Origin of the sequence: Clostridium sp. AF35-15 (assembly GCF_003477745.1) — a bacterium.
In the GTDB taxonomy this organism is placed as follows: domain Bacteria; phylum Bacillota; class Clostridia; order Lachnospirales; family Lachnospiraceae; genus Otoolea; species Otoolea fessa.
The window spans coordinates 230,686-288,356 of record NZ_QUDY01000002.1; the positions used below are offsets into that span (position 1 = coordinate 230,686).

The following is a 57,671-nucleotide window of genomic DNA, read 5'->3' on the forward strand; positions in this document are numbered from 1 at the left end:
CTGGCGTTTCGACGGTGCTGGCGGACAATCCGCAGCTGACCTGCCGGATTCCGGGAGGGAAAAATCCGATCCGGGTGATTGCAGATACGAAGCTTCGGACGCCGCTTTCATCGACCGTGGTACAGACCGCGCGGGAGACACCGACCTGGATTGTGACGGCGGTATCGGATGCCGGAAGAAAGAAAGCATATGAGGACGCCGGCTGTCGTGTTTTAAGTGTCCCGGCAAAAGAGGGAGAACTGGATTTGCAGGCGATGATGCAGCGGCTGGGCGAGGAAAAAGTGGACAGCGTGATGGTCGAGAGCGGCGGGACGCTGGCATGGTCGTTTTTAAAGGCAGGGCTTGTGAACCGGGTGCAGGCCTACATTGCACCGAAGATTTTCGGAGGGGCAGGCGCCCCGACCCCGGTGAGGGGAACCGGTGTGGATGCGCCGCCGGAGGCATTTCTTCTTAAAAAGCCGGAGGCAGTGTGGCTGGGAGAGGATCTGCTGCTGGAATATGAGGTGTCCGGTCAAGATGCATGAGGCGGTGTTAGAACGGGAAAAAATCGCTGATTTGAAAAGGAGAAAAGATGTTCACAGGAATCATAGAGGAAGTGGGAAGGATCCGTGCGATTGAGCGCCAGGCAGTCTCGGCACGGCTGACGGTTGCTGCGTCCAAGGTGCTCTCGGATGTTCATCTGGGCGACAGCATTGCGGTCAACGGTGTGTGTCTGACGGTCACGTCATTTGGGAGAGATTATTTCTGTGCGGATGTAATGCATGAGACGCTGAACCGTTCGTCCCTGGGGGCGCTGGGTGTCAAAAGCCCGGTCAATCTGGAGCGGGCGATGCTGGCGGGCGGACGGTTTGGCGGACATATCGTCTCCGGTCACATCGATGGAACTGGAACCATCCGGGATGTGCGCCGGGACGGAAATGCCGTCTGGTATACGATTCAGGCCCCAGAACCGATTCTGCGGCTGATTGTGGAAAAAGGATCGATCGCGATCGACGGAATCAGCCTGACGGTCGCACGGGTGGATCACGTATCATTTTCCGTTTCCATCATCCCGCATACACTGCAGGAGACAGCGCTTGCGTTTAAGAGGGCAGGCGATATCGTCAATCTGGAAAATGACTGCATTGGAAAGTATGTGGCGAAGCTGATGGGAGTAGAAGAAGAGGATAAGGCAGGAAAGGGCATGACAAGAGAATTTCTGCAGCGATATGGATTTTAATAGAGGAGGAGAACAATGAAGCAGTTTGATACAGTTGAAAAGGCTCTGGACGAGCTGAAACAGGGACATTTAATCCTGGTTACGGATGACGAGGATCGCGAAAACGAAGGCGATCTTATCTGCGCGGCAAGTTTTGCCACGACAGAAAATGTCAATTTCATGGCGACGCATGCGAAGGGCTTAATCTGTATGCCGATGAGCGCAGAAATCTGCCGGAAGCTGCAATTCCCACAGATGGTGATGGATAACACGGATAACCATGAGACGGCGTTTACCGTATCGATCGACCATAAAACGACGACCACCGGTATTTCTGCCGAGGAGCGCGGTATTACGGCGCGCGCGTGCGTGGATCCGGACACAAAGCCGGAGGATTTCCGCCGTCCGGGACATATGTTTCCGCTGATGGCGAAGAAAAACGGCATTCTGGAGCGCAACGGTCACACAGAGGCGACGGTAGACCTGATGCGGCTTGCAGGGCTGCCGGAATGCGGTCTGTGCTGCGAGATCATGCGCGAGGATGGAACGATGATGCGGTCGGAAGAATTATTTGCGATGGCAGAACAATGGGGTCTGGCGATGATTTCCATTAAACAGCTGCAGGAGTACCGCAAGAGACATGAAAAGCTGGTCGAGTGTGTGGCAGAGACGCGGATGCCGACGAAATACGGCGAATTCCGCGCGTATGGCTACCTGAATCTCTTAAATGGAGAACACCATGTGGCACTCGTCAAGGGCGATATCGGAGATGGGAAAGATGTACTCTGCCGCGTGCATTCGGAGTGCCTGACCGGCGATGCATTTGGTTCCCTGCGGTGTGACTGCGGACAGCAGCTTGCGTCGGCGATGACCCAGATTGAGAAAGAGGGACGAGGCGTTCTCCTTTATATGCGGCAGGAGGGACGCGGCATCGGGCTTTTAAATAAGCTGCGCGCCTACAAGCTGCAGGATGGCGGCATGGATACGCTGGATGCGAACCTGGCGCTGGGATTTAAGGGCGATCTGCGGGAATACTACATTGGGGCGCAGATTTTAAAGGATCTGGGAATCAAGACGCTGCGTCTTCTGACCAATAACCCGGATAAGGTATATCAGCTTTCGGATTTTGGCATGGAAATCAAGGAGCGCGTGCCGATTCAGATGGAGGCAACGCCGTATGATGGATTTTACCTGAAAACGAAGCAGGCGCGGATGGGACATATTTTGAATTTTAAATAGAAAAAGTGACAGGCGAAAATAGATCGTCGGAAAGGATGGTACTTATGCGTACATTTGAAGGAAACGTAGTAGCGGAAAATAATATGAGGATCGGAATTGTGGCGGCACGATTCAATGAGTTTATCACCTCGAAACTGGTTGCAGGCGCGCAGGATGCGCTGCGTCGTCACAATGTCTCGGAGGAGGATGTAGATGTTGCGTGGGTTCCAGGTGCTTTTGAGATTCCGCTGATTGCGTCGGAGATGGCGAAGTGCGGAAAGTATGATGCGGTGATCTGCGTGGGTGCAGTTATCCGTGGAAGCACAAGCCATTATGATTATGTGTGCAGCGAGGTTTCGAAAGGAATCGCACAGGTTTCTCTGGCAAGCAGCGTGCCGGTTATGTTCGGTGTGCTGACGACGGATACGATCGAGCAGGCGATCGAGAGAGCGGGAACAAAGAGCGGAAATAAGGGATTTGACTGCGCGATGGGAGCAATCGAGATGGTGAATTTGCTGCGGGAGATCCGGAAGTAAAAATAATCAGGTAATCGGGCATCGAAAAAGCCAGGACTGCGGAATGCTGCAGCCCTGGTTTTTTGTCTTAGGAAAATTCGTCCATGCGCCAGGTTTTGGTGTTACCTGTTTTTGTTTGCTATCATGTTACTCTGTTTTCAACAGCCCCTGTTCCGTATAATATTTCTCAGCTCCCGGATGCAGCGGAATAGGAAGCTGGCTGCATATATATTCCGGATCAGATAAGTTACTTAAGGAGGGGTGGGCGCTGATCAGTTCTTCACGGGATTCGTCGAGAATCTTGGTGATGGTGTAGACCAGCTGTTCGTCCATGGATGCGTCCACGCAGAGAAGGCATTTGATTCCGAAGGTTTTCAGTGTCTCGGTTTGTCCCGGATAGGTACCGGCTGGGACGGTGGCGCGGACGTAGAAGGGGCTGGCTGCAAGAATTTTTTGCAGTTCTTCGTCAGTGTACTCCAGCAGGCGGCAGGGCGTCTGGCTGGCCAGGTCGGTCAGGCTGTGGACCGGGATTCCGGCGAAGCTGTGGACGGCGTCGAGTTTACCGTTTAAGACAGAGTCCACGCTGGCGGAGAAGCTGTAGTTTTCAAGGGCAGTGTTGGCAATATTGAGCCCGGCTGCCTTGAGAGCGGTGCGGGCGGAAAGCTCCGTGGTGGATCCTTCTGGTCCGACGGCAATGTGGTGTCCGGCGAGTTCATGAACGTAGGAGATATGCTCGGATTCCGGCGCCATCCAGGTGGACAGGCTTGAATAGACGGCCCCGATCGCCCGCAGGGATTCGACCGGATGACCGGAAAATTCGTCCGTTCCCTGATAGGCGGAAAATGCCACATCGCCGCTGACCAGTCCCATATCAAATTGTCCGTTTTTGATATTTTCCACGTTCGTGTAGGAACCGTTGGAGGCGCTTAAATTGACCTTGAGCTGTTCATCATGTCCGCTTAAAACAGAGGCGATGGCACTGCCAACCGGGTACATGGTTCCGCCGCTGTCGGCAGTTCCGATGGTCAGAACGTGCAGCTCTTCGTCTGCTTCGTTGGGATGGTCGTTGACCCGCGCATCTGCGGAGGTGCTGCCGGAACAGCCGGAAAGTCCGAGCAGGAAGGTAAGAAGCATCATTGGTGCCAATTTTACCAGTTTTTTTATTTTCATAGATCTCACCTTTTCGTAGTTTATCAGTATATAGAAAAAAACGCAGCGGTTCTGTCGAATGCTGCCTTAGCGATTAAAAGAATATTAAAACTCTATAAAAGTATAACATAAAAAACAGTGATAAGACAAGACCAAGGAAGAGGAAAATATAAATGTAACTGTTCACAGGTAGGCACTTTTGGAACCGAAAGTGCCGTAAGAAAACGTGGTGGCAGCAGGAATTTGCCGTATTTAAATGCGAAGCCACGGCAAATTCCGTTACTGGGCACGTATGCGTGAACAGTAACAAAAAAGAGCGTCCGGTTTATGTGGGGGAACCGGACGCTCTTCTTTCAGGTTACATTTTCAATTGAGCTTTAGGTATGTTGTTATATAAAAGATGTCTTATATGAAGTGTTCCTATCTCGTCTCAGTGATTATTTTGTAATCAGGCTGGAGAAGATGGAAAGGAAAATCGGGTTGTAAATATCGTCGATGATAACTGCGAAGGACGGATACAGAACCCAAGCAACGGTGTGCCATCCATACTGATCCATAACGGCTTTCTCGTTTGCTACTGCGTTCGGACCTGAACCACAGCCCCATCCACAGTTACCAGCTGCCATAACAGCTGCACCGTAATCGCGGCCAAATACGTTGAAGGATACGAAGATTGCAAAGAGTGCCATCAGGATAGCCTGTGCAAGGAGGATGATACCCATCTGACCAGCTACCGGAGCCAGCTTTGTGATATCGATGGTCATCAGAACCAGTGCCAGGTAGAGTTCCAGGAACATATGCTCGATAGCGTCGATCTCCGGAACCGGGAATTCGATACCAGCTGCATCCATGATGTTTCTTGCGATAGCACCTGCGAACAGACAGCCGATGAATTTCGGCATCTCGATCATTGGGATGTTGTCTAACAGGCAGTAGATCGGCATACCAAGTGCTGCTACAAGCAGAGACAGGGCAAATGCTTTGATCATACGGGTGTTGTTAAGAACAGCTGCTGAACCTGCTTTTGCGGATTCCGGTCTGTCGTTCGGGTCAGATTTCAGACCGTGACGGGAAATCAGGAAAGCTGCAACCGGGCCACCGATTAAGGAACCCATGATGTTGCCCATAGTACCGGCTGCTACACCGACTGTGGTTGCATCCGGAGCACCCATGTTCTCGAAGATAGGACCAAATGCAGAAGCAGTACCAACACCGCCGGACATAGCTGAGGAAGAACACTGCAGAGCCAGAAGCGGATGAAGACCGATGGCGCTGCCTACCAGGTAACCAACGACATCCTGTAAGGTAATCAGGACACAGGCTGCAACTGCGATTGCGATACAAAGCTTTCCGCCTGCATGCTTTAACATCTTGTAGCTGAAGCCGAAACCTACGCACAGGAAGAATAAGTTCTGGCATAAGTCTTTCACGATTTTTGCATCAAAGGAAAAACCGATGATTCCGGAACCCTTGATGATAGATACAACAACAGAAAAGATGATACCGGAAATAACCGGGGCCGGTATTGCATATTTTCTGAGCAGGGCGCTGTGAGCGACAATCGCGCGTCCTAAGAAGATAACGATGGCTGCGAAACCAAGTGTGGTCAGATACTCGAACTGGAATGTAGCAATCGCACCGTCCGCTGCCGGTGTGTAAGTTCCAAAGTACCCCATAATGTGTTCTAACATAGAACTTCCCTCCATTCTTTTTTAAGAATTTGTTTATTTCTTTTATAAGCAGTTTATAAGATTGAAAAAGGGAAGTCAATTTATGTAATTTTAAATACAGTTTTGTAAGTATTGTAAATAAAAATGACTATAAGAAAGCGACTGCAGTATAGATACGGTTCTATGATGAATCTGTACAGCTGTAGCCGCGAAAAGGCAGGAAAAACCTGTATATTGCTGGAAAACGAAGTGGCTCTTATTTTCCGGAATATCGTAACTGTTCAGTACCTTCACAGTCACGCGCAAAAATCCATTAAAAATTGCCTGCGGCAATGGGATTTTTGCCTGCTGGCCCATGTTTTCGTACGGTCAGCGCAGTAAATGCGCAGACCTACTGAACAGTTACGGAATATCTATATTTAATAGAAGGGCGTCCACCGGTCTGGTAATCGATCATGCTGACCAGTTCGTTGGTTTCGACTAAGTAATTTAAGTACCGCCGGACTGTAATACGGGACAAATGAACCTGTTCCGAAATCTGTTCGCTGGACCAGACCTCCTCCGGATGTTCGGAGAGAAAGAGACGGATCAGTCCAAGGGTGCGTTCATTTAGACCCTTTGTCAGCGGAGCGCTCTGGGAGGAGACATCCGGGACGGAGAAGAGGCGGTCGATCTCCGCCTGTCCCAGGTCAGAAGCGGATGCCGATGTTTTCAATTCCTCCTGACGTTTCGCAAATCGTTCCAGGGCAGCTTTGAAACGGTCATATTCAAATGGTTTGACGAGATAATCGGTGACGCCGCGGGAAATAAGCCGGCGGACGGTCTCTGCGTCGTTGGCAGAGGTTACCATAATGATCGCAGGGGTCATGCCAGCCGCGTGGAGTTGGTCGATAAATTCGTCGCCGTTCATCTGAGGCGTGTAGTAGTCGAGAATAACCAGGTCAACCGTGCAGTTCTGCAGATACTGCAGGGCAAGGATGCCGTTTTTGAAAGTTGCCTCCACGTGAAAAGAGGAGGTCAGCTCGACGTACTGTTTATTGATGGATGCAACCATCGGATCATCTTCTATAATAATGACTTTATACATTAGATTCTGTCTCCTTTCGGGTAAATGTCAGGGTGAAGCAGGTGCCCTCGCCAGGCTCTGTGTCGATATCAATGGTTCCGCCGTACTCCTCCATCAGCTCATGAACCAGGAAAAGCCCGGTTCCGCGGTTCTCGCCCTTGGAGGAAACACCTTTTTCGAAAATATGATCGAGCAGCTCCGGCTGTATGCCGTGCCCGGTGTCCTCGCAGGTGATGATGTTGACGTCTGGGCGGCAGTAGATGCCGATGTGGATCTCGCGCGGGCTTTCAGATGCGTTAATGACATCCGGACTGGCGGTGTGATCGTGGCTTAGCTCTTCAATGGCATTTTCCATCAGATTGCCGAGAATGGTGACAAATCCTTCCACCGGGATCAGCAGATCATGGTCGCGGCAGGTGCTGTCGGCGCTGACTTGCAGGCGGATGCCAAGCTCAGCGGCGTGCATCATTTTCCCGATCACAAGCGCACAGATTTTCGGAACGCGGATGCAGTTGGCTGTCTCACGGACGGACTGGCTGGAGACAAGGTTGCTGTTGGTGATAAAATTCATCGCCTGCTGAATCTCCCCGGTCTGTAGGTAGCCGAGAATGATGTGCAGCTTATTTAAAAATTCATGGTTGAACGCGCGCAGCGTGTCCAACATATTGTGGGCGCCGGAAAGCTCGTCGGAGAGACGCAGGAGGTCGGTGCGGTCAAATAAAACGATCAGGACACCCCGGTGCGCCTGTTTGCCGCGTCCATGGATCGGCACCTCCTTGACGATGAGCTGGCGTCCGGCGAAGCTGATGCTCTCGTGCGTTACACTTTCGCCGGTTTTTATGACCTGATCGAAAGCGGTCTGTGGAAACAATTCCTGAATCGTTAAGTGGGTGAGCGGAGGATCGTTTGCAGGACGACCGAGTATCGTGGAAACTTTCTGGTTGGCAAAGAGAATTCTGCCGTCCAGATCGGTTGCGGCAAGTCCCTCGTCGATCATATTCATGACCTCATCCTGGCGGGTATAAATATTGACGAGTTCTTCCGGGTCATATCCCAACAGGGAGTCGCGCAGCAGGGAGAACATTGTGTGCGTCAGGGAAATGCTGACGATCATCATGATCAGGAATATAATTATATAAAAGAACAGCAGACTGCGGTGCTGGGCGGACAGAGTAGCGGTGAACAGGGAAACCATTACAAAACCGACGATCTCTCCGCTGCTGTTTTTTACTGCGTGAAAGGCGCGCCGCTGCATGCCGTGCGTGCCGTAGCCGGTTGTGATATATGGATCGCTTCCTGCCAGAATAGCGTCCTCGTCACCTGCCACGTAGGAATCGCCGGTTTTCAGACGGTTCGTGTGGTAAAAGCGCAGTCCGTTTTTATCACTGATGAGGATGACATTGATATCTGGTATATTCAAAGAAAGAGAATCCAGGTCGCGGGTCACGGTGGAATCAGGATAGCCGTTTTCCAGCATGGCGGCGACATCCGGAATTGCAGCAATATAAGAAGCAGTACCGCTGATCAGTTTGTCCATATCCTTTCGCTGTCTGGAAATATCAAAAAACAGAGTAAAACCAAGTGAGATGAGCACCAGGGTAGCGGAAAGGAGCAGAAAGGATCGGTACAGATTCTGTTCCAGCGCTGATTTTCCTTCCTTTATCTTCATATATAAAACCTCCGGAATTTATTTGATGTAGGAAATGAGTTGATCCGGTCTGCAAAATGTGTAAACCAAAACGATGATTAAAGTTATTATAGTAAAAAAAGAAACGATCTGCAAGAAAGTGTGAAAGTTTACAAGGCGCTGGATGGCGAATTGCAAAGTGGCCGGGTTATTGTTCACGGGTAGGCACTTTTGGAACCGAAAGTGCCGTAAGAAAACGTGGTGGCAGCAGGAATTTGCCGTATTCAAATGCGAAGCCACGGAAAAAGGTTGAAAAACAAGAAGAGATCGATTAAAATGAGAATAGTTCGAATTAGAGCATTTGGTTAAAAAATTATGCAAAATTAAGGCTGCCAGCACAAAATTCCATTTAAGGTATGACAATCCGTCGAAGTTGTGCGCAGCAAGAGAGAAAATACTGAATATTTGCTGCAAAATTTACAAAAAACCACTTGCTATTTTAGGAAAAGTTGGGTACAATACAAACAGGGTTGATTAATATTTAACAATCATGAAGATGAATTTCTAGGAGGAATGAGATCATGGCAGTAAAAGTTGCAATTAATGGTTTTGGTCGTATTGGTCGTCTGGCTTTCAGACAGATGTTTGGCGCTGAGGGTTACGAAGTCGTAGCTATCAACGATCTGACAAATCCGAAAATGTTAGCTCACCTGTTAAAGTATGATTCTGCTCAGGGCAGATACGATGGACATACGGTAGAAGCTGGCGAAGATTATATTGTAGTAGATGGCAAGAAGATTACTATCTACGCAAAGGCAAACGCTGCTGAACTTCCGTGGGGCGAGATTGGTGTAGACGTAGTTCTGGAGTGTACCGGATTCTATACATCCAAGGCAAAAGCACAGGCACATATCGATGCAGGCGCTAAGAAAGTCGTTATCTCCGCACCGGCAGGCAATGACCTTCCGACTATCGTATACAATGTAAACCACAAGACACTGAAACCGGAAGATAAGATTATCTCCGCAGCATCCTGTACAACTAACTGCCTGGCTCCGATGGCTAAGGCATTAAACGATTATGCTCCGATTCAGTCCGGTATCATGTCCACCATCCACGCTTACACAGGCGATCAGATGATTCTGGACGGACCGCACAGAAAAGGCGATTTAAGAAGAGCAAGAGCAGGCGCTGTCAACATCGTTCCGAACTCCACCGGTGCTGCAAAAGCGATCGGTCTGGTTATTCCGGAATTAAACGGCAAGCTCATCGGTTCCGCACAGCGTGTTCCGGTTCCGACTGGTTCCACTACTATTCTGACAGCCGTTGTTAAGAAAGCTGACGTTACTAAGGAAGCTATCAACGAGGCTATGAAGGCAGCTCAGACTGAGTCCTTCGGCTACAACGAGGATGAGATCGTTTCTTCCGATATCGTAGGTATCCGCTATGGTTCCCTGTTTGATTCTACACAGACTATGGTATCTCCGATCGGTGATGACTTATATCAGGTACAGGTTGTTTCCTGGTATGACAACGAGAACTCCTACACAAGCCAGATGGTTCGTACAATCAAATACTTCGCAGAGCTGGCATAATTTTATCGATTCGATAGAAAATCATAAGGATTCAAGATGGGTCCGGTCCTCGGTCGGGACCGGACCTGTTTTTTATTCTTTTATAATGTAAAGGAGACAGGATATGCTGAATAAAAAATCCGTGGATGATATCAATGTAAAGGGCAAACGCGTTCTGGTACGCTGTGATTTCAACGTACCGTTAAAAGAAGGAAAGATCACCGATGAAAACCGTCTGGTGGCAGCGCTTCCGACGATCAAAAAACTGATTGCGGACGGCGGAAAGGTAATTCTCTGCTCCCATCTTGGCAAACCGAAGGGAGAGCCGAAGCCGGAGCTGTCTCTGGCACCGGTAGCCGTTCGTCTGTCTGAACTTCTGGGACAGGAAGTGAAATTTGCAGCCGATCCGGAAGTGGTTGGAGCGAACGCAAAGGCAGCCGTTGAGGCGATGAAGGATGGCGAGGTTGTTCTGCTTGAGAACACCCGTTACCGTGCCGAGGAAACCAAGAACGGTGAGGCGTTCAGCAAGGATCTGGCATCCCTGTGTGATGTCTATGTGGACGATGCATTTGGTACTGCACACCGCGCACACTGCTCAAACGTAGGCGTGACCCAGTATGTGGACACCGCAGTAGTTGGTTACCTGATGCAGAAAGAGATAGATTTCCTTGGAAATGCAGTAGATAACCCGGTCCGCCCGTTCGTTGCCATTTTAGGCGGCGCGAAGGTAGCCGATAAATTAAACGTTATCTCCAACCTGCTGGAGAAGTGCGACACGCTGATCATCGGCGGCGGCATGGCATTTACCTTCTTAAAAGCACAGGGCAAGGAGATTGGAAAATCCTTAGTCGATGATACAAAGTTAGATTATTGCCGTGAGATGGTAGAGAAGGCGGCGAAGCTTGGCAAGAAACTGCTTCTTCCGGTTGATGCAGCTGTAGCAGCATCCTTCCCGGATCCGATCGATGCACCGATCGAGGTACAGAATGTATCGGTTGACGCTATCCCGGCTGATACGATGGGACTTGACATAGGACCGGAAACTGCAAAGCTGTATGCAGACACCGTAAAATCTGCTAAGACAGTTGTATGGAACGGACCGATGGGTGTATTTGAGAACCCGACTCTGGCACAGGGTACAATCGCAGTTGCAAAAGCACTGGCAGACACCGAAGCGACCACGATCATCGGCGGCGGCGATTCTGCAGCAGCGGTCAACCAGCTTGGATTTGGCGACAAGATGACCCATATTTCTACCGGCGGTGGCGCTTCCCTGGAATTCTTAGAGGGAAAAGAGCTTCCGGGCGTAGCGGCAGCGAATGATAAATAAATAGAAAAGAGGAATAGAATAGTCATGGCTAGAAGAAAGATCGTAGCAGGCAACTGGAAAATGAACATGACGCCGTCGGAGGCAGTAGCTCTGGTAGAGCTTCTGAAGCCGCTCGTTGTTTCGGAAGATGTAGACGTTGTATTCTGCGTACCGGCGATTGATATTATCCCGGTTGTAAAAGCGTGCGAGGGAACCAACATCGCAGTCGGCGCTGAAAATATGTATTTCGAGGAGAAAGGTGCTTACACCGGCGAGATTTCCCCGAATATGCTGACCGATGCAGGCGTTAAATACGTGATTATCGGACATTCCGAGCGCAGAGAATACTTTGCAGAGACCGATGAGACGGTCAATAAGAAGGTACTGAAAGCATTTGAGCACGGTCTGACCCCGATCATTTGCTGCGGCGAGACTCTGACCCAGAGAGAGCAGGGCATCACGCTTGACTGGATCCGCCAGCAGATCAAGATCGCATTCCAGAATGTGACCGCAGAGCAGGCAAAGACAGCTGTGATTGCATACGAGCCAATCTGGGCGATCGGTACCGGCAAGGTAGCGACCACCGAGCAGGCTGAGGAAGTGTGCGGCGCGATCCGTGCGTGTATCAAGGAAGTGTACGATGAGGCGACCGCAGAGGCGATCCGCATCCAGTACGGCGGTTCTGTATCTGCAGCATCGGCTCCGGAGCTGTTTGCACAGCCGGATATCGATGGCGGTCTGGTAGGCGGCGCATCCTTAAAGGCAGATTTTGGAAAGATTGTAAATTATAAATAAGAGATGGGTAAAAGGGGGCTGTCGCACGTGTGAGGCGTGGCAGTCCCCTTTTTGCCAGTAAAAAAAGAAGGTGAAGGTTTTGACCTGAAACAATCAAAATTGTTGGTTCATCCGGTTGTTTCAGAAAAAACGGTTCATTTCATGGAAGGAAAGGAAGAAGAAAGAGATGAAAAAAAAGCCAACCGTATTAATGATTCTCGATGGATACGGCATGAGAGATACCTGTGAGCACAATGCCGTGTGTGAGGCAAAGACACCGATCATGGATCAGCTGATGAGCCAGTGCCCGTTTGTGCGCGGCAATGCCAGCGGTCTGGCGGTCGGTCTGCCGGACGGACAGATGGGTAACTCGGAGGTTGGACATTTAAATATGGGTGCCGGACGTATCGTGTACCAGGAGCTGACCCGTATCACGAAATCAATCGAGGATGGCGATTTCTTTGAAAATCCGGAATTTCTGGCAGCCGCAGACACCTGCAAGAAAAATGATTCCGCCCTGCATCTGTTTGGACTGGTATCAGACGGCGGCGTTCACAGCCATCTGACCCATTTATTCGGACTTCTGGAGTTCGCAAAACGTCAGGGACTTAAAAAAGTGTATGTGCACTGTTTCCTGGACGGACGTGATACACCGCCGACCTCCGGCAAGGAGTTCGTAGCAGAATTAGAGAAGAAGATGCAGCAGCTTGGCATCGGCGAGGTGGCTTCCGTGATGGGACGCTACTATGCGATGGACCGTGATAAAAACTGGGATCGTGTCCAGAAAGCTTACGATGTGCTGACAAAGGCAGAGGGTGAGAAGGCAGAAAGTGCGTGTGCAGGCATTCAGGCATCCTATGATAAAGAGGTAAACGATGAGTTCGTCGTACCGTTCTATGTAGAGAAGGACGGAAAGCCGATTGCAACGATTCAGGATGGCGATTCCGTCATTTTCTTCAACTTCCGTCCGGACCGTGCAAGAGAGATCACCCGCGCATTCTGCGATGAGGGATTTACCGGATTTGCGAGAGAGAAGAAGCTTGACCTGACGTTTGTATGCTTTACCGATTACGATGAGACGATCGGGAACAAGCTGATTGCGTTCAAGAAGGAAGAGATTAAGAACACGTTTGGAGAGTTCCTGGCTGCGCACCATATGACGCAGGCACGTATCGCCGAGACCGAGAAATATGCACACGTAACATTTTTCTTCAATGGCGGCGTGGAAGAGCCGAACGAGGGCGAGGACCGCATTCTGGTTCCGTCTCCGAAGGAGGTCCCGACCTACGACCTGAAACCGGAGATGAGCGCACCGATCGTGTGCGATAAGCTGGTGGAGGCGATTGAGTCCGGCAAATATGATGTCATTATCATCAATTTTGCAAACCCGGATATGGTAGGTCACACGGGCGTGGAGTCGGCTGCGATCAAGGCGATTGAGACTGTCGATGCCTGCGTAGGACGTGCAGTTGAAGCCATCAAGGCAGCCGGAGGCGTTCTCTTTATCTGCGCCGATCACGGTAATGCAGAGGTGATGGTCGATGAGGCAACCGGCGAGCCGTGGACCGCTCATACGACCAATCAGGTACCGTTTATCCTGGTCGGCGCTGACCCGGCGTACAAGCTGCGCGAGGGCGGACGCCTCTGCGATATTGTGCCGACGCTGATTGAACTGATGGGACTTGAGAAGCCGAAGGAGATGACGGGAGAGTCGCTGTTGGTGAAATAGGGAGAATTTTCGAATATATTAGGAAAGTATAAATATAACCGTCAATAAGAATCGGGAAAACTGCCATAAAGCAAGAAAAGATCATGAACAGAGAAATGGTCGGGGCTTGTTTTGTGGCAGTTTTTGGTTACTTCTCTCTTCCATTTCATAAGAAAATAGGATAAAATAAAATCATCTATGTGAACCGCTCGGAGGCTGTTCCAGGGCAGACATTTTTAGAAAAGAAAGTGTTATGCGGAAAGGAAAATGGGATGGCAGCAGATTCACAGGGAAAACAGGAGGAAACAAGCATGAAGGTAGCGGTTGTTACAGACAGCAACAGCGGAATTACACAGGCACAGGCGAAAGAGATGGGCGTATATGTCCTGCCGATGCCGTTTATGATTGATGGAACCGAGTATCTGGAAGATATAAATTTGACACAGAAGGAATTTTACGAGCATCTGAGCGGGGATCACGATGTGAGCACATCCCAGCCGTCCCCGGAGACGATCTTAAATCTCTGGGAAAAACTTTTGGAGGAATACGATGCAGTTGTGCACATCCCGATGTCCAGCGGGCTTTCGAGCTCCTGCCAGACGGCAAAGATGCTGGCAGATGATTTCGACGGAAAAGTACAGGTGGCGGATAATCACAGGATTTCCGTGACCCAGCGCCGTTCGGTGCAGGATGCGCTTGACATGGCGGCAGCCGGCATGGACGCGGAGGCGATCTGCAAAAAGCTGGAAGAGACAGGTTTGGATTCAACTATTTATATCACGGTTGACACATTAAAATATCTGAAAAAGGGCGGTAGAATCACACCAGCGGCAGCAGCGCTCGGAACACTTCTCCGTTTAAAACCGGTTCTGACGATACAGGGCGAGAAGCTGGACGCATTTGCGAAGGCGCGGACGATGAAACAGGCGCGTTCCATGATGATCACGGCGATCACCCGCGATCTGGAAAATCGGTTTGATGATATGACGGGAGAAAAAACGTATATTGATGTAGCGCATACCGACAATGATGAGATGGCGCAGGAGCTGGCAGCCGAGCTTCGGGAACTTTTCCCGGAGACGGAAGTCCGTGTAGAGCCGCTGTCCTTAAGTGTAGCCTGCCATATCGGACCGGGAGCGCTGGCGATTGCGGCAACGAAGAAGCTTGAAATCGGATCGTTGTTGTGAAAAACGCAGTTACAGAGCAGCATTTCGGGGTTACAGTTCACAGCCAATGTCAGGAAGTTAAGCAACCCAAGTAAGAGCGCGTGAATTGTAATCGTTCAGGACAGGAACATGAGAAGAATAGCAGAACATAAAAGAAAGATATGGAAAGCGATGGAGCACACGATCGGGATGAGAATCCCTCTGTTCCTCGCCTTTCTGATTCTGACGCTGGTTCCGCTTCTGGTACAGGTTCGTTTTACATCGGGGTATTTTTACCAGAGCCACGTGGAAGAACGGATGGCGGAAGCGCAGAACCGGAGTCTGATTTTAGCAAACAAGATACGCAGCAGTGATTATATCAATGTACTGCTGTCGGGAAATCCAAATCCGGCGCTGGATGCGGAACTTAGTACAACGGCGGATCTGATGAACGGAAGAATCGTGCTGGTGGACGACAGCTTTAAGATTTTGAAAGACACATTTGATCTTTCCAGAGGGAAAACGCTGGTTGTATCGGATGTGTTAAAGGCATTTGACGGGGAAACTTCCAGCTATTTGAACCAGAAGAAAAAGTATTTCTATGTAGCGCAGCCGATTCAGGCAAAAAGCACGGATGCAGCGCCGATCGATTCGGATGTGGCAGCCGGAAAAGGGAAAAATACGGCAGGCGTGCAGGGAGTCCTTCTTCTGATGGCATCCACGGAAAATTCGGCACTTTTGCAGGAGAAAATTGTGCAGAAGACGGGATTTTTGCAGCTCGTTATGTTCTGTTTTATTCTGATCGCAGATTTATTGGCGGCGGCTTGCCTGCTGAAACCATTCCGCCGCCTGCAGCAGCAGCTCGATATGGTGGCAGAGGGAAATCTGGATCAGGATATTGATGTAAAAACGTACCGGGAGACGCGGGACATTTCGGAGGCAGTCATGCAGACCATCCGGAAGCTGAAAAACCTGGATCAGTCGCGTCAGGAGTTTGTTTCCAATGTGTCGCATGAGCTGAAAACACCGCTGACTTCGATAAGGGTTCTGGCGGATTCTCTGATGGGGATGGAGAACACCCCGGCGGAGTTATATCAGGAGTTTATGCAGGATATTTCGGCGGAGATTGACCGCGAGGGCAAGATTATCGATGATCTGCTGACGTTAGTCAAAATGGATAAATCATCGCCGGATCTGAATATTGCACAGACTTCGATCAATGGCCTTCTGGAACAGATTTTAAAACGTCTGACCCCGATCGCGAAGCGGCGGAACATTGAGATCACATATGAGAGCAAGCGGGAAGTATCGGCGGATGTGGATGAGGTAAAATTGAGCCTGGCACTTTCGAACCTGGTGGAAAATGCGATCAAGTATAACCGCGAAGAGGGAAAAGTCTGGGTAACGCTGGATGCTGACCACAAGTTCTTTTATGTGAAGGTGGAGGATAATGGCGTGGGAATCCCGAAGGAATTTCAGGAGCGCGTATTTGAACGTTTTTACCGTGTAGATAAGGCGCGCTCACGCGAGACAGGCGGTACCGGGCTGGGGCTTGCGATCACGAAGAATATTATTCTTCTTCATCAGGGCGCGATCCGCCTGAAGAGTGAAGAAGGCAAGGGAGCAACCTTTACGGTGCGGATTCCGTTGAATTATATTCCGTAGACAGCGTGGTTCTGGGCGGTTTAGAGGTTCGAGAGGGTTGCTGGTGCTGCGGTGTTCGAATATTTCGGTGTTTGAATGCTGCCGTGTTCGAATGTTTCAGTGTTTGAATGTTGCGGTATTTGAGTGTTGCAGTGTTCGAATGTGCGGTCAGGGCAATGTCTATTGTGAGATAGATTGCAAAATAACAACAGGAAATAATAAATGGAGAAAATAAGAAAAAAAAGCTCTGGAAAATGGGCAGGAAGCGTAAGTTTGTGGCTGATCCTTTGCCTGGCATGTCTGCTTCTTCTGAGCGGATGCCGAAAAAAAGAAGAGGTGCATCCGACGGCGGGTGAGGACGGCGTCTATCAGATTTATTATCTCAATTCGACGCGCACGGGGCTGGCGAGTGTTTCCTATCAGACGGAGACGGCGGACGCTGAGATCCTGATCGGGGAGCTGGCGGGGCAGATCCTTGCGGCACCGGAAAACCCGGAGTATCAGGCAGTTTTAAGCGATAAGGTTGAATTCCTGGATATTAACCGGGACAATAACGTGCTGACGTTGAATTTTAATCAGGAATATATGAATACGAAAGCGTCGCGGGAGATTCTGTGCCGGGCGGCGCTGGCAAAGACCTTTACACAGGTTAAGGGAGTCGATTATATCAGCATTAATTGCGAGGGACAGCCGCTCCTGGACACACATGGAAACCCGGTGGGCGCGATCGCAGGAAGTGATTTTGTAGACAGTATTTCGGATGTCAATTCGTATGAAAAAGTAGAGCTGACCCTGTATTTTGCCAATGAAGAAAAAGATGGTCTGGTGGCAGAAAAACGGGAAGTATTTCACAGTATGAACACGTCGCTGGAACGCCTGGTAGTGGAACAGCTGCTGGCAGGTTCCCAGAATGGCGGGCTTTCAGTGATGCCGAAAAATACAAAGGTATTAAACGTATCACTGACAGATAATACCTGCTATGTCAACTTGGATAGCAGTTTTATTTCCGGGGATATCGATGTGGCGGAGTATATTCCGATTTACGCGATCGTCGATTCGCTGACAGAGCTTCAGACGGTAAATAAAGTACAGATCACGGTCAATGGCTCGGCAGATGTGACGTACCGGAATGTGATTTCGCTGGTGCAGCCTCTGGAGAGAGAGGAGAAGTATATTGTGAAGTAACTGTCAGACAGAATGTATATGCCATGTTTGGAAGAGAGCAGCAATGGGATTTTGTTGATGTTTTGTAGAATACAAGAAAAGAGGAATTGAATATCAAACGACCGGTAATGTGGATGATGGTGGCTTTCGTACTTGGAGAGGTCGCAGCGTACCAGATGGGCATGACGGTGTGTTTTATAATTGCAGCAGCGCTTTTTGTGTTTCATAGGAAATTGTGTCCTATGAAACACAAGGCACATTCTTTTTCACCTGCAGTTATAAAAACAGCAGAAGGACGGGTAGATTCGGACTTTCAGACAGACGCAGAACGCGTCTGGAATTGGAAAGATCCGATGATGTGCCGTGTCTTTCTGCTGTTTTTCTGTTTCCTGGCAGGATGGGGACGGATGATGGTGGAAATGCGCCCGGATGTGCTGGAACGGATGGTAACGCAGAAGGGCGGTTCGGCAGAGGTGGCGGTATCTGGAACACTGGATTCTGTTTCGGAAAAAAATGGCTGGTGTACGATGATTTTGACGGGGGTGGAGGTAGAGGATGAAAGTGTAAGAAAGGTACTGATATCGTGTAAAAGAGATTTACTGGAGAAGTATGAAGAAAAAGTTCTGCCACCCTGCGGAAGTCAGATTCATCTGACGGGAACTGCTGAGTTTCTGGAAGAAGCGCGCAATCCGGGGCAGTTTTCGTATCGGATGTATTATCGGGGACTAGGAATCAGAAACCGGGTAACGGCGGATCGGATTTTTATTTCAGAAGGAAAAAGTTCCCCTCTCCGAAGTCAGGCAGAATGCTTCCGGGCGTACGCGACGGCTGTTTTTCAGGAAATCTGTGTTCCAGAAGATGCAGGGATTTTCCAGGCAATTTTGCTGGGGGATAAATCCGGGTTATCGGAAGAGCTGCGCGAACGGTTTCAGGATAATGGGATTGCACATATTCTGGCAGTCAGCGGGCTTCATGTCTCTTTGATTGGCATGAGCGTTTACAGCGCACTGCGTTTTTGGGGCATATCGTATGGATGGGCGGGGCTGGGTGCTTCAGCGCTTCTTACCTTTTATGGTTTAGTAACCGGATTTGGAGCATCGGTATTCCGGGCGGTATTTATGGTAGAGGTGTCCTGTCTGGCGGCATATCTGGGGCGGAGTTACGATCTGCTGAGTGCGCTGTCGCTATCTTTGATTTTACAGGCGTGGCAGTCGCCGTATCTGCTCTTTTCGGCGGGATTGCAGCTTTCCTATGGCGCGGTTGCCGCGATTGGGCTGGAGACGGAGCGGCTGCGGAAAGTGGGAAAAAAGAGAAAAGAGCGGGAAGAGGAGGAACAAGAGAAAGAAAAAAAGAAAGGATATGAAACATTCATGCTCAGCTCGGCAATTCAGCTTTATACGATGCCGATTCAGCTGTATCACTATTTTACATTTCCGATGTTGGGAATTTTTCTGAATCTGATCGTGATACCGCTTCTCACGTATGCAGCCGGAAGCGGTCTGCTGGCGCTTGGAATTTACAGTATAGCGTTTGTAGGAGGAAAAATTGGGGGGATGGGCGGAGGCAGCAGCATTGCGGGAGTACTTTCGGCTTTTGGAGGTGCGGCATCGGGAATATCAGAAATACCAGAAATATTCAGAATAGCGGCAAGTGCATGTACGGGTCCGGGGCATTATATTTTTCAGTTGTATGAATGGCTTTGCATCCAGGTGGAACGCGTGCCGTTTCATTCCATCGTGGCAGGACGCCCGGAAATGTGGAAAATAGGGGTGTTTTATGTGGCGCTGGGGATTCGATATGTATGGAGTGTGGGAGAAGCAAGAGATAATTTAGGGAGAAAAGGGATTTTTCGGTTTCCAAAAGACTGGAATGCACAGGGAAAAAATAGTGTGTTTATTGCTGTGGCAGTAGTCTTTTTAGTAGTTCAGCCTGTTCATGGCTTTCAGATCTGGTTTCTCGATGTAGGACAGGGCGACGGCGTCTTTCTGCGGACGCAGGATGAGGCAATTCTTTCGGACTGTGGCAGCAGCCAGGATAAAAAAATCGGGAAAAATGTGCTGGAACCATTTTTGAAAAGTCAGGGAATCCGCACGCTGGACTGGATTCTGGTCAGCCATGCGGATGCGGATCACACGAACGGGATCGAATGGCTTTTGAAGGAGGAGGCAGATATCCGGGTGCGGAATCTGGCACTTCCGGCGGCGGGAAAAGGACAGGAGGCATATAAAAAAATGGAAACTCTTGCCAGAAAACGGGGGGCGGAAGTCTATTATCTGCATCGGGGAGAAACGGTGCGGGCGAAAAGCCTGGCGCTTCGGTGCCTGTACCCGGAGGCGGGGGAAAAGCCGGCCGAGGAGCGAAATAGTCATTCACTGGTGTTTGATGTCACGTATGGAAAGTTTAGTATGCTTCTGACTGGAGATATTGGAGTGGAGGACGAAAGAGAAATTCTGGCGATGGAAGAGGACAAAAAGGGGGAAAAGGTGACACTGTTAAAAGCTGCACACCATGGTTCGAACGGTTCTTCCTCAGAGGAGTTTTTGGAGTGCTTTTCCCCAGCTTTCACGGTGCTCTCTTATGGAGAGGGAAATACTTACGGGCATCCGGCGCCGGAGGCGGTGGAACGTCTGGAACAGACGGGGACGGAGATCTGGAGAACGGCGGATTCGGGGGCGGTGAATGTGTGGACGGACGGGAAACGTATGTATATCAAGGGATATAAGAAACAAGATTATGGGAAGGAAAGAGATAAAAACAGATAAAAAACTAATTGTTAACTATATAAAAATAATAGGTTGACAATAGAAAAAGGCTATGTTATGCTTGCAATCAGTTCTGCATCTGTTTCGACTACCCGGGATCTGGAACGGCCGCTGCTGTTTTAGATGGTTGGAACAGGGGTTGCGGAGAGAAATTTATGTACATGTGCGAGAATAGAATGGCTTCGGATGCCTGAAATCATTCAGATACCCAAGGAGGAAAAAGGTTTGAAACACATGAAGACAAAAGATTTAGTTTTGTGTGCGATGTTTGTCGCACTGATTGCAGTGGGAGCATTTATCAAGATACCGGTTCCGGTGGTTCCATTTACATTGCAGTTTTTATTTACGATGCTGGCAGGTCTGCTTTTAGGTCCGGTCAACGGGGCGCTGGCGGTTGTGGTTTATATCGTATTAGGTTTAATTGGACTTCCGGTTTTCACTCAGGGCGGCGGACCGGGATATATTTTCCAGCCGAGTTTTGGATATATCATTGGATTTGCGGTTGCGGCGTATGTGAATGGTAAGATTGCCAATGCCAAGACGCATCCGAGTTACCGGCGCCTGCTGGGAGCTAATTTTCTGGGACTTTTTATTGTCTATGCATTTGGAATGATTTATTACTACGTGATCAGCAATTTCTATCTGAATTCGCCGATCGGCGTAGGAGCGCTGTTTTTATATTGCTTTGTTCTGGCAGTTCCGGGCGATATCGTGCTCTGTATTGTGGCTGCCATCATAGGAAAACGGATGATTCCGCTGATTCAGGGAGGGAGACTTGGATAAAAGATGAGCAAGGGGATTTTTATAACAGGTACGGGAACGGATATTGGAAAAACGTATGTGACAGGATTGATTGTGAAAAAACTGCGGGAGAGCGGCGTGAATGCGGCGTATTATAAAGCGGCAATGAGCGGCAATGAGCGGCGTGCGGATGGAAGCCTGATTCCAGGAGATGCCCTGCAGGTAAAAACAATGTCGGGAATCGGGCAGCCGCTTGAGGAAATGTGTCCGTATGTGTACGAGACGGCGGTATCGCCGCATCTGGCATCCCGTCTGGAGGGCAACCCGGTCCAGATGGAACGGGTGCTGGAAGATTTTCACAAAGTCTGTGAAAAATATGAGTATGTGACGATGGAAGGAAGCGGCGGAATTCTCTGTCCACTCTGCATAGACGAGGCGGATATCCGTCTTCCAGAAGTAGTAAAAGCGTGCGGGCTTGGATGCCTGCTGATTGCAGATGCGGGGCTTGGGACGATCAATGGCGTGGGGCTTACTGCCTATTATCTGAAACAACAGGGAATTGCCCTGAAGGGAATTATTTTCAACCATTATGAGGCGGGAAATCTGCTTCATGAGGATAACCGGAAAATGTGTGAATATTACACGGGCGTTCCGGTGGTTGCCTGTGTGGCGGATGGAGATATGGAGCTTTCCATGGATGTGGAGACGCTGAAAGGGCTGTATGCGTAAGAAAGAAGATAAAAAGGAGAAGAAAAATGATCTGGTATCCATATGAACAGTTAAAAACAATGAAAGCGCCTTATGAGATCGTGGATGCGAACGGGGTATATCTTTACACGAAGGATCAGAAGCTGATTGATTCGGTTTCGTCCTGGTGGAGTGTGATTCATGGATATAAACATCCGGTGATCAATCAGGCAATTATTTCACAGGTAGAAAAATTTTCTCATGTGATGCTGGGCGGGCTGACGCATGAGCCGGCGCGCAGGCTTTCAGAAAAACTGGCGTCCTGGCTGCCGGGCGATCTGGACTACTGCTTTTTTTCAGATTCCGGTAGCGTGGCGGTTGAGGTAGCGCTGAAAATGGCGCTGCAGTATTATATGAACCGCGGCGATGAGAAGCGGACGATGATTCTGGCGTTGGAACACGCGTACCACGGCGATACCTTTAAGACAATGGAGGCAGGCGATGATGAGGACTACCATTTTGTGCTGAAAGCCTATGGTGCAAGCCCGTATGTGGTTCACATTCCGACTGAGATCCCGGCGCTGGAGAAAGCATTTGAACAGTATCATGACAAGTTGAACTGCGTGCTGGTGGAACCGCTTTTACAGGGTGCTGGCGGAATGCGGATGTACGACATTTCATTTTTGGAGAAGGCAAGGGAACTCTGTGATAAGTACGGCGTGCTGCTGGTTTTTGATGAGGTGGCAACCGGATTTGGCAGAACCGGAAACCGCTTTGTGGCAGATCGGGTGCTTCCGGATATTCTGGTCCTCGGAAAGGCATTGACCGGCGGTTACATTGGTCATGCGGCGACTGTGGCAAATAAAAAGGTATTTGATGGATTTTTCGATGATAACCCGGAACATGCGCTGATGCACGGACCGACCTTTATGGGAAATGCCCTCGCGTGCAGTGCAGCGCTTGCCTCGATCGAGCTGTTTGAGACGCAGAACTATATGGAAAAGATTCAGAAGATCGAAGCTATCACCCGCCGGGAGATGGAAGGATTTACCGATCCGAGAATCAGGGAGGTCCGCATGATGGGCGGATGTGTCTGTGTCGAGGTATATGATCCGGCAGTCCTGAAAGGGTATCAGGAATATGCGTACAAACGCGGCGTGTTCAGCCGTCCGTTCTTAAATTATCTGTACGCGATGGTTCCGTATATTATCAAGGAAGAAGAGCTGGTGCAGGTGCTTCAGTGCATGAAAGACTGGTTTGCGCGGGGATAGGTAACGAAGAAACGTAACCGTTCACAGGCAGGAATTTTCTGAACTGAAAATCCCGTTACTGGGAACACATGTGTGAACAGTGAAACATCTACCTTAGAATAAAAATCTTAGAATAAAAAAAAATTAAGTATTTCTTTCTGAATGAATTTCATTTATGATAAAAGGAATGGAGTATTGTTTTAAGAAACGATACATGGATTGTGTTGCCTGCGATTGTGAATGGATAGGACAGAAGCAATCAGAATTCTAGTATAAAACTTACATTCGGGGAGAAATTAATATGAAAGAACAAATGAAGAAAATAGCGCTGCTATCGCTGTCATTGATACTGACATCGGCGTATTCTGTTTCGATCGTGCTGCCATCGCTGCTGCAGCATTTCAGTGAATATACAACCGCACAGGTGGAGATGTTGATCTCAGCACCGTCGTTTGCGATCACTGTCATGATCGTGCTGAATGCATGGCTGTCGCGTTATATGAAAGACCGTCCAATGATTGTGGGCGGTCTGCTTCTTTTATCGGTCAGCGGCATGGTACCGGTGTTTGTACAGGAATATCCGGTGATGTTCGCGTCCAGGATTTTCCTGGGGATCGGGATTGGGCTCATTAATGCGAAAGCAATCAGCATTTTCAGTGAATATTATGAAGGCAGGGAAAAAGCGGCGCTGCTCGGATACCGCGGATCGGCGGAGGTGCTGGGAAGCGCGGTTATGACGCTGGTTGCTGGAAAATTGGTGTTGATCCGGTGGAATCTGGCATTTTGGGTGTACGCGCTCGGATTTGTGATTGTACTTCTGTATCTTGTATGGGTTCCGGGGAATATGGAGATGGGAGAGAGTGCGGGCTCACAGAGTGCAGGGGCAGAGAAAGAAAGTCTGGAAGCGGAGGCAGATGGAAAAAGAGAATGCTGGAAAAAAGAAGTCCTGCCCATTGCTTATGCACTGTTTGCGGGATTTGTCATCTGCATCTACTGTTCCAATTCCCTGCGTGTCCCGATGCTGATTTTGGAGAAGAAACTTGGAACGGAGTCGGAAGCCAGCATCATTCTCACGCTCATGATGCTGATGGGAATAGCTGCCGGTGTTTATTTTGGAAAACTGACGATGTGGTGGAAGGAAAAATTGCCGGGGGTTGGATGCCTGATGCTTGGAGCGGGGATGCTTCTGACCGCATATGCGGGCAATCTGCCGCTGATTGGAATTGGCATTAGTATCGTTGGATTTTTCTATACCGTTCTGGTTACCTATTCCTTCCACCAGATTTCCGAGCAGATTCCGCAGTCTTCTATCAATACAGCCACATCAATCGTGCTGGTCGGCTGCAATCTGGGAGCGGCGTGTTCGCCGTTTGTGCTGAAATGGATGGGAAGATTCAGTGAGGGCGTGAGCGTGCCGTTTGTGGGGTATGCTGGGATGATGGGAGTATTAGGAATCGTTCTGATAGTAGTCACGGGAAGAAAGAAATAATACAGTAAACCAATAATAGGAATGACGGCAAAATCTGCAACCAGAACTGTATCGTACGGAATCTTCAGTTTAGAAAATTCAGAAAATTCCTACCTGTGAACAGTTATCTGAAATCGAACGTTTGTACTGATTTGTTCTGCTTTTATGTATACATTCATGAGTGGATTTGGTATAATAGAAATACTTAATGGGATTTTTTGTGTACTAGGAAATTCCTTGGAATCCCCTATTACACAAAAAGGCACATTCTTTATTTGTGAATTATATCAAATCAGGAGAAAGCAATGGATCATTTTGAGTTGGTATCAGAATACAGCCCGACCGGCGACCAGCCGCAGGCGATTGAAAAGCTGGTGGAGGGCTTCAAGGAAGGAAATCAGTTCCAGACATTACTGGGTGTAACGGGCTCTGGCAAGACGTTTACGATGGCAAATGTGATTCAGAAGCTGAATAAGCCGACGTTAATTATTGCACATAATAAGACGCTGGCAGCCCAGCTTTATTCGGAAATGAAGGAATTTTTTCCCAATAATGCGGTGGAATACTTTGTCAGCTACTATGACTACTACCAGCCGGAGGCTTACGTCCCGTCCACGGACACATACATCGAGAAGGATTCCTCCATCAACGACGAGATCGATAAGCTGCGGCATTCAGCGACGGCGGCGCTGTCAGAGCGTCAGGATGTGATTATTGTGGCATCGGTTTCCTGTATCTATGGTCTGGGAAGCCCGATCGATTACAAAAACATGGTTATTTCCCTGCGTCCGGGCATGGAGAAGGACCGCGACGAGGTCATTCACAAGCTGATCGACATTCAGTACAGCCGGAATGACATGGATTTCAAGCGAGGTTCGTTCCGGGTGCGCGGCGATGTGCTGGAGGTATACCCGGCGTATTCGGGCGGCGATGCGTACCGGATTGAGTTTTTCGGGGATGAGGTAGACCGGATCACAGAGATTGACACGCTGACGGGCGAGATCAAGGCGCAGTTAGGACATATCGCGATTTTCCCGGCATCGCATTATGTCATCCCGAAAGAGCGGATGGAGATTGCGGCAAACAATATTTTAGAGGAAATGAAGGAGCAGGTCGCTTACTTTAAGAGTGAGGATAAGCTTCTGGAGGCACAGAGAATCGCGGAGCGGACGAATTTTGATGTGGAAATGATGCGGGAAACAGGCTTCTGTTCCGGTATCGAGAATTATTCGCGTCATCTGATTGGTTCGAAACCGGGAGAACCGCCGTGTACGCTGATGGATTATTTCCCGGATGAATTTCTGGTGATTGTGGACGAGTCGCACATCACGCTGCCGCAGGTGCGCGGTATGTACGCGGGCGACCAGTCGCGCAAGAAAACGCTGGTGGAATATGGCTTCCGCCTGCCGTCGGCGCTGGATAACCGACCGTTAAATTTTGAAGAATTTGAGAGCAAACTGGATCAGATTCTCTGCGTTTCAGCAACACCGGGCGAGTATGAGGCAGATCATGAGCTTCTGCGGGCAGAGCAGGTGATCCGTCCAACGGGACTTCTTGATCCGCCGATTGAGGTGAGACCGGTCGAGGGACAGATCGACGATCTGATTTCGGAGGTCAACCGGGAGGTGGATCGAGGGTTTAAGGTGCTTGTTACGACGCTGACAAAGCGGATGGCAGAAGACCTGACCGACTATATGCGCGATGCGGGAATCCGCGTCAAATATCTGCATTCGGATATTGACACGTTGGAACGCGCCCAGATTATCCGGGATATGCGTCTGAATGTCTTCGATGTGCTGGTCGGCATCAACCTGCTTCGTGAGGGTCTGGATATCCCGGAGATTGCGCTGGTGGCGATTCTGGATGCGGATAAAGAGGGATTCCTGCGTTCGGAAACGTCCCTGATTCAGACGATCGGCCGAGCAGCGCGAAATTCTGAGGGGCATGTTATCATGTATGCAGATTCGATCACGGATTCGATGCGGGCGGCGATCGAGGAGACGGAGCGAAGACGCGCGATTCAGCAGGCGTACAATGAGGAACATCACATTACGCCGACGACGATCAAGAAAGCTGTCCGGGATCTGATCACGATCTCGCAGGCAGCCGAACCGGTTACGAATAAGGTAACGAAGGATCTGGAATCGATGGATCGCCAGGAATTAGAAAAACTTGTAAAGGAACTGACGAAGAAGATGAATCAGGCGGCAGCCGAGCTGAATTTCGAGGAAGCGGTCGTGTTGCGTGACCGTATGGTAGAGGTCAAGAAAATGTTGCTGGATTTGGAAAATTCGTAAATCAGAGGGTGGTTGGTATGGAATATGGCGCGCTGATGGAGATGGCGGTCCGGGCGGGGGAGATCATGCTGGCGAGCGGAGCGGAGGTCTACCGTGTGGAGGACACGATTCACCGTATTTTAAAGCATTCAGGGATTGCACGGGCAGATGTGTTTGTCGTGACGACGGGGATCGTGGCGACGATTGCGGATGCATCACTTCCGCCGCTTACCTTGGTAAAAAGGGTGGAAAACCGGGCAACGAATTTGAACCGCATCTATCAGGTAAACAATGTTTCAAGGGAATTTTGCAGCGGAAAATTGTCCGTCGGGGAGGCGCAGGAACGACTGGATCGGATTGCTAATACGACATTATACGGATTCTGGAAGAAATGCATTGGCTATGCGGCAACGACGGGATTTTTTGCGGTGATGTTTGGAGGCGGTCCGGGCGAATGCCTGGTGGCGGCTGTCGTGGGAGTCGTTCTTGCGTTTGTCCTGCGGGCGGCGTCCAACCTTATGCTGAATGATTTCTGTCAAAATGCACTTGGCTCGTTTGCACTGGCGGTTGCGGCGTATCTGCTGCGCCGTGGGGCATTTCTGGGAATGAGCCTGGATGTAGTGATTATCAGCGCAATCATGCCGCTGGTGCCTGGGGTCACATTTACGGCGGCAATCCGCGATACGCTGAATGGAGATTACAGTTCGGGAGTCGCGCGGATGGCGGAGGCAGTCGTGGTGGCGCTGGCGGTTGCGTCGGGCGTCGGTCTGGCGATCGTGGCAGTCCGGCTGGCGGGAGGATCGGTATGACAGAGATGATAAGAGAATTGATGATCCAGAGCGTGGGGGCATTTCTGGCGGTTTTTGGTTTTTCCCTGCTGGTCGATATGCCGCGGAAATATCTGGTTTATGCGGGCATTACCGGAGGTGCCGGATGGCTGGCGTACCTGGTATCGATGCAGGTGGGAACCTCGCAGGTGGCGGCGGCATTTTTTTCCAGTCTGGCAGCGGCTCTGCTGAGCCAGGTATTTGCACGCGTGTTAAAAGCGCCCGTCACGATCTTTCTGGTGGCAGGAATCCTGCCGACGGTGCCGGGCGCATCGATCTACCGGAGCGTCTATTTTCTGATACAGGGACAGACAAAATGGTACAATTTTTATCTGATCCAGACGATCCAGATAGCGGGGGCGATGGCGGTTGCCATCTTTATTGTGGATTCACTGTTCCGTCTGCTCCGGAATAAAGCGTCGTAGTGGAACTGGGCGGCAGGTAGAGACAGCCCTGAATCCTGCTAAAATAATAAATATGATCTGACAGGCGCTCTTCAGCGGGCACATCCGACTGATTGATCGCCTGAACCATTTCATTGAGTTCTTCCGGCGGAAGAGAGACGTTGCTGGGAGTGAGAAGCACTTCATGGATGCTGGACGGAAGGATAATCAGATCTTCGCCCAGGCTTTCGGCAAACTCTTTTAAGACGCGGGGATAGAGCATGCAGGCAGCGCCGTTGATGCCGCGCGAATTTGTCAGAACGTAGAGAGCGACCGATGGAAGAGCTTCCGTTTCAACGATGTCCTCCATTTCGAGCTGATTGAGGGTGGATTCGATGGAGCTGATGTGGTACGGCAGTATGCGAGGTGTGTTTTCTTCCGCCAGTATGCCGATCTCTTCCAGAGAAATATCCCACAGGGCAAGATGGTCGCTGTGTACCAGGGTCGTCATCTGTCCCTCCTCATTGTCAGTGAGGATCAGATAGAAAACGATCGCCAGATCGAGATACGGAATATGTGGGATGTGGGAGAGAAGCACCTTATTTTTAGCGGCGTGGATCAATTTGTAGGCAATCCGGCCGCGTACGGCATCAAAATCACGCAGTTCCTCGCAGATATCCTCCGAAAATCCTGGATTTGTCTCATACACCATCAGGATCTGATCGGTAATAATGGAGAGCGGCATCCCTTCCTCCGCTTCATTATAGTAGGCGTTCAGATAGACAGTCGGTGATAACCGTGAGCCGGGTTTCGTAAAGCTCAGCCCGTCGAGCATCAGTCCATTATTTTTCAGAACCCGCCGCAGGGAGACGTTGGCTTTTTTATTGAGGCGCGTCTGCACCATCGACTGGATTGTTTTCAAAAAAGTTTCATAGACCATAGAGTACCTCCTGAAATAAAATTGCAGATAGGGGATGCCCGCTTGCTCATGTAGGTTATGAATTTCAGCAAAATGAGAAACAGTTTCCCCGTGTGAATAAGTTTTAAGGAATCAAATCAAGAAGCAGTCATGAAGTTTGAGATGTGAAGAAAGATTGCTTAGTGATTAAAAAATAAATAAAAAGTTCAGAGTTTTAGCGTTTACCTTTTGAGTGCGTAAGTATGAAAATGGTCATGGAAATCATCGAAAAAACTGAACATGAGAATCGCAGGAACCAGTAAGATGTGAAAAAATTGCCTGCATATAAAGAAGCAGGTGCCAAATGCACCGATATCATGATTATACTGGAAAATGGGAAGATTGGCAAGAAAAATAACAGGGGAAAAGTGAAGTTCTGGTTGCGGATTTGTTGCTGTTCACGCATACGTTCCCAGTAACAGTTTGCATGACGCTCATAATGTGTGAACGATGGTAAATAAAGAGATAAGATGGCGTGACTGCGAGATGAAAACTAATAGCTGGCATTCGTGGTGGAAATAAAACTGAAAAATAACAAGAAAATACAAAATTAGTATTGACAAAATGCGACATATGTATTAGAATAAAACCATCAAAAGAAACAAGAAATAAAACAAAAAAAGAAGGGAGCTGATTCCACCGAAAACATAAAACTGGTTCAATTTTTTAATAAAAAAATTGAACAAAGGAAAACCAAAATCAACAAGTAAAAATCAGTCAATCATCTATCATACATATTTAGAAACAGGATTCGGTTTAGTGATATGACGAGAAAGTATCATTAAAAAGAAGCGTTTTTTAAAAGAGAGATAGATAAGTGAAAAAAGAAAAAAATAAGATTGAACGATTCAGAAATTGTTGAAAAAGGAATCAAAATTGAATAAAGGAAAAGTTCAAAGAAAGAGGTATCATCCAATGGACGAGATAGTTTAAAGGGTATCGATAAAATGTCAATTTATCGATACCCTTTTTCTGGTTCATGGAAAGGCATCAAGAAGGATCTTTTCTTATATAAATATCAAATCCCTTGCAATTCAAACGGCGGCGTGTATTCTTCTTTTGCGCTGCTTTTTTCCTGCATAAAGCCCTGTGTGAGTCCCAGCTCAATCGCGGCATCGACGACTTTCTGGTATTCGTAGCTTGTGATGCGACGGTTGATTTCCGGATATCTGCTGCTCTGGTAGAAGGGGGTGTACTGGCTCATAAGGCTTACCAGAAAATGCCCCTCCGGGAGGTTGTCGTGAATCCAGTGGAGCAGGCGGATGGAATCGTCTTTGTGTTTTGGAAGAACCATATGCCGCAGGATCACGCCGCGCTTCATGAGCTGGCAGGCCTGGCCATTTTCGGAGAAATCTTCCAATACCAGCGGACCGGTGTGCTTGATCATCCGTTTGACTGCTGCGGAGGCGACCGGAAAATAGTCCGGGGCGGCGGAATAGCGGGCGGACAGTTCGGAAGAGTAATATTTTAAATCCGGCAGCCAGATATCGATATAGGGAGCCAGCGCATCAACCGCCTCCAGCGTCTCATAACCGCCGCAGTTGTAGACGATCGGGATGAAAAGCTGCGGTTTGACCCGTTTTAAGACGGGCAGTAGCGACGGAAGGTACTGCGTCGGCGTCACCAGATTGATATTGTGCGCGCCCTGTGCCTGCAGTTCCAGAAAAATTTCCTCCAGGCGCGTTCCGGAAATATCTTTTCCAAAGCCTTCGCTGCTGATCTGGTAGTTCTGGCAGAAACAGCAGCGCAGTGTGCAGCCGGAAAAAAAGATGGTACCGCTTCCGTGCAGACCGCTGATACACGGTTCCTCCCACGGATGAAGCGCCGCGCGTGCCGCCCGGATACCGGCAGGGCTGTGACACCAGCCCTGTTTTTTTGTGCGGTTGATCTGACAATTTCGCGGACAGCAATGGCAGCTTTCGTAGGAGTAGGCGGCTGGTTCAGAGAACTGGACAGGCGAGCCGGCACTTGAATTGGGTAGGGGAATATATGTGTTCATAGGTTTTGCTTCCTTTTTTTATAAGATTTTTTGTAAAGGTAATTCCTTCAAAGCTTTTTTACATAGTTCAAATCTGTGTTGAATCCGAAAAATCGATCGTTATAATGTATTTATTCTACTAAGAAAGATGAGCAGTGTCAAATGTGATTACATTTAATACGAAAGGGCTGGACTTTGCACTGACGGCACTGTTTGTAATGATTTTTACGGAACAGTGGATCGGACAGAAGCGCCATTGGCCGGCAGGGACTGTATTTTATATGATTCTGGTGCAGATGGTATTTGTTTAGATGCAGCGTGTTTTTGCCCCGTGTGCATTGTCTTCGGAAACAGTGCTTTTTGTTTCAGATCCGGGTTTCCCCAGGATCTGGTTGATACATTTCCAGGCATCTGTCAGCCGGTCGAGGTTCCAGGCAGCGTTGGCAGGGCTGGTGGACGGCAGTTTGATTGCCTCAATGCCAGTCTGTTTACGGCAGAAGCGGTCGTACATTTTTCCGGACAGCCCGCCGTTTGTGTAAATCGCCTGGATGGAAGCGTGATCCAGGATAGAGGCGAGGTCGTTTGGAACAACATCGCGGATGGAACTGTCGCTGGATCCTTCGATGGAACAGCTATGGATGGTGTCCCAGACGGCGATGTGGTTCCGCAGCAGAAATTCCTTCTTTTCCTCGATGGAGGATGGAACGTCTTCCTTTCGCAGGCGCGCTAAGAGCTTCCAGAAACGATTCTGCGGGTGCCCGTAGAAAAAACAGCTTTCTCGGGATTTGACTGACGGAAAGGAACCGAGGATTAGGATGCGGGAGTCGGCGTCAAAAACAGGTGGGATTGGGTGGATGATGTGGGATGGCATGGTGGAATCTCCTTTTTGCGGATTATTGTTGTCAATTATAATAAATACGAAATCAATTTTCGACTTTGATCTGGCTTCATTTGGTACATGGACATGATACTCACGAACCCGCGCTATCGCGCTCTACCGCCCTGCTTCGCAGGACGGTTCGTTCGTTAGTGGCGCAAGAAAAGAATATGTCTGCTTTACAGCCGCATTCTTTTCTTCTGCGCTTATTATACCATGACCACTAAATTCGTGAAACACCTCATTAAGTGGTCAGGTATATGTTCTCACTAGACTCGAAAATACCTCGTCAAGTGTTCACATTATATCATAGATCAAAAATGATAGAATGTTTTTTTGAAACTCCCTTTTTACAAAAGTGTGTCTGATGCATACTAACTCATAATTATACGAAACACCACACTTTTATTCGTTTTCTATTCATTTCCGGCTAATGGGTATTCATTTTTACTCTAAGTTATCATGCAATTTATTAGAATGGAATTTTTGAAAGAGCCAGCACCTTGAATGGGCTGACTCTTTCAATGTCACCTGTAATTGACAAACTGGAATTGTTCTACTTCTTTATCTTTTTAATATCCTGATACAGCCCATATCCCAGAAACAGGATTCCAATAATAAACGCAATACCAGCCGCTATTGCTAAAAAAGGACCTACATATTCAAGACCTGCTGCAAATAAAGTGGCATTCCACGAAGCTACTCCACTCATAAATATCGCAGCAGAAATATATCGTGCAGAAATTAAAACTGCTGACATGAAACAGAAAATAGCACCTACAATTTTGTTTTCCATTTAAATCACCTCCAAATTCCGATTTTTCGTTCTCTGTGACTTCCCAATAAACGGGAATTTATCGTTTTATTCTGGTATAAAACTCTTTTTCATCTTGGTGATGAATATAGGCCCCATTTTTAATCTGCACACGCAAAGATGCCATATTATCCCTATGAACAGACATATATATTTCGTCTTCTTTAATAATGTGCCAGGCTTTTTCGATTGTCAATCTCAACCCTTCCGAGGCGTATCCCTTGCCTCTGAATTCTTTCTTTATTCCATATCCTATATGGCCTCCTCCGTTTGCAAGTGCAGGAGTAAGGTAATGACGCACGCGAAATAATCCTACTATTTTCTCATCATCCCATAAGAAAAAATCCGTTTCTGGAACCCATCCATCAGCCAGATCAATTCCCTTTTCAGCATTAATATAACCAGGCAATATTTTTATTTCAAATTCCTTTCTTGAACATCCAGACGCAAAATTCGTAAATCCATTTTCATTGGAAGGGGTATTAGTAATAAATTCGTATTCCTTTTCAATATCTTCCAAATTAGCTGATTTTAAGTACAACATAAAAAGCTGCTTCCTCCTATTTTTCTCAAAGAGTTCGGTCAATCCCGATTTGTATAACAGTAGTCTAACACACGTTGTTTAAAAATACTACAGCCAAGCCAATGTCTGTAATTTGCCCTAAAATTTCATTTTATGGAATTTGGACTACTTGATTTTCTAATTGCATACGCAATTCGTGAAATGTATCATTATACTGTTGATACATCAGACACACAAATGTAAATAGGGACTTTTTAAAAAGCAATTTTTCGAATAACTGTGACGAGGTAACTGTATCGGGAAGAGATACACAGCGGATAGTTTTGATGGCATTTCATATATGCAGAGAAAACACCTATATTTTATAAGGAGTTCACAAGTTTTTAATATTTTCACTTCTTGATTTATAGGCAATCTGCCACTATAATGGATAAGAGTACGCAGAAATTTGCGCGCTGACGGGGAAGAAAAGCGGGCATGAAGCCGGATGAGAAGCAGATGCGGCAGATTTAGAGGGCTTTTTAGTAACCTGATGTGGCAGATTCCGGATGTACAGTGACACAGAATGGAGAAAGTGTATGGATAATAAGGGAAACCAGAATAAAAATGGAAAAAATCCCCGCGGTCAGAATTATGCAGTGCTGATCATGACGATGCTGTTTACGCTTCTCTGCGTGGCGATGATGCACAACCTCTGGCAGGGCAGTCGCACGCACAAGATGCCATACAGCGAGTTTAATCAGATGCTTAAGGATCACGAGGTAGAATCGGTTGTGATTGGCAATGGAAAGATTCAGATCACGCCGAAGGAAGATTCGAAGAAATATGGCGGCAGCCAGGGAAAATACGGAAATCTGGTAGGAATGGAGTACTACACGATTCCGATCAACGATCCGGATTTGGAAAAGAAGCTGGATGAAGCTGGTGTTACGACCTATGAACAGGCAGAAGTGGACGCGACAGGCAGTATTATCATGCTTCTGCTCGAGTGGGTGCTTCCGATTGCAGCGATGTTCGTCATTTTCAATATGATGATGAAGCGCATGGGCGGCGGAGGCGGCATAATGGGTGTCGGCAAGAGCAATGCCAAAGTATATGTACAGAAAGAGACCGGCGTTACGTTCAAGGATGTGGCAGGCGAGGATGAGGCGAAGGAGTCTCTGACGGAGATTGTTGATTTCCTGCATAACCCGGGAAAATATACGAAGATTGGTGCGAAACTGCCGAAGGGTGCGTTGTTAGTCGGACCGCCAGGAACCGGTAAAACACTTCTTGCCAAGGCAGTAGCTGGAGAGGCGAAGGTTCCGTTTTTCTCTCTGTCCGGTTCAGATTTTGTGGAAATGTTTGTCGGCGTCGGCGCATCCCGTGTGCGTGACCTGTTCAAGCAGGCGCAGCAGTCGGCTCCGTGTATCATTTTCATCGATGAGGTGGATGCGATCGGTAAAAGCCGTGATTCCCGTCTGGGCGGCAACGATGAACGTGAGCAGACGTTAAACCAGCTCCTTTCGGAGATGGATGGATTTGATTCCTCCAAGGGTCTTTTAGTCATGGCGGCGACGAACCGCCCGGAGATTCTGGATCCGGCGCTGCTTCGTCCGGGACGTTTTGACCGCCGAATTATCGTGGATAAGCCGGATTTAAAGGGGCGTGTGCAGATTTTAAAGGTACATTCCAAGGATGTAAAACTGGATGAGACGGTTGATTTCGAGGAGATCGCGCTGGCTACATCTGGCGCTGTAGGTGCGGATCTTGCCAATATGATGAACGAGGCGGCGATCACAGCCGTTAAGAATGGCAGGAAAGCCGTTTCCCAGAAGGATTTATTTGAGGCAGTTGAGCTGGTTCTGGTTGGCAAAGAGAAGAAAGACCGCATCCTGAGCCAGGAAGAGCGCCGGATTGTTTCGTATCATGAGGTTGGTCATGCGCTGGTCAGCGCCCTGCAGAAGGATTCGGAGCCGGTACAGAAGATCACGATTGTGCCGCGTACCATGGGTGCGCTCGGCTATGTCATGCAGGTGCCGGAGGAAGAGAAGTACTTAAATACTGAGAAGGAAATCCGCGCGATGCTGGTCGGATTTTTAGGCGGACGTGCGGCTGAGGAGATCGTTTTTGATACGGTAACGACAGGTGCGTCAAATGATATTGAAAAAGCAACCCGGATCGCGCGTGCGATGGTAACCCAGTACGGTATGTCCAAGAAGTTCGGTCTGATGGGACTGGAAAGCCAGGAAAATCAGTACCTGAACGGGAGAACCGTCCTGAATTGCAGTGATATGACAGCGGCAGAGATTGACAAGGAAGTCATGCATATTCTGAAGGTTTCTTATGAGGAGGCAAAACGCCTGCTGAGTGAAAACCGCGAGGCGCTTGATAAGATTGCGGCGTTCCTGATTGAGAAAGAGACGATCACCGGTAAAGAGTTCATGAAGATTTTCCATGAGGTAAAGGGAATTCCGGAGCTGGAGGAAAAGAAACAGGAAGGCGAGGACCGGATTGAGATGCCGGAGGCTGAGAAGACAGGCGATGAGGTGCAGCCGGTAAAGACTGCGGAGGAAACGAACGCGGAAAACTCACAGAACCAGCAGAAGCTGGAAGGAAAACCGGCGGATGAAGCACCGGCAGACGAAACACCGGAATCGGCAGAAGCTGTAGCATCAGAGAGTCCAAATGAGGATGAGATGCGCGGTGGAAGCTCGTTCGACCGGAAATAAAAGTGATGTATAGCATAAAAGAAATATTTATACAGTAAATAGAACGGCTGTATTTCAGCAATGTGAATCCATATATTGAAAAATCTATGAGTTCTGTTTTGCTGAGATACAGCCGTTATTTATATAGGATTATATCAATTACTGGTACAGGCGGTTGTGCTCATATACCGGCTCGGAGGTCAGTTCGATGCCGAGACGTTTGAAGGTCTTGATATCAACCTCCGACAGCATGACGGAGGTGTGAACCTGGCAGCCGCGCAGTTTTTCGAGCTGTTCCAGGGCGATCTGCGCGTGTTTGTTGGTAGCGGCGCACATGGACAGTGCGATCAGAACTTCATCGGTGTGGAGACGCGGGTTGCGGCTTCCGAGGTACTCGACTTTCAGCTTCTGGATCGGCTCGATCGCGATCGGGGAGATCAGGTGCTCATCGTGCGGAATATTGCCAAGTACCTTGACAGCATTCAGAAGCAGGGCAGCGGAAGCGCCGAGCAGGTTGGTTGTCTTTCCGGTAGCGATGGTTCCGTCCGGAAGTTCGATGGCAGCAGCCGGAGCACCGGTTTCTTCGGCGCGTTTCAGGGCAGCCGGAACAACCTTGCGCATATCGGTGGTCAGTTTTGCCTGCTTCATCAGAAGTTCGATCTTATAAACTTCCTCTTTGCCGACATCCTCTTTGACAACGCGGTTTAATGCCTGATAGTAGCGGCGCAGGATTTCCTGACGGGATGCCTCGCAGCAGGCTTCGTCGTCAATGATGCAGTTTCCTGCCATGTTGACGCCCATATCAGTCGGGGATTTGTACGGGTTCTCGCCGTAGATTCCCTCGAAAATAGCGCTCAGAACCGGGAAAATCTCGATGTCACGGTTGTAGTTGACCGTTGTCACACCATAAGCCTCCAGATGGAACGGATCGATCATGTTGACATCGTTTAAGTCAGCGGTCGCTGCCTCGTATGCCAGGTTGACCGGGTGCTTTAACGGGATATTCCAGATCGGGAAGGTCTCAAATTTGGCATATCCAGCCTTGACGCCGCGTTTGTTCTCGTGGTAGAGCTGGGAAAGGCAGGTTGCCATTTTTCCGCTTCCCGGTCCCGGCGCGGTGACAACAACGAGTGGACGTTTGGTTTCAATGTAATCATTTTTACCATAACCTTCATCGCTGACGATCAGCGGAACATTGCCCGGATAACCGTCGATGGTGTAGTGGCGGTAAACCTTGATGCCCATGGATTCGAGCTTGTGTTTGAAGACATCCGCAGTGTTCTGCCCGGAATAGTGGGTGATTACAACGCTTCCAACATAGAGTCCCTTGTCGGTAAAGGATTGAATCAGACGGAGTACGTCTACGTCGTAAGTAATGCCGAGGTCGGAACGTACTTTGTTTTTCTCGATATCCGCAGCACTGATGACGATGACGATCTCCGCCTGATCCGCTAACTGCAGAAGCATCCGCAGCTTGCTGTCAGGTGCAAAGCCCGGAAGAACCCGGGATGCGTGGTAGTCATCGAACAGTTTTCCGCCAAATTCGAGGTAGAGCTTATCACCGAACTGGTTGATACGCTCACGGATATGTTCCGACTGCATTTTCAGGTATTTGTTGTTGTCAAAACCGATTTTCATCTAATCCTCCGTTCTTAGTTTCGTCCCGCACAGAATACCGGTATCGCGGTGGGGGCAGATGCCGGTTTCCATCTGGTGGGATGAAAATCATATGTTTGTATGGATGATTGCGCCGCCAGGTCACAGTCCATGTCCGGCACAGACTGCCATTCGCAGTTGTTTATGTCGATGCTCTTTGTGTGAAATGAACGCAGCACAGCAGACCGCAAAGAATCACAATTAGTACTATTATCCTACAAAAAAGTCTATTTGAGTAGAGGAAAAATAAAAAAATTTTAAAATCGGAAAAATGACGGATTTGGTTTTCGGAAATGTAATATTTTCTGGCGAAAATTTTTGTGTACAGGCGATGGGGATGGAGGAAAGAAAATCTGGATGTAAATTGATAAAAAACAGAAAAGGGCATACAAAATGTGATATAATGAGCGCAGAAGAAAAGAATGCGGCTGCGAAGCAGACATATTCTTTTCTTGCGCCATTAACGAACGAACAGCCATGCGAAGCAGGGCGGTGGAGCGCGATAGCGCGGGTTCGTGAGTGGACGGGTGAGAATACGTTCTTATGATATAATGAGCGCAAGTGAGCCAGAAAGCTGCTTGCAGATTTAAGGCGAACGGCGAATCGTGATATAATGTGAACACTTAGCGAGATGTTTTAAGGAGGTATCAGCATTCATGCGGGAAATTCCAAAGCCGGGCGAGCGGTACCGGCATTTTAAAAATAAAGAATATCAGATTCTGGCGGTGGCGACCCACTCGGAAACGGGGGAAAAGATGGTTGTCTATCAGGCGCTCTATGGAGAATATGGCGTCTGGGTTAGACCGCTTTCTATGTTTATGGAAGAGGTAGATCGGGTAAAATATCCGGAGGCGGCGCAGAGATACCGGTTTGAGCGGATTGCGGCGGGTCCGTGGGAAAATTCGAAACAGCAGGAAATAAGGACAACCAGAACGACTCATGTCGTAAATGAAGGTGTTCGCCGTTCGAAAATGTCTGACGCAGCCACTCATTCCTGGGACATACCGCAGGAGGAACCGGAGCTGCATCCGCTTGTGGCAGAGTTTCTAGATCAGGAAACGACCGAGGGCAGGCTGGAAGTACTCCAGAGAATGAGCGGCAAGGTGGCCAAGCGGGATCTCGACAGTCTCTGCTTCTGTCTGGATATGAATCCGGTCGGTGGAAGCGTGGAGGAAGAGCTTGACGCGATCCGTCAGTGCATCCGGATGCAGCAGAGGTACGATGCACCGCGCCTGCGGTATGGAAAATGAGCGGCTGTCTGGCAGAAGAGTCTGGGTAACTGTTCACGGGTAGGCACTTTTGGAACCGAAAGTGCCGTAAGAAAACGTGGTGGCAGCAGATTAGAAAACAGGATGGTTTGAGATGTTTCAAATAGAAGAAGAACTGAAAAAACTGCCGGGGCAGCCGGGTGTTTATATTATGCACGATGCGAAGGACGCGATCATCTATGTCGGCAAGGCGATCAGCCTAAAAAACCGAGTCCGCCAATATTTCCAGAGCAGCCGGGATAAGACGGCGAAGATCAAGCAGATGGTCTCGAAGATAGCACGTTTTGAGTACATCGTGACGGATTCGGAGCTGGAAGCGCTGGTGCTGGAGTGCAACCTGATCAAAGAGCACCGCCCACGCTACAATACGATGCTCAAGGATGACAAGACGTACCCGTACATCAAGGTGACGGCTTCGGAGGAGTACCCGCGGATCTTGTTTTCACGCCAGATGAAAAAGGATAAAAATAAGTATTTTGGTCCTTTTACGAGCGCGGGAGCAGTCAAAGACACAATCGAGCTGATTCGGAAGATATACCGGATCCGGGCGTGCAGCCGGAAGCTGCCGCAGGATATGGGAAAGGACCGTCCGTGCCTCTATTACCATATTCACCAGTGCGACGCGCCATGTCAGGGGTATATTTCACAGGCAGATTATCAGAAATCGGTGAAGCAGGCGGTCGGTTTTTTAAATGGACAGTATGAGCCGGTCATGAAATATCTGGAAGAAAAGATGAGGACGGCGTCCGAGACGATGGAGTTTGAGAAGGCGATTGAGTATCGGGATCTGCTTGAAAGTGTCAGAAAGGTGGCGCAGAAGCAGAAGATTACGAGCCAGAGCATGGAAGATCGGGATATTATCGCGATGGCGAAGGATGAGCGCGATGCGGTTGTGCAGGTGTTTTTCGTGCGCGATGGCAAGCTTATTGGGCGGGAACATTTCCATATGAATCTGACCGGCTCGGAGAGCAAGGCAGAAATTTTAAACAGCTTCGTCAAACAGTTTTACGCGGGAACGCCGTTTGTGCCGCATGAGATCTGGGTGCAGGAGGAGTTAGAGGACGCGGAGGTTATCGCCAGCTTCCTGACGGCGCGCCGGGGACAGAAGGTGCGCTTTGTCGTGCCAAAGATGGGCGAGAAAGAGCGGCTGGTCGAGCTGGCGGAGAAGAATGCGAAGATGGTGCTCTCCCAGGATAAGGAGAAGATCAAGCGCGAGGAACTTCGGACGATCGGGGCGATGAACCAGATTGGATCGTGGATCGGACTTTCGGGAATCAAGCGGGTAGAAGCCTACGATATTTCCAATATCAGCGGTTTTGAGTCGGTCGGTTCGATGATTGTCTACGAAAATGGACGTCCGAAACGCAATGATTACCGCAAATTTCGCATCCGGACGGTGCAGGGACCGAACGACTACGCTTCGATGCGCGAGGTGCTGCTGCGGCGGTTTTCACATGGCCTGGAGGAGACGAAGAAACTGCAAGCCGAGGGCGGCGATCTGGCGATGGGAAGTTTTACGCGTTTTCCAGATCTGCTGATGATGGATGGCGGACGCGGACAGGTTAATATCGCGCTGGAGGTATTAAGAGAGCTTCAGCTGGAAATCCCGGTCTGTGGCATGGTAAAGGATGATAACCACCGGACGAGGGGATTGTATTATCAGAATGTGGAAATTCCAATCGATCGCCATTCGGAAGGATTTCAGCTGATCACCCGGATTCAGGACGAGGCGCACCGGTTTGCGATCGAGTACCACCGGAGTCTTAGGGGCAAGGAGCAGGTGCGCTCCGTGCTGGATGATATCAAGGGCATCGGACCAGCGCGCCGTAAGTCTCTGATGCGGACGTTCAAGACGATCGAAGCAGTCCGGGAGGCGAGCGTGGAGGAGCTGGAAGCTGCGCCACAGATGAACCGGGCAGCCGCCGAGGCAGTCTATATATTTTTCCGTGATGACAAGCAGGGGAAGATGTGATAGGATGTAGACAATAGTAAAAATAAAAGGAGACAAAAGTATGGGTGGAGTGACGATAACAGAACTGATCGATAAGATGGGGCTTCGCAATATGACGCCGGAGCTGGAGACGGACAATGTTATGCTGGTGCATGCGGATGTGAACCGTCCGGCATTGCAGCTGACTGGATTTTTCGACCATTTTGACAAGGACCGTGTGCAGATCATCGGTTATGTGGAAAATGCGTACATCTCGACCCTGACTCCGCAGCGCCGCCGGGAAATGTTTGACAAACTGCTGTCTTCGGGTATACCATGTCTGGTATATAGCCGCGGCATGGCACCGGAGGAGGAAGTGCTGGAGCTGTGTAACCATTATGGGGTTCCGTGCATGGTATCGGAGAAGACGACTTCGGATCTGATGGCGGAGATCATCCGCTGGCTGAACGTCAAGATGGCGCCGATGATCAGCATTCACGGCGTACTGGTCGATGTATTTGGCGAGGGTGTTCTGATTATGGGCGAGAGCGGTATCGGCAAGAGTGAGGCAGCGCTGGAACTGATTAAGCGCGGTCACCGTCTCGTCAGCGATGATGTGGTCGAGATCCGCCGCGTCAGCGATGAAACCCTGATCGGTTCGGCACCGGATATTACCCGTCATTTCATCGAGCTTCGCGGTATCGGCATTATCGATGTCAAGACGCTGTTCGGTGTAGAGAGCGTAAAGGATACACAGTCGATTGACATGGTAATCAAGCTGGAAGAGTGGGATAAGGACAAGGAGTATGACCGCCTTGGCATGGAAGATCAGTATACCGAGTTCCTTGGCAACAAGATTGTATGCCATTCAATCCCGATCCGTCCGGGACGTAACCTGGCAATCATCGTAGAGTCGGCGGCAGTCAACTATCGTACCAAGAAGATGGGATATAATGCGGCGAAAGAACTGTACAAGCGGGTACAGGCGAATCTGGCAAGAAGAGATTGATGGAACGCTTCACGCAGTCGGATTCGTGTGATTTAGTGCGGAAATCCAGACTTGCAAGGGATGGAGCCGTTATGAAATGAATAAAGGAAAATAGATATGTCTAATTTTTATCAGAAACTTTGTGATGCCATCGGCGCTGCTTCCGTGCGGGAGCAGGAGCCGATGAGCGCACATACGACCTTTCGGGCTGGTGGACCAGCCCGCTATTTTGTGACCCCGGAGGGCGAAAAAGAGCTGGCGGCAGTGCTGGCGGCGTGCCGGGAGGCAGAGAAAGCGTATTACATATTAGGAAATGGAAGCAATCTGCTTGTCAGTGATGCGGGCTATCCGGGCGTGATGATCCTTCTGGGAAGCCAGTTTACAGAGGTGGTTCGTCCGGAGAGCGAACCGGGCGTCTATGAGCTGGGCGCCGGTGTGCTGCTTTCGCGTGCCGCCAGGGAGGCGCAGAAAGATGGAATGACCGGATTTGAGTTTGCAGCCGGGATTCCTGGAACCGTGGGCGGCGCGGCGGTCATGAATGCGGGCGCTTACGGCGGAGAATTAAAGGATGTGCTGGAATCTGTGCGCGTGATGACGCCGGACGGCGAGGTAAAAGAGCTTAAAACGGAAGAACTGGATCTGGGTTACCGCCACAGCTGCATCCCGGAGCGCGGATATATCGTTTTATCGGCGCGGATCCGTCTGGAGAAAGGTGATCCGGAAGCGATCCGGGTGCGGATGGATGAACTGGCAGCCAAACGGCGGGAAAAACAGCCGCTGGAATATCCGAGTGCCGGAAGCACCTTTAAGCGCCCTGAGGGCTATTTCGCCGGAAAATTGATCGAAGATGCCGGACTTCGCGGCTATCAGGAGGGCGGCGCACAGGTGTCGGAGAAACACTGTGGTTTCGTTATCAACCGCGACCATGCGACGGCTTCGGACATCGCGGGGCTGTGTGGGACGGTGCAGAAGCGCGTGTATGAGCAGTTTGGGGTGAAACTGGAGACGGAAGTAAAGATGCTGGGCTTTTAAGATATAGATATATAGAGTATGGAAAAGGGAGGAACAATATGCGGCTTGTGATCGTAACCGGTATGTCGGGAGCCGGAAAGACGGCGGCACTGAAAATGCTGGAGGACATGGGATTTTACTGTGTTGACAATCTCCCGATCCCGCTGGTGGGAAAATTTGCGGAGCTGGTGCAGAGCAGCAGCGGGGAGGTAAGCTGTGCAGCGTTGGGAATCGATGTCCGCAGCGGCGACGAGCTGGCACAGCTGGAGGGAACGCTGAATGATTGGAATAACATCCAGTTCCCGTATGAGATCCTGTTTCTGGATGCCAGCGATGAGGTGCTGATCAAGCGATATAAGGAAACGCGCCGTTCCCATCCGCTGGCAGGAAAAGAGCGGCTGGACCGCGGTATTGCGAAAGAGCGCCTGAAACTCGATTTCCTGAAAAAGCGGGCGGACTATATTCTGGACACCAGCACGCTTCTGACGCGGGAGCTCAAGGCGGAACTGGAACGGATTTTCATGGGGCGCGAGCGCTTTTCCAGCCTCTTTGTGACGATCTTAAGCTTTGGCTTTAAATATGGGATTCCGTCGGACGCGGATCTCGTGTTTGACGTCCGTTTTCTGCCGAATCCTTATTATGATGAGAATTTAAGAAGCCATACCGGCAATGAGAAGGCGGTGCAGGATTTTGTGCGCCGCGGCGGGACGGCAGACGTATTTTTGGATAAACTCTATGACATGATTGACTTCCTGTTTCCGTACTATGTAAAAGAAGGAAAGAATCAGCTTGTCATAGCCGTAGGATGTACCGGTGGAAAGCACCGTTCAGTTACGGTGGCGAACCGGCTCTATGAGCGCCTCAAGGAGCACTCGGAAATAGGGCTTAAACTGGAACATCGGGACATAGAGATGGATAACCGGACAAAAGGGTAAACGGAGGTAGAGGACTTTGTCATTTTCAGCCCGGGTAAAGGAAGAGCTGTCGCATCAGCTGAGCAAGGCGAGGCACTGCCAGATTGCAGAGCTGGCGGCGATTTTGAGCCTTTGCGGCAAGATTCATATCGATGAAGAGGATCATTTCAGTATACGGATCCACACGGAAAACGTAGCGGTTGCACGAAAATACTTTACATTATTGAAAAATACATTTAATATTAAGGCGGACATTTCGATCCGGCGCAATGCATTTTTAAAAAAGAGCCGTTCTTATACGCTTCTGGTGCGCGATCACGAAAATGCACTCCGGGTGCTGGAGGCGGTCAAGATGGTGGATGCGCAGGGAAATGTCGGGGAAAACCTTTCGGTGGTGCGGAATCTGGTGATTCAGAATGCGTGCTGCAAGAAGGCATTTATCCGGGGCGCTTTTCTGGCAGCCGGATCCTTAAGCGATCCGGAGAAATTTTATCATTTTGAGATCGTATGCGCGTCGCTTGAAAAGGCGGTGCAGCTTCAGAATGTGATTCTGACATTCGACATCGATGCGAAAATAGTTGTCAGAAAGAAGTATTATGTGGTATATATAAAAGAAGGCAGTCAGATTGTGGAACTTCTGGGACTGATGGAAGCGCATGTGGCATTGATGGAGCTGGAAAATATCCGGATCCTGAAAGAAATGCGAAACAGCGTCAACCGTCAGGTCAACTGCGAGACTGCCAATATCAATAAGACTGTTTCGGCGGCAGTCAAGCAGCTTGCGGACATCACATACATCCGTGATACGGTCGGGCTGGATTACTTGCCGGAGCTTCTTTCAGAGGTAGCACAGGTTCGTCTGGAGATGCCGGATGCGACCTTGAAGGAATTGGGGGAGAATCTGAGCCATCCAGTTGGAAAATCGGGAGTCAATCACAGGCTCAGAAAGATAAGTGCAGTAGCTGAAAGCCTCCGCGAAGAGCGGGGCGAGTAAAGTTAGGTTATTGTTCACAGGCAGGAATTTCCCGGATGGAAAATTCCGTGCGATACAGTAGTGGCAGCGGATTTTGCCGTTTTTTTCGAGCGGGGCTCGATGAGGAGGATATTATGACAAGTAAGGAAATCAGAATTGGTTTGAGTTCAGGTCTGGAGGCACGTCCTGCGGCGATGCTGGTGCAGGTGGCAAGCCAGTATGAGAGCAGCATCTATGTGGAAAGTGAAGAAAAACGCGTCAATGCAAAGAGCATCATGGGCATGATGACGCTGGGACTGGCAGAGGGCGCGCACGTAAAGGTAACGGCTGATGGCAGCGACGAGGAGAGTGCGATCGAGGGAATTGAGAAATATCTGAGCAATCAGTAGAAATCCAGATTTCTGACCGTTTTTCGGAAAGAGACAGGGGACGTAACAGTTAAACAAGAGCTTTGATAGATGAGGGGGTGTCGTTTCGCGGGAAACGGCAGTCCCTTAAAAGATCTGAATGGGAGGAAAAAGGTGGCATTTACACATCTGCATGTGCATACAGAGTACAGTCTGCTTGACGCATCGAGTAAAATAAAAGAACTGACCGCCCGGGCGAAGGAACTGGGGATGGACAGTCTGGCGATTACCGACCACGGCGTCATGTACGGCGTGATCGATTTTTACCGGGCAGCCAGAGAAAATGGGATCAAGCCGATCATCGGCTGTGAGATCTATGTGGCGCCCGGATCGCGTTTTGACCGGGAGGCGGGAAGCGGCGAGGATCGCTATTATCATATGATTCTGCTGGCGGAAAATAATACCGGCTATCAGAATCTGATGAAGATCGTCTCCAAGGGCTTTGTCGAGGGATTTTATTATAAACCGCGTGTGGATGACGAGGTGCTGAGAACCTACCATGAAGGCATTATTGCACTCAGCGCGTGTCTGGCGGGCGAGATCCCGAGGTATTTGTCGAGAGGCATGTATGAGGAAGCGTGCAAGTCGGCGCAGAAATACCGCGATATCTTTGGACCGGACAATTTCTTTCTGGAATTGCAGGATCACGGCATCCCGGCGCAGCGGACGGTCAACCAGGGCTTGATGCGGATGAGTCAGGAACTGCAGATTCCGCTGGTGGCGACGAACGACTGCCACTATATTTATAAAGAAGATGTGGAATCGCACGATATTTTGCTCTGTATCCAGACGGGCAAAAAAGTCACGGACGAGAACCGGATGCGCTATGAGGGCGGGCAGTTCTATGTCAAATCCGAGGAGGAGATGCGTGCGCTGTTTCCGTATGCCCAGGAAGCACTTGACAACACGCACAAGATCGCCGAGAGGTGCAATGTCGAGATCGAGTTTGGCGTGACGAAGCTGCCGCAGTATGATGTCCCGGACGGATATACGTCCTGGGAATATCTGCAGAAGCTCTGCGGGGAGGGCTTTCACAAGCGCTACCCGAACGACGATGGGACGCTGCGGGAGCGCCTGAGGTATGAGCTGGATGTTATCCATTCGATGGGATATGTCGATTATTTTCTGATTGTGTGGGATTTTATCCATTTTGCAAAATCAAACGGTATCATGGTCGGTCCGGGACGTGGTTCGGCGGCGGGCAGTATCGTCGCGTACAGTCTGGAGATCACGGACATCGACCCGATCCGCTATCAGCTGATTTTCGAACGTTTCCTGAACCCGGAACGAGTTTCCATGCCCGATATCGACGTCGATTTCTGTTTCGAACGGCGTCAGGAGGTTATCGACTATGTCGTGCGGAAATACGGAAAAGACCGCGTCGTGCAGATTGTTACCTTTGGTACGCTGGCGGCAAAGGGTGTTGTCCGCGACGTGGGGCGCGCGCTCGATATGCCGTATGCACAGTGTGATGCGATCGCAAAAATGATTCCGGGTGATCTCGGCATGACGCTAGACAAGGCGCTCAAAGCCAGTCCGGATCTGCGTGAGGCGTATGAGTCGGATGATTCGGTCAAATATCTGATCGACATGAGTAAACGTCTGGAGGGGCTGCCGAGACATACCTCCATGCATGCGGCGGGCGTTGTCATCAGCCGTGCGGCGGTCGATGAGTATGTGCCGTTGTCCAGGGCATCTGACGGTTCGATCACGACCCAGTTTACGATGACGACGCTGGAAGAGCTGGGACTTCTGAAAATGGATTTCCTGGGTCTTAGAACCCTGACGGTTATCCAGAATGCGGTTCGCCTGGTGGAGAAAACGACCGGAAAACCGCTTGATATAGATAAGATCGATTACAACGATAAAAAGGTGCTGGATTCGATTGGAACCGGCAAAAATGACGGTGTGTTCCAGCTGGAGAGTTCCGGCATGAAAGGATTCATGAAAGAGTTAAAGCCGGAAAACCTGGAGGATCTGATCGCCGGTATTTCCCTGTATCGTCCGGGTCCGATGGATTTCATTCCACGTTATCTGAAAGGCAAAAATGACAAGGCTTCGATTGTCTATGAGTGCCCGCAGTTAGAACCGATTCTGGCGCCGACCTATGGCTGTATCGTCTATCAGGAGCAGGTTATGCAGATCGTGCGCGATCTGGCTGGCTATACCTGGGGACGAAGCGACCTGGTGCGCCGTGCGATGGCAAAGAAAAAAGCGGCAGTCATGGAGAAAGAACGCCAGAATTTTGTCTACGGCAATGCACAAGAGGGCGTAAAGGGCTGTATTGCGAATGGGATCGACGAGAAGACGGCGAACCATATTTACGATGAGATGATCGATTTTGCGAAATACGCCTTCAACAAGTCGCACGCGGCGGCGTATGCGGTTGTCTCCTACCAGACGGCATATCTGAAATATTACCATCCGGTCGAATTCATGGCGGCGCTGATGACCTCGGTCAAGGATAATGTTACGAAGGTATCGGAATATATCATGAGCTGCCGTCAGATGGGTATGAAGATCATGCCGCCGGATATCAATGAGGGCGAGGGCGGCTTCTCTGTTTCGGACGGCGCGATCCGCTATGGTTTATCGGCGATCAAGAGTATCGGTCAGTCGGTGGTGGATGAGATCGTGCGGGAGCGGACCGAACATGGAAAATTCCGATCGCTGGAAGATTTCATTGACCGGATGTCGGGCAGGGAGGTCAATAAGCGCACATTGGAAAGCTTTATCAAATCCGGTGCGATGGACGGGCTGCCGGGAACCCGCAAGCAGAAATGTATGGTCTGCGGCTCGATGGTCGATCAGAAGAATAAAGAGAAGAAAAATACGATGGAAGGGCAGATGTCACTCTTTGATTTTGCAGCGGAAGAGGACAAGAAGAGTTTTCAGATCACATTTCCGAATGTCGGAGAGTATTCGAGGGAAGAATATCTGGCATACGAGAAAGAAATGCTGGGCGTCTACGTCAGCGGGCATCCGCTGGAGGAATATATCGGCACCTGGGAGAAAAATGTGACGGCGAAGAGCTCCGATTTTGTTGTGGATGAGGAGACAGGTTCGGCGGTGATTCACGACGGCGCGTATGTGACGATCGGCGGAATGATCACCGAGAAAACGGTTAAGACGACCCGGAATAACAAGATGATGGCGTTCCTGACGGTGGAAGATCTGGCGGGAAGTGTGGAAGTGCTGGTATTCCCGAAGGATTATGAAAAACGGCGCGATATGCTGATCAAGGATGAAAAAGTCTTTATCCGCGGGCGCGCATCGGTCGGCGATGAGCCGGTCGGAAAACTGATCTGCGAGCAGATTATCCCATTTTCGCGGGTGCCGCGCGAGCTGTGGATTCAGTATGCGGACAAGGACGCGTATCTGGCGGGCGAAAAAGAACTTCTCGACCTCCTGAAAACAAGCGATGGAAATGACACCGTGATCATTTACCTGGGACGCGAGCGCGCGAAAAAGGTTCTGCCGCGCAACTGGAATGTGCGGGCAGGCGAGGCGCTGGTGACGACGCTCAGCGAGATGCTGGGCGAGAAGAACGTCAAGGTGGTGGAGAAGCCGCTGGGGAAGATTTCTTCATAAGTGTTAAAATTTGCATTGGACATTGAAAGCTTTGGTAACTGGGCACGTATGTGTGAACAGTAACACGCTTTGGCGACATGTTAAAAAAATATCATAAAAAATCTTGAAATGACCTATAAAATGAATTACAATAAAATTGTTTGAAAATTGTGGTAGCACGCAGTGCAGAACAATTTGGTATCAGAAGGGTCAAAAGATTCGAAAATAAAACGGCTGGTTCACGGTTGGGGATGTGAAGCGGAAAGCCTTAGGACGGAGGAATAAGCGATGGCAAAAGAGGTTAAAACGATTGGTGTACTGACAAGCGGCGGCGATGCGCCGGGTATGAATGCAGCGATCCGTGCGGTGGTCCGGACGGCGATCAACAAGGGCATGAAGGTAAAAGGTATCATGCGTGGTTACGCTGGACTTTTGCAGGAAGAGATTGTGGACATGGACGGAACCAGCGTGGCAGATACGATTGGCCGTGGCGGTACGATCTTATACACAGCCCGCTGTCCGGAATTTATGACCGAGGAAGGTCAGAAGCGCGGCGCAGAAATCTGCCGCAAGCACAACATTGACGGTCTGGTCGTCATCGGCGGCGATGGTTCCTACCGCGGCGCCGGAAAGTTATCCGCGCTGGGAATCAATACGGTAGGTCTTCCGGGCACGATCGATCTGGATATTGCCTGCACCGATTATACGATCGGGTTTGATACCGCGATCAACACGGCGATGGAGGCGATCGATAAGGTAAGAGATACTTCCACCTCCCATGAGCGCTGCAGTATCATCGAGGTTATGGGACGCCACGCGGGATATATCGCCCTGTGGTGCGGTATCGCTAACGGCGCCGAGGATATTCTGCTTCCGGAGCGGTACGATGGCAATGAGCAGATGCTGATCAACCGCATCATCGATAACCGGAAACGCGGCAAGAGACATCATATTATCATTAATGCCGAGGGCATCGGACATTCCGCGTCGATGGCGAAGCGAATCGAGGCGGCAACCGGCATCGAGACACGTGCGACGATCCTTGGTTATATGCAGCGAGGCGGCGCGCCGACCTGTAAAGACCGCGTCTATGCGTCCATCATGGGCGCCAAGGCGGTGGAGCTGCTGGAAGAAGGAAAGACCAACCGCGTGGTAGCGTATAAGCACGGCGAGTTTCTGGATTTTGATATTCAGGAGGCGCTGAATATGAAGAAGGATATTCCGGAAGATCAGTATGAGATTAGTAAGCTGCTGATTCGTTAAGGAATTTGATGGCTGCTTGTGAGATGGGCTGGCATATGAACGGAGAACAGGCTTCTCAGGGATAAAGGGAGAGCCTGCTCTCCGTTCGTGCGTCAGCCCTGTTTGTGGGCAATGGAAAATGAAACAGATGGAGGTGCAAGAAAATGGCAGAAATGCAGAATCCCAATACAGATGGGGACTCCACCGTACTCTGCGGTGCGAATTCGTATGTGGAAAAATATTATCTGAATGAGCAGTTTTCGGGGCTGCCGGAGTCAATTAAGCAGGAATTGCAGATCATGTGTGTCATGTACACAGAGGACATCGGCGGTATTATTTTGCTGGAGTTTATGCCGGATGGCAGACTGCAGTTTAAGGTTGAGGCGGAGGAGAATGATTACCTCTTTGACGAGATCGGAAGCGCGCTTAAAATCAAGCAGTATCAGGCGGAGAAGCGTGAGCTGCTGGAATCGCTGGAGCTGTATTATAAGGTGAAGGTGCTGGGAATCCCGGCGGACGAACTGTTAGACGACGAGCAGATGGAACGGTATCAGGAAGATTAGAAATAAAATGAAGATTGGAAACGTAGAATTAAAAAATGCAATCGCTCTTGCACCGATGGCAGGGGTAACGGATCTGCCGTTCCGTCTGCTCTGTAAGGAGCAGGGATGTGGTTTGATGTACACGGAGATGGTCAGCGCGAAGGCGCTTCTTTACAAGAACCGCAATACGAAGCCGTTATTGGAGACGCGGTCGGAAGAAGAGCCGGTTGCGGTGCAGCTGTTTGGCTCAGATCCGGAGATTATGAGCGAGATGGCGCTGCAGCTGGAGGAAGGACCGTATGCCATCATCGACGTCAACATGGGTTGTCCGGTGCCAAAGATTGTCAACAACGGCGAAGGTTCGGCACTGATGAAGGATCCGAAGCTGGCAGAGCAGATTTTGACGGCGATGGTAAAGAAACTTCATAAACCGGTTACGGTTAAATTCCGCAAGGGATTTAATGATTCGAATATCAATGCGGTTGAGTTTGCGAAGATGGCAGAGAGCTGCGGCGTGGCGGCGGTAGCCGTGCATGGACGGACGAGAGAGCAGTATTATTCCGGAAAGGCGGACTGGGACATTATCCGTCAGGTCAAAGAGGCGGTTTCAATCCCGGTCTGGGGAAACGGTGATGTATTTACACCGGAAGATGCCAAGAGAATGAAGGAAGAAACCGGCTGCGACGGCATCATGGTGGCGCGCGGCGCGAAAGGAAATCCATGGTTGTTTAAACGGATTCTCCACTATCTGGAAACCGGAGAACTTCTGCCGCCGCCGACTGCAGAGGAAGTAAAGAGGATGATTGTCCGCCATGGGACGCTTCAGACGGAATTTCGCGGCGAGGAGATCGCAATGCGGGAGATGCGTAAGCACGTGGCATGGTATACGGCAGGATTTCCACATTCGTCGGCGCTTCGCAATGATATAAACCAGGTGGAGACGCTGGAGGAGCTGGAACGGCTGGTGGATGAGAGAATTTAAGAGAAGGATGAATGTGTGGAATCAAAACGATGGTTGTGTTACATGGGTGGACGAAATCGGAAGGCACAGAAAAAGCACGAAAATGTAGGATTTTCCCTTGTTTTTAAAGCCATTATGGCACTTTGTGATTCTTGACATTACACCAAGAATCATGTATAATAGTGCGATGCAATTATTAGGGGATTCAATGATGAATCGATAGAAGGAAGGATAGCTGTCATGGCAGAAAAGAAGAACATTTTAACTTACACAGGACTGAAAAAGTATGAAGATGAACTTCATGATCTGAAAGTAAATAAACGCCAGGAGATTGCACAGAAGATCAAAGAGGCGAGAGAGCAGGGCGACCTGTCTGAGAACGCTGAGTATGATGCAGCAAAAGATGAACAGAGAGACATCGAGGCAAGAATCGTAGACCTTGAGAAACTGTTGAAAAACGCAGAGGTTGTTGTTGAGGATGAGATCGATCTGGATAAGATCAGCATCGGATGCCAGGTAAAGGTACTGGATGTCGAAGAGGATGAAGAGATGGAATTTAAGATCGTAGGTTCCACCGAGGCAAACAGCTTAGATGGTAAGATCTCCAACGAGTCTCCGGTTGGTCGTGCCCTGCTTGGCAAGAAAGCTGGCGAGACCGTAGACGTAGAGACACAGGCGGGCGTTATCCAGTACAAGATCCTGGACATCCAGCGAGTATCATAAAGAGACGAAGGAGTGAAAGAGAAAGTGGCAGAGCAGAATCAGCAGAATAAGAACGAGGAGAAGGACTTAAATCAGTTATTAAAGGTGCGCCGCGAGAAACTGAAAGACCTTCAGGACAACGGAAAGGATCCGTTCCAGATTACAAAATTTGATGTAACTGCACACAGCAGCGAGATCAAGGATAACTTTGAGCAGATGGATGGCAAAGAGGTTACGATCGCAGGACGTATGATGTCCAAACGTGTGATGGGTAAGGCATCTTTCTGCAATGTGCAGGATTTAAAGGGCAATATCCAGTCTTATGTTGCCAGAGACAGCGTAGGCGAAGAGGCTTATAAAGATTTCAAGAAGATGGATATCGGTGATATTGTCGGAATCAAAGGTACCGTATTCCGCACCAAGATGGGAGAGATCTCCGTTCACGCAGAGTCCATCGTACTGCTGTCCAAGAGTCTGCAGATTCTGCCGGAGAAATTTCACGGACTGACCAACACGGATATCCGTTATCGTCAGAGATATGTGGATCTCATCATGAATCCGGAAGTAAAAGACACCTTTGTAAAACGTTCTCAGATCCTCAAGGAGATCCGCAATTTCCTGGATGGACGCGGATTTATGGAAGTGGAGACCCCGATGCTGGTAGCTAATGCCGGCGGTGCGGCTGCACGTCCGTTTGAGACCCATTATAATGCTCTGGATGAAGATGTAAAACTGCGTATTTCTCTGGAACTCTACTTAAAGAGACTGATCGTAGGCGGCTTAGAGCGTGTTTACGAGATTGGCCGTGTATTCCGTAACGAGGGTGTTGATACCCGTCACAACCCGGAATTTACCCTGATGGAGCTGTATCAGGCATACACCGACTACGAGGGCATGATGGAACTGACCGAGAGTATGTTCCGCTACCTGGCTGAGAAAGTCTGCGGAAGCTCTGTCATCAGCTATAACGGCACTGTGATTGATATGTCCAAGCCGTTCGAGCGCATCACCATGATCGATGCAGTTAAGAAATACTCCGGCGTTGATTTCAACACTGTTAAAACTGACGAGGAAGCAAAGGCAATCGCAAGAGAGCACAATGTTGTATTTGAGGAGCGCCATAAGAAGGGTGATATCATCAACCTGTTCTTTGAGGAGTTCTGCGAGGAGAAGATGATTCAGCCGACCTTCGTTATGGATCACCCGGTTGAGGTATCTCCGCTGACCAAGAGAAAACCGTCCAATCCGGAGCTGGTTGAGCGCTTCGAGATGTATATCTACGGCCGCGAGATGTGTAACGCATACTCTGAGTTAAATGATCCGATCGATCAGAGAGAACGTTTCAAAGCACAGGAAGAGGCTTTTGCTGCTGGCGATGAGGAAGCAAATCATACGGATGAAGACTTCCTGAACGCACTGGAGATCGGTATGCCGCCGACAGGTGGTATCGGATACGGTATCGACCGTCTGGTTATGCTGTTGACCGATTCTCAGGCAATCCGTGACGTACTGCTGTTCCCGACGATGAAGTCATTAGACGCTGATAAGAAAGCTTCCAAGACTTCCGAAGCAGCTCCGGCAGAGGCTGAAAAACCGGTTGAAAAGATTGATTTTTCTAAGGTAAAAGTCGAGCCATTGTTTGAAGAAATGGTTGATTTTGATACATTCAGCAAGTCAGATTTCCGTGCAGTAAAGGTTAAAGAGTGCGTTGCAGTACCGAAGTCAAAGAAGCTGTTACAGTTTACTCTTGATGACGGAACAGGCACAGACAGAACCATTTTAAGCGGTATTCATAGCTTTTATGAGCCGGAAGAACTGGTTGGAAAGACTCTTATTGCTATCACAAATCTTCCACCGAGAGCTATGATGGGCATTGACTCTTGCGGTATGCTCCTCAGTGCTATCCACGAAGAAGAAGGCGAAGAAAAGCTTCATCTTCTGATGGTTGATAACCACATTCCAGCAGGTGCAAAGCTCTATTAAGATGAGAAACTGAGCCTTGCGGCGGTGTGCGCTTGCGAACACCGACATAAGGCGAAAAACGCACGGAGACGCCAGTCGACGTGATGTAAAGATGTACCGTTTTACCGAATAGACGGGACGTACTTCATTTGATAAAAAACTAAAAAAACAGCGATTTACATCAAACTTACATCAATTGATGCAGAAATCGGTGCAAGCAAGAAAAAATCGCATAATTAGTGCAATGAGTGGGCAATTCCAATCGGAGTTGCCCATTTTTAAAACAAACAGAAATACAAATCGGAAGTTGGAGGATACACGCATGAAAATTGTAATCATTAATGGAAGTGCCAGAAAAGGAAATACGCTGGCAGCAATCAATGCATTTATAAAAGGAGCGTCAGAAAAGAATAAAATTGAAATCATTGAACCCGACAAACTCAACATTGCACCATGCAAGGGATGTGGTGTCTGTCAATGCTCTAAGGGATGCGTCGACAAGGATGATACAAATTCTACAATTGATAAAATTGCTGCCGCAGATATGATTCTTTTTGCTACACCAGTTTATTGGTGGGGAATGTCAGCACAATTGAAACTTATCATTGATAAGTGCTACTGCCGTGGATTGCAGTTAAAAAACAAAAAAGTTGGCACAATTGTTGTAGGTGGTTCTCCCGTAGGCAGTATCCAGTATGAGCTGATTGATAAGCAGTTTGACTGTATGGCAAAATATCTTTCATGGGATATGCTTTTCAAAAAATCATATTACGCAACAGCCAGAGATGAACTTGAAAAAAATAAGGATTCCATGAACGAACTTGAGTGGATCGGAAAAAATTTATAAAGCACACACCAAATTCCAGTTTGCCAACTTGCCCTTTGAGAGAGGAGAAATCCTTTTCTCAAAGGGTTTTTTCTATTTATACGGATATTCGCAAACTACAAGATAAAGCCAAAACTTCATATACTCTAAGCACAAGGAGGTTGAGGTTTGGCTATGAATAACAGTTTAGCAGAAGTACACCCGGAGCTTGTTTCGGAGTGGTCGGAGAAGAACTTACCGCTTACACCTGATACTTAAATGAAGAAGAACGAAGCCCAGTGATACAATCACTCATTGCACTGAAGAACAATTTAGCAGCTCAGGGACGATACACCGATGCAGTAGATGATGTTCTATGTAAAGTGCTTGAAGCAAAGAAAAAGAAATTGAAAATTGAATACATTTAGAACGTGTTTTGTCGTCTGTTTCCTAACCGGAGCAGGCGGCTTTTTTTATTTCGAAAAATTTTTTGAAAAGCAGCGATTTTGGGTGTGCATTTCATACCCCTTTCTCCAAATGGGTGAAGTCTTTCAGGAAGCAGGTGGACAGTTAGAGCGTTCTGAAATTAGAGACAGAATTAGTGAGTTAGATGAGCATATTGCTGAATTTGAACAGAAACTATATACATCTAATAAAACAGGAAATCAGTACAAAAAATTTGATTTTAAGTTTAATTTTGCTATTAAAGAGCTTAGTTATGTCGGACTCATCTGCCACCTGCCGTCTGTCTGCCGGTGCATGAATACTTTCAAGTATCAGGAGTAAGTAAAAGTAGATTGACAGATAATATAGAAAAGCGTATTATAATAATAAGAGGTGGGATTTCCCACACAAATGCTTGCGTAGGAGGTGTTGGTAATGGAAGCGATGAAAGATTATGTTGCCCATCTGGATAACAAAAAAAGAATTACGCTCAGAGGAGCTGCTTATCAGTATTACAATGTAAAAGAATACGGAAATGGCTGCATTATTCTGGAACCTCGGGAACTGGCAGTGCCAGAGAGCATTTCAGCCAGAACTCTGGCAGATATGGATCGTGCAGTAAGTAACTTTAAGAGAGGCGATGTTTCCCCGGCTATTGACCTGTCAGATTTTTAAAAGGAATAAGAGATGAATTTTAATATATGAATGGGAATTCCTGAAATGCAGGAACTTTGGTTAGATCTGCAGGAGAAATATCGTTCCGGTAATATAAAAAAGAAGGAAGAACAGTTGTATAAAAAATGGGGAAAGGCTTTAAAGCTGTTGTCGGCTGATCCGGGTTATCCGAGTCTTCAAACCCATGAAATAGAGCCATTATCCAGACGTTATGGAATGAAAGTGTGGCAATCATATCTGGAAAATAAAACCAGTGGCGCAATGAGAATGTACTGGGTTTATGGACCAGACCAGAAAGATATTACAATTATCGGACTGGAACCACATCCGGAAGATAAGAAAAATGGCGCATACGACCGAAGTTCACTGTCGGATTTGTAGAATAAAACTGAATATGGAACTAAAATACGAGCAGTTAGTCTATGAAAAATAGGTTAGCTGCTTTTTTCATGCAAAAAGGTGAATCACAGAGACGTTCAGACGGAAGATATGTATATACTTATACGGATCCTCTCGGAAGACGTAAATATGTTTATGCACAAGACCTTGTAACGCTTCGGGAAAAAGAAGCACAGCTCATGAAAGATCAGATGGACGGTCTGGATATATAATCTAACGTATTATCCGGTAGGAGAAGACCGGGCATCGGAAAATCACATTTCAACGCCGAAAACAGAAGCCGGAATGCGTACGATTCCCATGTTGGATACAGTGAAAGATGCTTTTGAAATGATCTGGGAAGAGCAGAAAGAAAATGGCTGGACAGATGCAGAGATTGATGGGATGACAGGCTTTGTTTTCTGTAACCGTTATGGAAATATAATGAATGCCCAGTCAGTTAATCGGGCAATCAAGAGAATCTCATCTGCTTATAACGCAACAGAAGAAATAGAGGCAAAAAAGAGCACCGGGAGCCGGTGCTCTTGCCGGATTTTTCAGCGCACAGCTTGAGACACACATTTTGCACAAGGCTTTGTGAAAGAGAAACGAACCTGAAAATAATCCAGTCGATCATGGGGCATAAGGATATTCAGACCACTGTGGATATCTATGCAGAAGCGACAGAGAAGAAAAAACAGGAAACATTTGAACATTTGGCTGCAACAATGGATGTATTTTAAGAAGGGCTTATGAACCCTTTCATCTGACAACAGAAATAACCAAATGAGATCAAATTGACAACAGATATGATTTTACAATGATTCATCATGAATGGTAATGAAGAGAAGACAATTTAATAGAAATAGCACAGCGAAGCATCACGAAGGGTAATGAAGAAAAATTAAAAAAATTCCCGACGATGAAGAGTTTGGAGAAATAAAATGCCGAAAACAGGGCGTTTTCAAGCAATTTAAGAGGCTTAAATTTGTATTTTACGACAGAGTTACGACAAATGATGAGCCATGATATAGTAAAAAATATTTCTAAACTTAAAAAACAGGTTGCTAAATTCAGAGAAACTGTATATACTAAAGATAGAAGTAAATGTTTGCCGCTTGCTGATGGTGCGGGGTATAAATAATTCAGTTCGTAAATGAAGCCACTTGCTATACAGGTGGGATAAAAATAGTATAGTTTGTAAATGTTCCCCATCAGTGAATTCTGATGGGGAATTTTATCACATAG

The 57,671-nt window shown here is 48.8% G+C and carries 49 protein-coding genes and 1 pseudogene (1 of these 50 running past the window's edge); 40 read left to right on the forward strand and 10 right to left on the reverse strand.

Going from position 1 to position 57,671, the window contains the following annotated elements; genetic code table 11:
• The 4 genes in view from ribD to ribE are tightly spaced (at most 47 nt apart) and all read left to right on the forward strand, a layout consistent with a single transcriptional unit that may run on beyond the window.
• Positions 1-524, forward strand: partial view of a bifunctional diaminohydroxyphosphoribosylaminopyrimidine deaminase/5-amino-6-(5-phosphoribosylamino)uracil reductase RibD gene (gene ribD, locus DWZ76_RS04110; protein WP_118467254.1) — the end only. Its footprint begins 619 nt before the window's first position; only the last 524 of its 1,143 coding nucleotides appear in the window; the start codon falls outside the window, past its left edge; the stop codon is at positions 522-524.
• Between the two features lie 47 nt (positions 525-571).
• Positions 572-1,219 (forward strand): riboflavin synthase, encoded by a 648-nt coding sequence (locus DWZ76_RS04115; protein ID WP_118471970.1) that lies wholly within the window; start codon positions 572-574, stop codon positions 1,217-1,219.
• Positions 1,220-1,234: 15 nt separating this feature from the next.
• Entirely contained in the window at positions 1,235-2,437 is a 1,203-nt protein-coding gene (locus tag DWZ76_RS04120) for a bifunctional 3,4-dihydroxy-2-butanone-4-phosphate synthase/GTP cyclohydrolase II (protein WP_107001076.1), read from the forward strand.
• A 44-nt stretch (positions 2,438-2,481) separates the two neighbouring features.
• The gene (ribE, locus tag DWZ76_RS04125) at positions 2,482-2,952 is read left to right on the forward strand and encodes a 6,7-dimethyl-8-ribityllumazine synthase (protein WP_022359479.1); all 471 of its coding nucleotides are present in this window, start codon (positions 2,482-2,484) and stop codon (positions 2,950-2,952) included.
• 126 nt (positions 2,953-3,078) lie between these two features.
• Here the strand turns inward: ribE and DWZ76_RS04130 are convergent, their stop codons facing one another.
• From DWZ76_RS04130 to DWZ76_RS04145, 4 genes are all read right to left on the reverse strand, one after another.
• Positions 3,079-4,101 carry a TAXI family TRAP transporter solute-binding subunit gene (locus DWZ76_RS04130; RefSeq protein WP_117795945.1) on the reverse strand — a complete coding sequence of 341 codons (1,023 nt, stop codon included), beginning with the start codon at positions 4,099-4,101 and terminating at the stop codon, positions 3,079-3,081.
• A gap of 416 nt (positions 4,102-4,517) precedes the next feature.
• Positions 4,518-5,771: a sodium/glutamate symporter gene (locus tag DWZ76_RS04135; protein ID WP_107001073.1), complete on the reverse strand. Its 1,254-nt coding sequence runs from the start codon at positions 5,769-5,771 to the stop codon at positions 4,518-4,520.
• A gap of 370 nt (positions 5,772-6,141) precedes the next feature.
• Positions 6,142-6,837 carry a response regulator gene (locus DWZ76_RS04140; RefSeq protein ID WP_118471972.1) on the reverse strand — a complete coding sequence of 232 codons (696 nt, stop codon included), beginning with the start codon at positions 6,835-6,837 and terminating at the stop codon, positions 6,142-6,144.
• On the reverse strand, positions 6,830-8,485 hold the full coding sequence (locus tag DWZ76_RS04145) for an ATP-binding protein (RefSeq protein ID WP_118471974.1): 1,656 nt from the start codon (positions 8,483-8,485) through the stop codon (positions 6,830-6,832). The genes DWZ76_RS04140 and DWZ76_RS04145 overlap by 8 nt, the downstream gene beginning before the upstream one ends.
• Before the next feature lie 539 nt (positions 8,486-9,024).
• Here DWZ76_RS04145 and gap point away from each other — a divergent pair.
• The 15 genes from gap (at position 9,025) to DWZ76_RS04220 (ending at position 28,197) form a co-directional block, all read left to right on the forward strand.
• Positions 9,025-10,038 carry a type I glyceraldehyde-3-phosphate dehydrogenase gene (gene gap / locus DWZ76_RS04150; RefSeq protein WP_022359484.1) on the forward strand — a complete coding sequence of 338 codons (1,014 nt, stop codon included), beginning with the start codon at positions 9,025-9,027 and terminating at the stop codon, positions 10,036-10,038.
• A 103-nt stretch (positions 10,039-10,141) separates the two neighbouring features.
• Positions 10,142-11,347 carry a phosphoglycerate kinase gene (locus DWZ76_RS04155; protein ID WP_118471976.1) on the forward strand — a complete coding sequence of 402 codons (1,206 nt, stop codon included), beginning with the start codon at positions 10,142-10,144 and terminating at the stop codon, positions 11,345-11,347.
• 24 nt (positions 11,348-11,371) lie between these two features.
• A complete protein-coding gene (gene tpiA, locus DWZ76_RS04160) occupies positions 11,372-12,121 on the forward strand; it encodes a triose-phosphate isomerase (protein WP_022359187.1) in 750 nt (249 codons plus the stop codon).
• Between the two features lie 166 nt (positions 12,122-12,287).
• The gene (gene gpmI, locus DWZ76_RS04165; protein ID WP_118471978.1) at positions 12,288-13,829 is read left to right on the forward strand and encodes a 2,3-bisphosphoglycerate-independent phosphoglycerate mutase; all 1,542 of its coding nucleotides are present in this window, start codon (positions 12,288-12,290) and stop codon (positions 13,827-13,829) included.
• Positions 13,830-14,119: 290 nt separating this feature from the next.
• On the forward strand, positions 14,120-14,995 hold the full coding sequence (locus tag DWZ76_RS04170) for a DegV family protein (RefSeq protein WP_118472010.1): 876 nt from the start codon (positions 14,120-14,122) through the stop codon (positions 14,993-14,995).
• A 108-nt stretch (positions 14,996-15,103) separates the two neighbouring features.
• Complete coding sequence (locus DWZ76_RS04175; RefSeq protein WP_118471980.1) at positions 15,104-16,618, forward strand: ATP-binding protein; 1,515 nt, start codon at positions 15,104-15,106, stop codon at positions 16,616-16,618.
• Positions 16,619-16,819: 201 nt separating this feature from the next.
• Positions 16,820-17,782: a GerMN domain-containing protein gene (locus DWZ76_RS04180; RefSeq protein ID WP_107001067.1), complete on the forward strand. Its 963-nt coding sequence runs from the start codon at positions 16,820-16,822 to the stop codon at positions 17,780-17,782.
• 221 nt (positions 17,783-18,003) lie between these two features.
• Positions 18,004-20,523, forward strand: coding sequence for a ComEC/Rec2 family competence protein (locus DWZ76_RS04185; RefSeq protein ID WP_118538353.1), 2,520 nt, complete (start codon positions 18,004-18,006; stop codon positions 20,521-20,523).
• Positions 20,524-20,757: 234 nt separating this feature from the next.
• Positions 20,758-21,306 carry a biotin transporter BioY gene (locus tag DWZ76_RS04190; protein ID WP_243017776.1) on the forward strand — a complete coding sequence of 183 codons (549 nt, stop codon included), beginning with the start codon at positions 20,758-20,760 and terminating at the stop codon, positions 21,304-21,306.
• Positions 21,307-21,309: 3 nt separating this feature from the next.
• On the forward strand, positions 21,310-21,993 hold the full coding sequence (bioD, locus tag DWZ76_RS04195) for a dethiobiotin synthase (protein WP_118471986.1): 684 nt from the start codon (positions 21,310-21,312) through the stop codon (positions 21,991-21,993).
• A gap of 26 nt (positions 21,994-22,019) precedes the next feature.
• Complete coding sequence (gene bioA / locus DWZ76_RS04200) at positions 22,020-23,222, forward strand: adenosylmethionine--8-amino-7-oxononanoate transaminase (RefSeq protein WP_022359179.1); 1,203 nt, start codon at positions 22,020-22,022, stop codon at positions 23,220-23,222.
• A gap of 280 nt (positions 23,223-23,502) precedes the next feature.
• Positions 23,503-24,690, forward strand: a complete 1,188-nt coding sequence (locus tag DWZ76_RS04205; protein ID WP_118471988.1) for an MFS transporter — start codon at positions 23,503-23,505, stop codon at positions 24,688-24,690.
• A gap of 284 nt (positions 24,691-24,974) precedes the next feature.
• Positions 24,975-26,966, forward strand: a complete 1,992-nt coding sequence (uvrB, locus tag DWZ76_RS04210; protein ID WP_118467275.1) for an excinuclease ABC subunit UvrB — start codon at positions 24,975-24,977, stop codon at positions 26,964-26,966.
• Positions 26,967-26,983: 17 nt separating this feature from the next.
• On the forward strand, positions 26,984-27,754 hold the full coding sequence (locus tag DWZ76_RS04215) for a threonine/serine exporter family protein (protein ID WP_107001060.1): 771 nt from the start codon (positions 26,984-26,986) through the stop codon (positions 27,752-27,754).
• Positions 27,751-28,197, forward strand: a complete 447-nt coding sequence (locus DWZ76_RS04220) for a threonine/serine exporter family protein (protein ID WP_227589434.1) — start codon at positions 27,751-27,753, stop codon at positions 28,195-28,197. Before DWZ76_RS04215 ends, DWZ76_RS04220 begins: the two co-directional genes overlap by 4 nt.
• On the opposite strand, the gene DWZ76_RS04225 is transcribed toward DWZ76_RS04220, so the two are convergent.
• Entirely contained in the window at positions 28,151-29,095 is a 945-nt protein-coding gene (locus tag DWZ76_RS04225) for a DUF5688 family protein (RefSeq protein WP_118471990.1), read from the reverse strand. The genes DWZ76_RS04220 and DWZ76_RS04225 overlap by 47 nt on opposite strands.
• 1,036 nt (positions 29,096-30,131) lie before the next feature.
• Positions 30,132-31,112, reverse strand: coding sequence for a radical SAM protein (locus DWZ76_RS04230; RefSeq protein ID WP_118471991.1), 981 nt, complete (start codon positions 31,110-31,112; stop codon positions 30,132-30,134).
• Between the two features lie 143 nt (positions 31,113-31,255).
• Between DWZ76_RS04230 and DWZ76_RS04235 the strand changes: the two genes are divergently transcribed.
• Positions 31,256-31,402: a hypothetical protein gene (locus DWZ76_RS04235; RefSeq protein WP_243017769.1), complete on the forward strand. Its 147-nt coding sequence runs from the start codon at positions 31,256-31,258 to the stop codon at positions 31,400-31,402.
• On the opposite strand, the gene DWZ76_RS04240 is transcribed toward DWZ76_RS04235, so the two are convergent.
• The 3 genes from DWZ76_RS04240 to DWZ76_RS04250 form a co-directional block, all read right to left on the reverse strand.
• Positions 31,399-31,962 carry a DNA-deoxyinosine glycosylase gene (locus DWZ76_RS04240; protein WP_118471992.1) on the reverse strand — a complete coding sequence of 188 codons (564 nt, stop codon included), beginning with the start codon at positions 31,960-31,962 and terminating at the stop codon, positions 31,399-31,401. The two genes, DWZ76_RS04235 and DWZ76_RS04240, sit on opposite strands and share 4 nt — an antisense overlap.
• 562 nt (positions 31,963-32,524) lie before the next feature.
• Positions 32,525-32,764 carry a hypothetical protein gene (locus DWZ76_RS04245; RefSeq protein WP_107001055.1) on the reverse strand — a complete coding sequence of 80 codons (240 nt, stop codon included), beginning with the start codon at positions 32,762-32,764 and terminating at the stop codon, positions 32,525-32,527.
• Between the two features lie 58 nt (positions 32,765-32,822).
• A complete protein-coding gene (locus DWZ76_RS04250) occupies positions 32,823-33,326 on the reverse strand; it encodes a GNAT family N-acetyltransferase (RefSeq protein WP_107001054.1) in 504 nt (167 codons plus the stop codon).
• A 557-nt stretch (positions 33,327-33,883) separates the two neighbouring features.
• Between DWZ76_RS04250 and ftsH the strand changes: the two genes are divergently transcribed.
• Positions 33,884-36,016, forward strand: coding sequence for an ATP-dependent zinc metalloprotease FtsH (gene ftsH / locus DWZ76_RS04255; RefSeq protein ID WP_118471993.1), 2,133 nt, complete (start codon positions 33,884-33,886; stop codon positions 36,014-36,016).
• A 138-nt stretch (positions 36,017-36,154) separates the two neighbouring features.
• Here ftsH and DWZ76_RS04260 read toward each other — a convergent pair whose 3' ends face one another.
• The gene (locus tag DWZ76_RS04260; protein WP_022359314.1) at positions 36,155-37,633 is read right to left on the reverse strand and encodes a DUF1846 domain-containing protein; all 1,479 of its coding nucleotides are present in this window, start codon (positions 37,631-37,633) and stop codon (positions 36,155-36,157) included.
• A gap of 674 nt (positions 37,634-38,307) precedes the next feature.
• Here DWZ76_RS04260 and DWZ76_RS04270 point away from each other — a divergent pair.
• The 19 genes and pseudogenes from DWZ76_RS04270 to DWZ76_RS15030 all read left to right on the forward strand — a co-directional run bounded on the left by DWZ76_RS04270 (position 38,308) and on the right by DWZ76_RS15030 (position 57,567).
• Entirely contained in the window at positions 38,308-38,901 is a 594-nt protein-coding gene (locus DWZ76_RS04270; protein WP_118471994.1) for a DUF1653 domain-containing protein, read from the forward strand.
• A gap of 112 nt (positions 38,902-39,013) precedes the next feature.
• Positions 39,014-40,891, forward strand: coding sequence for an excinuclease ABC subunit UvrC (gene uvrC / locus DWZ76_RS04275; protein WP_118467289.1), 1,878 nt, complete (start codon positions 39,014-39,016; stop codon positions 40,889-40,891).
• Between the two features lie 40 nt (positions 40,892-40,931).
• A complete protein-coding gene (gene hprK, locus DWZ76_RS04280; protein WP_022359298.1) occupies positions 40,932-41,858 on the forward strand; it encodes an HPr(Ser) kinase/phosphatase in 927 nt (308 codons plus the stop codon).
• Between the two features lie 96 nt (positions 41,859-41,954).
• Positions 41,955-42,869 carry a UDP-N-acetylmuramate dehydrogenase gene (gene murB, locus DWZ76_RS04285; protein WP_118471995.1) on the forward strand — a complete coding sequence of 305 codons (915 nt, stop codon included), beginning with the start codon at positions 41,955-41,957 and terminating at the stop codon, positions 42,867-42,869.
• A gap of 38 nt (positions 42,870-42,907) precedes the next feature.
• A complete protein-coding gene (gene rapZ, locus DWZ76_RS04290; protein WP_022359300.1) occupies positions 42,908-43,783 on the forward strand; it encodes an RNase adapter RapZ in 876 nt (291 codons plus the stop codon).
• Positions 43,784-43,799: 16 nt separating this feature from the next.
• A complete protein-coding gene (whiA, locus tag DWZ76_RS04295) occupies positions 43,800-44,756 on the forward strand; it encodes a DNA-binding protein WhiA (RefSeq protein ID WP_022359301.1) in 957 nt (318 codons plus the stop codon).
• Between the two features lie 113 nt (positions 44,757-44,869).
• Complete coding sequence (locus tag DWZ76_RS04300) at positions 44,870-45,124, forward strand: HPr family phosphocarrier protein (RefSeq protein WP_107001048.1); 255 nt, start codon at positions 44,870-44,872, stop codon at positions 45,122-45,124.
• Positions 45,125-45,256: 132 nt separating this feature from the next.
• Positions 45,257-48,733, forward strand: a complete 3,477-nt coding sequence (locus tag DWZ76_RS04305) for a DNA polymerase III subunit alpha (RefSeq protein ID WP_118471996.1) — start codon at positions 45,257-45,259, stop codon at positions 48,731-48,733.
• A 267-nt stretch (positions 48,734-49,000) separates the two neighbouring features.
• A complete protein-coding gene (gene pfkA, locus DWZ76_RS04310; protein ID WP_117795852.1) occupies positions 49,001-49,975 on the forward strand; it encodes a 6-phosphofructokinase in 975 nt (324 codons plus the stop codon).
• Positions 49,976-50,118: 143 nt separating this feature from the next.
• A complete protein-coding gene (locus tag DWZ76_RS04315; protein WP_022359305.1) occupies positions 50,119-50,517 on the forward strand; it encodes a DUF6145 family protein in 399 nt (132 codons plus the stop codon).
• Positions 50,518-50,524: 7 nt separating this feature from the next.
• Positions 50,525-51,478, forward strand: coding sequence for a tRNA dihydrouridine synthase DusB (gene dusB / locus DWZ76_RS04320; protein ID WP_118471997.1), 954 nt, complete (start codon positions 50,525-50,527; stop codon positions 51,476-51,478).
• 219 nt (positions 51,479-51,697) lie between these two features.
• Complete coding sequence (greA, locus tag DWZ76_RS04325; RefSeq protein WP_107001044.1) at positions 51,698-52,180, forward strand: transcription elongation factor GreA; 483 nt, start codon at positions 51,698-51,700, stop codon at positions 52,178-52,180.
• 24 nt (positions 52,181-52,204) lie between these two features.
• Positions 52,205-54,142 (forward strand): lysine--tRNA ligase, encoded by a 1,938-nt coding sequence (gene lysS, locus DWZ76_RS04330; RefSeq protein WP_118472011.1) that lies wholly within the window; start codon positions 52,205-52,207, stop codon positions 54,140-54,142.
• Between the two features lie 301 nt (positions 54,143-54,443).
• Positions 54,444-54,968: a flavodoxin family protein gene (locus DWZ76_RS04335; RefSeq protein ID WP_055176454.1), complete on the forward strand. Its 525-nt coding sequence runs from the start codon at positions 54,444-54,446 to the stop codon at positions 54,966-54,968.
• A gap of 372 nt (positions 54,969-55,340) precedes the next feature.
• Entirely contained in the window at positions 55,341-55,712 is a 372-nt protein-coding gene (locus DWZ76_RS15255; RefSeq protein WP_243017770.1) for a winged helix-turn-helix domain-containing protein, read from the forward strand.
• Positions 55,713-55,805: 93 nt separating this feature from the next.
• Complete coding sequence (locus DWZ76_RS04345; protein WP_005609451.1) at positions 55,806-56,045, forward strand: hypothetical protein; 240 nt, start codon at positions 55,806-55,808, stop codon at positions 56,043-56,045.
• A 45-nt stretch (positions 56,046-56,090) separates the two neighbouring features.
• Positions 56,091-56,426, forward strand: a complete 336-nt coding sequence (locus DWZ76_RS04350; RefSeq protein ID WP_243017771.1) for a hypothetical protein — start codon at positions 56,091-56,093, stop codon at positions 56,424-56,426.
• Positions 56,427-56,467: 41 nt separating this feature from the next.
• Positions 56,468-57,166: pseudogene (locus tag DWZ76_RS04355) on the forward strand (site-specific integrase).
• A 245-nt stretch (positions 57,167-57,411) separates the two neighbouring features.
• Complete coding sequence (locus tag DWZ76_RS15030; RefSeq protein WP_182426611.1) at positions 57,412-57,567, forward strand: hypothetical protein; 156 nt, start codon at positions 57,412-57,414, stop codon at positions 57,565-57,567.
• Positions 57,568-57,671: the final 104 nt, after the last annotated feature.

Bases quoted from the DNA above. Each gene is read 5' to 3' on its own strand.
- gpmI (WP_118471978.1), top strand. From the start codon at position 12,288: ATGAAAAAAAAGCCAACCGTATTAATGATTCTCGATGGATACGGCATG.
- DWZ76_RS04350 (WP_243017771.1), top strand. From the start codon at position 56,091: ATGCAGGAACTTTGGTTAGATCTGCAGGAGAAATATCGTTCCGGTAAT.
- dusB (WP_118471997.1), top strand. From the start codon at position 50,525: ATGAAGATTGGAAACGTAGAATTAAAAAATGCAATCGCTCTTGCACCG.
- DWZ76_RS04185 (WP_118538353.1), top strand. From the start codon at position 18,004: ATGAAACACAAGGCACATTCTTTTTCACCTGCAGTTATAAAAACAGCA.
- DWZ76_RS04120 (WP_107001076.1), top strand. From the start codon at position 1,235: ATGAAGCAGTTTGATACAGTTGAAAAGGCTCTGGACGAGCTGAAACAG.
- DWZ76_RS04335 (WP_055176454.1), top strand. From the start codon at position 54,444: ATGAAAATTGTAATCATTAATGGAAGTGCCAGAAAAGGAAATACGCTG.
- pfkA (WP_117795852.1), top strand. From the start codon at position 49,001: ATGGCAAAAGAGGTTAAAACGATTGGTGTACTGACAAGCGGCGGCGAT.
- DWZ76_RS04115 (WP_118471970.1), top strand. From the start codon at position 572: ATGTTCACAGGAATCATAGAGGAAGTGGGAAGGATCCGTGCGATTGAG.
- hprK (WP_022359298.1), top strand. From the start codon at position 40,932: ATGGGTGGAGTGACGATAACAGAACTGATCGATAAGATGGGGCTTCGC.
- tpiA (WP_022359187.1), top strand. From the start codon at position 11,372: ATGGCTAGAAGAAAGATCGTAGCAGGCAACTGGAAAATGAACATGACG.
- DWZ76_RS04260 (WP_022359314.1), bottom strand. From the start codon at position 37,633: ATGAAAATCGGTTTTGACAACAACAAATACCTGAAAATGCAGTCGGAA.
- DWZ76_RS04300 (WP_107001048.1), top strand. From the start codon at position 44,870: ATGACAAGTAAGGAAATCAGAATTGGTTTGAGTTCAGGTCTGGAGGCA.
- DWZ76_RS04245 (WP_107001055.1), bottom strand. From the start codon at position 32,764: ATGGAAAACAAAATTGTAGGTGCTATTTTCTGTTTCATGTCAGCAGTT.
- gap (WP_022359484.1), top strand. From the start codon at position 9,025: ATGGCAGTAAAAGTTGCAATTAATGGTTTTGGTCGTATTGGTCGTCTG.
- uvrB (WP_118467275.1), top strand. From the start codon at position 24,975: ATGGATCATTTTGAGTTGGTATCAGAATACAGCCCGACCGGCGACCAG.
- DWZ76_RS04140 (WP_118471972.1), bottom strand. From the start codon at position 6,837: ATGTATAAAGTCATTATTATAGAAGATGATCCGATGGTTGCATCCATC.
- DWZ76_RS04180 (WP_107001067.1), top strand. From the start codon at position 16,820: ATGGAGAAAATAAGAAAAAAAAGCTCTGGAAAATGGGCAGGAAGCGTA.
- DWZ76_RS04175 (WP_118471980.1), top strand. From the start codon at position 15,104: ATGAGAAGAATAGCAGAACATAAAAGAAAGATATGGAAAGCGATGGAG.
- DWZ76_RS04135 (WP_107001073.1), bottom strand. From the start codon at position 5,771: ATGTTAGAACACATTATGGGGTACTTTGGAACTTACACACCGGCAGCG.
- DWZ76_RS04345 (WP_005609451.1), top strand. From the start codon at position 55,806: ATGGAAGCGATGAAAGATTATGTTGCCCATCTGGATAACAAAAAAAGA.
- DWZ76_RS04220 (WP_227589434.1), top strand. From the start codon at position 27,751: ATGACAGAGATGATAAGAGAATTGATGATCCAGAGCGTGGGGGCATTT.
- DWZ76_RS04250 (WP_107001054.1), bottom strand. From the start codon at position 33,326: ATGTTGTACTTAAAATCAGCTAATTTGGAAGATATTGAAAAGGAATAC.
- DWZ76_RS04190 (WP_243017776.1), top strand. From the start codon at position 20,758: ATGAAGACAAAAGATTTAGTTTTGTGTGCGATGTTTGTCGCACTGATT.
- bioA (WP_022359179.1), top strand. From the start codon at position 22,020: ATGATCTGGTATCCATATGAACAGTTAAAAACAATGAAAGCGCCTTAT.
- ribE (WP_022359479.1), top strand. From the start codon at position 2,482: ATGCGTACATTTGAAGGAAACGTAGTAGCGGAAAATAATATGAGGATC.
- DWZ76_RS04205 (WP_118471988.1), top strand. From the start codon at position 23,503: ATGAAAGAACAAATGAAGAAAATAGCGCTGCTATCGCTGTCATTGATA.
- bioD (WP_118471986.1), top strand. From the start codon at position 21,310: ATGAGCAAGGGGATTTTTATAACAGGTACGGGAACGGATATTGGAAAA.
- murB (WP_118471995.1), top strand. From the start codon at position 41,955: ATGTCTAATTTTTATCAGAAACTTTGTGATGCCATCGGCGCTGCTTCC.
- DWZ76_RS04130 (WP_117795945.1), bottom strand. From the start codon at position 4,101: ATGAAAATAAAAAAACTGGTAAAATTGGCACCAATGATGCTTCTTACC.
- rapZ (WP_022359300.1), top strand. From the start codon at position 42,908: ATGCGGCTTGTGATCGTAACCGGTATGTCGGGAGCCGGAAAGACGGCG.
- DWZ76_RS04315 (WP_022359305.1), top strand. From the start codon at position 50,119: ATGGCAGAAATGCAGAATCCCAATACAGATGGGGACTCCACCGTACTC.
- DWZ76_RS04145 (WP_118471974.1), bottom strand. From the start codon at position 8,485: ATGAAGATAAAGGAAGGAAAATCAGCGCTGGAACAGAATCTGTACCGA.
- uvrC (WP_118467289.1), top strand. From the start codon at position 39,014: ATGTTTCAAATAGAAGAAGAACTGAAAAAACTGCCGGGGCAGCCGGGT.
- DWZ76_RS04230 (WP_118471991.1), bottom strand. From the start codon at position 31,112: ATGAACACATATATTCCCCTACCCAATTCAAGTGCCGGCTCGCCTGTC.
- DWZ76_RS04270 (WP_118471994.1), top strand. From the start codon at position 38,308: ATGCGGGAAATTCCAAAGCCGGGCGAGCGGTACCGGCATTTTAAAAAT.
- ftsH (WP_118471993.1), top strand. From the start codon at position 33,884: ATGGATAATAAGGGAAACCAGAATAAAAATGGAAAAAATCCCCGCGGT.
- greA (WP_107001044.1), top strand. From the start codon at position 51,698: ATGGCAGAAAAGAAGAACATTTTAACTTACACAGGACTGAAAAAGTAT.
- DWZ76_RS04215 (WP_107001060.1), top strand. From the start codon at position 26,984: ATGGAATATGGCGCGCTGATGGAGATGGCGGTCCGGGCGGGGGAGATC.
- DWZ76_RS04225 (WP_118471990.1), bottom strand. From the start codon at position 29,095: ATGGTCTATGAAACTTTTTTGAAAACAATCCAGTCGATGGTGCAGACG.
- DWZ76_RS04240 (WP_118471992.1), bottom strand. From the start codon at position 31,962: ATGCCATCCCACATCATCCACCCAATCCCACCTGTTTTTGACGCCGAC.
- DWZ76_RS04170 (WP_118472010.1), top strand. From the start codon at position 14,120: ATGAAGGTAGCGGTTGTTACAGACAGCAACAGCGGAATTACACAGGCA.
- DWZ76_RS04155 (WP_118471976.1), top strand. From the start codon at position 10,142: ATGCTGAATAAAAAATCCGTGGATGATATCAATGTAAAGGGCAAACGC.